The organism is Bradyrhizobium guangdongense (genome assembly GCF_006483445.1).
GTDB lineage: Bacteria > Pseudomonadota > Alphaproteobacteria > Rhizobiales > Xanthobacteraceae > Bradyrhizobium > Bradyrhizobium guangdongense_A.
In genome coordinates, this window is sequence record NZ_PPPT01000113.1 from 1 (window position 1) to 41,019 (window position 41,019).

A 41,019-nucleotide genomic window follows, 5' to 3' on the forward strand; every position below is an offset into this window, starting at 1 on the left:
GCCATCCACGATCTTTCTTTCGGGACGAAGAACCTGGATGGCCGGGACAAGCCCGGGCATGACGAGTTGAAGGCATGGCCGACCAAAACGGGTCTGCTACGCTTTCGCTCGAACTGACAGTCGTAGGTGAGGTGTAACCTTCAGACCGCTACTTCCCCGCCAGCCTCACACCCAGCCGTCCCGCCAACTCCTGCGTGAACTGCCAGGCGACGCGGCCTGATCTTGAGCCGCGCGTGGTCGACCATTCCAGGGCTTCGCGTTCGAGCTGCTCGTCATCCATCTTGATGCCGAAATGGCCGCAATAGCCGCGGACCATCGCGAGATATTCGTCCTGGCTGCAGCGGTGGAAGCCGAGCCAGAGGCCGAAGCGGTCCGACAGCGAGACCTTTTCCTCGACGGCTTCGCCCGGATTGATCGCGGTCGAGCGCTCGTTCTCGATCATGTCGCGCGCCAGCAGATGGCGGCGGTTGGAGGTGGCGTAGAGGATGACGTTCTCGGGCCGGCCCTCGATGCCGCCTTCCAGCACCGCCTTCAGCGACTTGTAGGAGGCGTCGTTGCCGTCGAAGGAGAGGTCGTCGCAGAACACGATGAAGCGGAACGAGGAATCGCGGAGCTGCTCCATCAGTGCGGGCAGGGTCTCGATGTCCTCGCGATGGATCTCGATCAGCTTCAACTTGTCGGCGGCTTTGCGGCTCGCATTGATGGACGCGTGCGCGGCCTTCACCAGCGACGACTTGCCCATGCCGCGCGCGCCCCAGAGCAGGGCATTGTTGGCGGGCAGACCATTGGCAAAACGCTCGGTGTTCTCGATCAGGATGTCGCGCATCCGGTCGATGCCTTTGAGCAGGAAGAGGTCTACCCGGCTGACCCGCGGGACCGCCGAGAGGCGCCCGTCCGGATGCCAGACGAAGGCATCAGTGCGGTCGAAGGAGGCGGCCGGCGGGCCCGATTGAGCCTGGGCGGAGAGGTGTGCCGCGATCGTTTCCAGCGCACGGACGATTCGCTCCTGCGAGGGGTCCGAACCTGAGGTCGTGGGGCGTTTTGCCGCGAGCCGGGCAGGCTTTTGGGCAGCTCTTTTGGCGGGCCTGGAAGCCGTGGTTTTGCTTGGTTTTCTGGGCATGTCCGAAGTTCCTGAGAACGCAGCCTTATCGGGCCTTGGGACGCGCCGCAAGGTGGCCAAATCGGGGGGCTGGCAGCGTTGCAATTGGGGCAATGGCCGCTATAGTCCGCGCGAAATTTGACCGAACCGGTCGCCTCTTGGGGGCGGGACCGGCCATCTCCCGTTCACGAGGATAGTTCGAATGCTGATTACCCCTGCGTATGCCCAGGCTGCGGCCGGTGGCGACACCAACAGCATGTTGATGTCGCTTCTGCCGTTCGCCCTGATCTTCGTGATCATGTACTTCCTGATTCTGCGCCCCCAGCAGAAGAAGGTGCGCGACCATGCCGATCTCGTGAAGAACATCCGTCGCGGCGACACCGTCGTGACCTCGGGCGGCCTCGTCGGCAAGGTCACCAAGGTGGTCGACGACGACCAGATCGAGTTCGAGATTTCCGATGGCGTGCGGGTGCGCCAGATGCGCCAGATGATCTCCGGCGTGCGCGCCAAGGGCGAGCCGGCGAAGGAAAAAGAAAGCGCCAAGGACGACAGCTCGGCAAGCTGAGCCGTTCTCGCAATCTCCTGATCTGACAGGTTCAATCGATGTTGTATTTCACGCGGTGGAAGGCGCTGGGGATCATCCTGACAGCGCTGATCGTGTGCCTCTTCGCGGTCCCGAACTTCTTTCCCGAGGCGCAGGTCAAGACCTGGCCCGCCTGGGCGCAGCGTCGGATCGTGCTCGGCCTCGACCTGCAGGGCGGCTCCTATCTGCTGCTCGAGGTCGATTCCAACTACGTGAAGAAGGAAAAGCTCGACCAGTTGCGCGACGACGTCCGCCGCGTGCTGCGTGAAGCCAAGATCGGCTACACCGGCCTGTCGACCAAGGGCGATTTCGTCGAGGTCAGGGTCAAGGACACCGATGCCCAGGCGGCACTGGCGAAGCTGCGCGACCTGGCGCAGCCGATCGGCGGCCTGATGGGATCGAGCGGCCAGCGCGACCTCGAGGTGACGGATGCTACCGGCGGGCTGATCCGCCTCTCCATTCCGCAGCCCGCGATGCTCGAGCGCATGCGCAAGACCATCGAGCAATCGATCCAGATCGTCGAGCGCCGTGTCAACGAGCTCGGCACCGTCGAGCCCATCATCCAGCGCCAGGGCAATGACCGCATCCTGGTGCAGGTGCCCGGCCTGCAGGACCCGACCCGTCTGAAGGACTTGCTCGGCAAGACCGCAAAGATGGAATTCCGCATGGTCGACACCTCGGTGCCGCCGGATCAGGCGCAGCAGGGCAAGCTGCCGCCGGACTCCGAGCTCCTGATGAGCGCGTCGCCGCCGCCGGTCCCCTACGTGGTCAAGAAGCAGGTGCTGGTCGCGGGCGGCGACCTGACCGACGCCCAGGCGAGCTTCGACCAGCGCACCAGCGAGCCAGTCGTCAGCTTCAAGTTCAACACCTCGGGCGCGCGCAAATTTGCGACCGCCACGCAGGAGAATGTCGGGCTGCCCTTCGCCATCGTGCTCGACAACAAGGTGATCTCCGCGCCCGTGATCCGCGAGCCGATCACCGGCGGCCAGGGCCAGATCTCCGGCAATTTCACCGTGCAATCGGCCAACGATCTCGCGATCCTGTTGCGCGCCGGCGCTCTGCCGGCACCGCTGACGGTGGTCGAAGAGCGCACCGTCGGTCCGGGCCTCGGCCAGGATTCGATCGAGAAGGGCGAGCTGGCGGCTTACGTCGGCTCGATCCTGGTCATCGTGTTCATGCTGGTGACCTACCGTCTGTTCGGCGTGTTCGCCAACATCGCCGTCGCCATCAACGTCGCCATGATCTTCGGCCTGTTGTCGCTGCTCAACGCCACGCTGACGCTGCCCGGCATCGCCGGCATCGTGCTCACCGTCGGTATCGCCGTCGATTCCAACGTGCTGATCTATGAGCGCATCCGCGAGGAGCTGCGCGGCGGCCGCAACGCGATCTCGGCGATCGACGCCGGCTTCAAGCGGGCGCTTGCGACCATCCTCGATTCCAATATCACGACCTTCATTGCCGCTGCGGTGCTGTTCTATATCGGCACCGGCCCGGTGCGCGGCTTCGCCGTGACGCTCGGCATCGGCATCATCACCACGGTGTTCACCGCCTTCACGCTGACCCGGCTGATCGTGGCCGGGTGGGTGCGGTGGAAGCGGCCGCAGAGCGTGCCGATCTAGGAGCCTGATTGTGACTCAGACCGTTCTCATCGGGCTCGGCATCCTGATTGCCATCCTCACCGTGGTCTCGGCGCTCGGCCTGCTGCCGTCGCTGCGCATCGTCCCTGACAACACGCATTTCGACTTCACGCGCTTCCGCCGCATCAGCTTCCCGATCTCGGCGGCGCTGTCGATCGTCGCCATCACGCTGTTCTTTACGCATGGCCTGAATCTGGGCATCGACTTCAAGGGCGGCTTGCTGTTGGAGGTCAAGGCAAAGTCGGGGACCGCCGACATCGCCGCGATGCGCGCCGCGGTGGAAGGATTGCGTCTCGGCGAGGTCCAGCTGCAGCAGTTCGGCGGCCCCGAGAACGTCCTGATCCGTGTTGCCGAGCAGCCCGGCGGAGACGCCGCCCAGCAGGTGGCCCTGCAGAAGGTTCGTGGCGTGCTCGGAGACGGCGTCAGCATTGAGCGCACCGAGGTGCTCGGCCCGCGCGTCGCCGGCGAGCTGCTCGCCTACGGCATGCTCGGCCTGATGCTCGCGATCGTCGCCATCCTGATCTATCTCTGGTTCCGCTTCGAATGGCAGTTCGCGTTAGGGGCCATGATCGCCAACGTGCACGACATCGTGCTCACGATCGGCTTCATGTCGATCAGCCAGGTCGATTTCGACCTGACCAGTATCGCGGCACTTCTGACCATTCTCGGCTATTCGCTCAACGATACCGTCGTCATCTACGACCGTATCCGCGAGATGCTGCGCCGCTACAAGAAGATGCCGATGCCGCAGCTTCTCAACGAGTCCATCAACTCGACGCTGTCACGCTCGATCATCACCCACGTCACGGTGACGCTGGCGCTGCTCGCGCTGCTCGTGTTCGGCGGCCACGCCATCCACAGCTTCACGGCCGTGATGATGTTCGGCGTCGTGCTGGTCGGCACCTACACCTCGATCTTCATCGCGGCGCCGATCCTGATCTATCTCGGCGTCCACAGCCAGCGCTTCGATGCGGCGGAAGAGCAGGCTACGCCGGCGAAGAAAAATCGGCCATGATCCGAACCGCGTGCCCTCGCATGCGTTCGCGAGGGCAGCGATCTCATTCGGACTGATATCATGGCAGGCGATCCCAACGCTCCGCATTTCCCGCGCTCGGCGCCGATCGACGCCTACGGCAAGGGCGGCTTTGCTTTCGCCGGCATGTCGCATCGGGGTTCGCTGCTCTGCCTGCCCGAGGCGATCTGGGCCTGGGATGTCACGGATCCCGCGAAGATCGACCGCTATTCGCTGGAGAAGGTGTTTGCCGCGGCCAACAGCATCGACACGCTGCTGGTCGGCACGGGAACCGGGATCTGGCTGCCGCCGCCGGAGTTGCGGCAAGCGTTGAAGGCGGTGAGGGTGGTGCTCGACACGATGCAGACCGGACCTGCCGTGCGCACCTACAACATCATGATGGGCGAGCGGCGGCGCGTTGCGGCCGCCCTGATCGCCGTGCCATGACCGCGGCCAGCGCGCCCACTGACGCGGCCGCGTTTTGCGCCGATCTCGTCCGCAGCCATGATTTTCCGCGCTACGCGTCCACGCTGTTCGTGCCGGCCACCGAGCGCCGTGCGCTGCTCGCGCTCTACGCCTTCAATGTCGAGATCGTCCGCGTCCGCGACCAGGTGACCCAGCCGCTGCCGGGCGAGATCCGGATGCAATGGTGGACCGACATGCTGGCCGGCCATGTCCATGGCAGCGCCGAGGGCAATCCCGTGGCTGCCGAGCTGTTGCTCGCGATCCGCGATTTCAGCCTGCCGGTCGAGCCGCTGTCGCTGCTCGCCGAGGAGCACCAGTTCGATCTCTACAACGACCCGATGCCGACGATGGCGGCGCTGGAGGGTTATCTCTCGGCGACGTCGTCGGCGCTGTTCGCGCTGGCTGCGCGCGTCCTGGCGCAGCCCTCGGCGGCCGCCGAGCATCTGGCCCGGCATGCCGGCCTTGCGCAGGGCATTGTGCAGGTGATGGCGAACCTGCCGCGCGATGCCGCGCATCGCCAATTGTTCGTGCCGCAGCAGCTCCTCGAAAGCCATGGCAGCCACATGGAGGAGGTGTTTTCGGCCAAGGAGACGCCGACCATCCGGGCAGCGCTGGAGGCGCTCGCCGGCGATGGGCGGCAGCATCTGGCGACCGCGCAATCGCTGCTGGGGGATTTGCCGCCCGCGGCGCGGCGTGCCTTCCTGCCGCTCGCGCTGGTGCGGCGCGATCTCGCGCAGCTCGCGCGGGCCGACCGCAATCCATTCCTTCCGCAGCCGGTTTCGCGGCTGGCGACCCTGTGGACGCTGTGGCGCGCGTCACGGTCGCGTGAATTTACCAAATAGGCGGGGCCAACTCGCTCGCGCCTGCCAAATGCTCTATGCTGTCCCATGGCCGAAGCATCCCAAATCACATCAGAGACGCCAGCCCCCGCAGTCGATCTGAGCGGCCTGCCGGTGACATCAGCCGACCTCCATGCCGCCGCCGAAACCATACGCGGCGCCGTCGTCGAGACGCCCTGTGGCTACAGCCGCACGCTCAGCAATATCTGCGGCTGCGACATCTGGCTGAAATTCGAGAACCTGCAATTCACCTCGTCCTTCAAGGAACGCGGCGCGCTCAACCGCCTGACGGCGCTGTCGGACGAGGAGCGCAAGCGCGGCGTGATCGCGATGTCCGCCGGCAACCACGCGCAGGGCGTCGCCTATCACGCCAAGCGCCTCGGCATTCCCGCGACCATCGTGATGCCGGTCGGCACGCCCATGGTGAAGATCGAGAACACGCGGCATCACGGCGCCGAGGTGATCGTGACGGGCGCGACGCTGGAGGAGGCCGCTGCGTCAGCGCGTGAGCATGGCGAAGCGCGCGGCATGATCTTTGTCCATCCCTATGACGATCCGCTCGTGATCGCGGGGCAGGGCACGGTTGCGCTGGAAATGCTGAAGGCGGTGCCGGAGCTGGATGAGCTGGTCGTGCCGATCGGCGGCGGCGGCCTGATCAGCGGCATGGCGATCGCGGCCCGCTCGCTCAAGCCGTTGATCCAGATCATGGGCGTCGAGGCCTGGCTTTATCCCTCGATGTACAACGCGATTCATGGCGGCAATTTGCCGGCGCGCGGCGATACGCTCGCCGAGGGCATCGCGGTCAAATCGCCGGGCAAGATCACGACCGAGATCGTGCGGCGTCTGGTGGACGACATCGCGCTGGTCAACGAGGCCGAGCTCGAGCGTGCGGTCGCGACCCTGATCTCGATCGAGAAGACGGTCGTGGAGGGCGCGGGCGCGGCCGGGCTCGCCGCCATCATGTCGGACCCGTCGCGCTTCGCGGGCCGGAAGATTGGCCTCGTGCTGAGCGGCGGCAATATCGACACGCGGCTGATCGCCTCCGTGCTCACCCGCGAGCTCGCGCGCGAGGGGCGGCTGACCCAGCTCTCGCTCGACATCCCCGACCGTCCGGGCCAGCTGGCCGCGGTCGCAGCGCTGCTCGCCGAGGCCGGCGCCAACATCATCGAGGTCTCGCATCAGCGGACGTTTTCGGACCTGCCGGCCAAGGCGACACTCTTGCAGCTCGTCATCGAGACCCGCGATGCCGCGCATCTCGACGAGGTCATGGCAAAACTCGGCGCATCCGGATTGAGCGTGCGCTGCGCGTGAGGGATTAGCGCGGCGTCAGCCTCGCGATGTGGTCGATCAGGCGATCGATCTCGGCTTCCGTGTTGTAGTAATGCGGCGACGCGCGCACCACCGGCGGCAGCGCGCGCAGCTCGGCATCGATCAGCGTGCTCGACGGATCGGATGCGCCGATGGTGATGCCGGCTTTTGCCGCGCCGGCGACGATGGCATAGGCGTCATGGCCCTCCAGCGTGAAGCTGACGATCGCACCAGGCGAACGACCGAGGTCGCGAAGGGTGATGCCGCCGATCGAAGCGATGCCATTGCGAAGACGACCGGCAAGCATGCGGCAGCGCTCTTCGATCGGGCCGAGCCCAATGGCCAGCGCATAGTCGACGGCAACGCCGAGCCCGAGCCGTGCGGTATAATTGTTCTCCCACGTCTCGAACCGGCGCGCGTCGTCACGAAGCCGGTATTCGTTGCGCGCGACCCAGGGCGCGGCAAAGTGGTCGATGATCGGCGGCTCCAGTTGTTGCAGCAGCGGCCGGCGGACGTAGAGAAAACCCGTGCCGCGCGGGCCGCGCAAAAATTTGCGGCCCGTCGCCGAAAGCATGTCGCAGCCGATCGTTTCGACGTCGACCGGCATCTGGCCGACCGCCTGGCAGGCGTCCAGCAGATAGGGGATGCCGTGCGTCCGCGCGATCCTGCCGATGCTCGCTGCGGGATTGACGAGGCCGCCATTGGTCGGGACCCAGGTGATGGCAATCAGCTTGACGCGTTTGTCGATCATGCGCTCGAGCGCCTCGACATCAAGTTCGCCGCTGGCATCGCTCGGCACGACGTCGATGACCGCGCCGGTTCGTTTGGCAACCTGAAGGAAGGCGACGTAGTTGGCGGCGTATTCGGCCTCTGCGGTGAGGATGCGGTCGCCCCGTTGAAACGGCAGCGCGTAGAACGCCATCTGCCAGGCTACGGTGGCGTTCTCGGTGAGCGCGATCTCGTCGGGCGCGGCATTGAGCAGGCGGGCCACGGAGCCATAGACCGCCTCGAGGCGTTCGGACTGGCGGTCGGCGGCCGCATAGCCGCCGATCTCGCTCTCGAGGTCGATATGCCCCTTCATGGCCGCGACCACGGGGGTGGGCATGAGCGCGGCGCCGGCGTTGTGCAGGTAGGTCTGCCGCGCGGCGGCTGGCGTATCGGCGCGAATTTTGTCGATGTCGATCATATCGACCTCAGATGCAGAGGCTGAGCAGCTTGATATGGCAGGTGCTCGCTTTGGGCTTGCTCGCGGGTGCGGCGTCGCGCTTCACGGCGACGACGGGCTCCTGGTCCTTCTTGCCCTTCTTCGGCTTCGGCTCGTAATCGCCGGCGATGACCATGGCCCAGTAGGTGCGCTTGCCGCTCGCGGTCCTGGCGCTCGCAATGCCGACGCGGGAGGCATTGCGCAGGAGCAGGTTCTTGCGGTGGCCGGAGGAATCGATCCACTGGCCGAGCGTCTTCTCAAAGCTCTCATAGCCATAGGCGATGTTCTCGGCGGCGCGTCCGGCGCCGGCCGGTGCGACGCGCCGGTTGAACGGGCCGAGCGCATCGTGGCTGAGATTGTCCTTGGCAGCCATCGCGCGGGCCTGGTCCATCGCGATGCGATCCAGCGTGGCGTCGCGCACGACCTTGGGCTCGCCGTGCTTCGCGCGGAAGCTGGAGATCTGCTCGGCCGCCGACTCCGCGGCGATGGCAGGTGCGGCGCCCAGCAGCAGAAGGCCTGCGATCAGCAGGCTCGCGCGACGCTTTAGTGTCCCCCAGCGGTTCATGGTTCCCCAAGCCAGTGTGATCTCTGGCTTCTCCACCGGCAATGTGGAGCCTTCATGGCGCGATTTTCGATCTAGCTCGTCGGCAGGTCGGCCTCGAAGTTGAAGCGGTCGCGCAGATTCTTGCGCTGCTCGAGGATGTCCTTGAGGAATTCGCGGTCCTCGTCGCTTTTCATCATCGGCTCGATCAGGTCGAGCTGGTTCATGGCGACCAGCTGCAAAATCTCCGTCCGCGGCTTGCCGGCGGCGTCGCGCGGCAGCGCGTGCACCACCTGGATGTGTTCCGGCGGCTTGGGTCCCCTGGCGGCATTGAGCTCATTGCGGAGCTGGCCCTCCAGCGCCGCCTGATCCGCCTCCACGAAGGCGTACAGCCCGACGCCGGAGCGGCGGTCGGCGAAGGCGACGATCGCGGTGTCGCGCACGGCCGGGTTCTTGCGGATGAGGTCGATCAGGACGGGCGCATCGTTGACGAGCCTGCGGCCGCCGCCCTCGCGGTCGGTGAAGTTGAAGAGACCGCGCGTGATGGCGCGATAGACCTTCTTGCCGGTGACGAGCCACAGGCTCGCCGCGAAGGACTTTTTGGCCAACACCTTGCGCTCGCGCGGCGTCAGCGCCTCCGCTGCATAGGAGCGCTTGTGCTTGAGGAGATGGCGGAGGTCTTCATAGGCGAGGATACGGTAGAGCTTGCCGCGGCGCTTGAAGCAGGCCGCGAGCTGGAAATCCGTGACATAGGCGTGGCCGTCGCGCCCCATCAGCCAGTTCTGCTCCTTGGCAAGGTCGTTGTGGCAGATGCCGGCGCGGCGCATGCGGCGCAGCACGTCCTTGGCGGAACGGAAATAGGCGAGGTTGCCGTGCGGCTTTGCCATTTGCAGCGCCACGCCGTCGACAAAGCCGCGCACCAGCGCGCGGCGCCCGGCCCAGAGCAGCTCCGGTCCGAGGTTGAGGCCCCTGGCGCGCCCGAGTGCGTGCTTCTCCCGCGCGAACAGATGGCGGGCGAGCAGGAACGACCACCACGGCACCTCGTCCAGGCGGCGCAGCACGGCATCGACCTCGCCGCTCTCGCTGCGGAAGCGTCCGCGCTCGACGGTCGAGAACACGTCGCGCTTGAGCAGCACGCCCTCGGTCCAGCGCGCCGCGAGCACCGCGGTGTCTTCGGTGGGAAGTCTCATGAAAGGCTCACGCCGCCGCAGCAATGCGAAGATTGTCGGCGATCCAGCGGTCGATGTCCGCAAGCGCCCGCGCGCTCATCGCCTGCTTCTTGGCGACCGTCTTCTCGTTGCCTCGCAGCCGCGTGCCGTCGGGCTTCTTGGTCGGGTTGCTCGCAAGCGGCGGGAACAGGCCAAAGTTGATGTTCATCGGCTGGAACGAGCGCGTGCCCGGCTCGATCGTCTCGATATGGCCGCCGGTGATGTGGCCGAGCAGCGAGCCCAGCGCCGTGGTCGGCGGAGGGGACGCGAGCGTCTCGCCGCGGGCCTCGGCCGCCGCATAAAGACCGGCCATCAGGCCGATGCTGGCTGATTCCACATAGCCCTCGCAGCCCGTCATCTGGCCGGCAAAGCGCAGCCGCGGCTGCGCACGCAGGCGGAGCTGGCCGTCGAGCAGCTTTGGCGAGTTGAGGAAGGTGTTGCGGTGCAGGCCGCCGAGACGGGCGAACTCTGCGTTCTCAAGGCCCGGAATGGTGCGGAAGATGCGCTGCTGCTCGCCATATTTCAGCTTCGTCTGGAAGCCGACGATGTTGTAGAGCGTGCCGAGCTTGTTGTCCTGGCGGAGCTGCACGATCGCGTAGGGTTTTGTGGTGGGATCGTGCGGGTTGGTGAGGCCGACCGGCTTCATCGGCCCGTGGCGCAGGGTCTCGGGACCACGCTCCGCCATCACCTCGATCGGCAGGCAGCCGTCGAAATAGGGCGTGTTGGTCTCCCACTCCTTGAACTCGGTCTTGTCGCCGGCGACCAGCGCGGCGACGAAGGTCTCGTACTGCTCCTTCGTCATGGGGCAGTTGAGGTAATCAGCGCCGTTGCCGCCGGGGCCGACCTTGTCATAGCGCGACTGGAACCAGGCCACCGACATGTCGATGGACTCGCGATGCACGATCGGGGCGATCGCGTCGAAGAAGGCCAGCGCATTCTCGTCGGTCAATTCGCGGATGGCGTCCGCGAGCGGCGCGGAGGTGAGGGGGCCGGTCGCGACGATGACGTTGCCCCAGTCGGCCGGCGGCAGGCCTGCGACCTCGCCGCGGGCGATCTCGATCAGGGGATGCTCTGTGAGCGCCTTGGTGACGGCGGCCGAGAAGCCGTCGCGATCGACCGCCAGCGCGCCGCCGGCGGGCACCTGGTTGGCGTCGGCCGCGCGCATGATCAGCGAGCCCAGGCGGCGCATCTCGGCGTGCAGCAGGCCGACGGCGTTGTTGGCGGCATCGTCGGAGCGGAACGAGTTGGAGCAAACGAGCTCGGCCAGGCCCTCGGTCCGATGGGCCTCGGTCATGCGGTTGGGCCGCATCTCGTGCAGCACCACGGGAATACCGGCGCTGGCGACCTGCCAGGCGGCCTCGGAGCCGGCAAGGCCGGCGCCGACGATATGGACGGTGGGGGACTGGGTACCTGTCATGGGCGCGACAGGTAGCGCTTTTCCGCGGCAAGTGGAATCGCGGAGATCGCGTTCCCCAGAGTCTGATTCACTTGCGCTGGATACGACAACGCCCGCACGAGGCGGGCGCTATCGGCTTGGTCCGGTCGGCCGAGCGAGCTCAGCCCTGGTATTGGCCGGCTGCAACACGCGGAATGTCCGAGCGATCGAGGCCGATATCGGCCAGTTCGCGATCGCTGAGCTGCGAGAGTTCAGCAACATTGCGCTGATAGTCCCGGAACGCGTGGATCATGCGGATGAGCGAGAGCAACATGGTAGTCTCCTGTAGTTCGATTCAGCCTTTGATGTCGGCCTCATCGTTGAAATGAATATAGATGGACGTGGTGCACTGCGGAAGTTCCTATGCTGCGATGCAGCTAAGCGATGTACGCATGGCGCGAGTAAGGAACGATTAACCTCTCGGCAGGCCCGCCCAAGGGATAGGCTTGCAGCGTCATATCACGCAATAAAACCCCGCGAAATCACGGATTTATGACAATGCGTGAGAGTTCCGACTGTTGCAGAAATAGGGCGCAAACTGCCGCAGGCAAGGCCAGGGAATAGCGTGTAGCCCCAAGTCTCTCATGCGCGATTCGCATGCACTAGGATCGCTTCGGAGATGAACCCTAGTTCATTTCATTGGCTTCGCTCGACGAGCCAAAGGGGGTACCCTTTCAGGTCCCCGCCAACGCTCGACCTCCTTGGGCATCCACTCCGCGTGCCGGCACACGCCGAACGTGCGCGCGGGTAATTACAGAGTTGTAATGAAAATCAGAAATTCCGCATGCGGCTCTGCAGGCCTTGCAACATCACGCAGTTCTCGCGGGGAATTCATTCTCACCTGTTACGGCGAGTAGCAGACAATCCCGGCCGCAGCGTCCGGCAATGGAGTCGGTGCTGCCCAAGAACAAGAGAAGGAAAGTAACATGATGAAGACGTTACTCGGGGTCATCGCAATCGCAGCCGTCGCGTTCGCTGTCGCGCCGGCGCAGGCCGCCAAGCACGCTATGGGCGGTTGCAGCGGCGCCAACCTGGAAAAGACCGAGACCGCGATCGAGAACATGCCCGACGGCGACGGCAAGGTGGTCGCGAACAAGGAGATCACAGCCGCGCAGGATGCCTTGCTCAACGGCAAGATGGGTGTCTGCGGTGCGCATCTGAACAAGGCGATGCACGCCACGATGGGAAAGTAAGCTAAGAGGAAACCGCAACAGGAGGGCCGGTCGCAGCTCCTGCGATCGGCCCGACGTTTGCTAGGGCGCGCGGGCGAGCTGGGTCGCGAAACTGGCGACGGTCTTGGCGTAGACCTCGCTCTTGTTCCACTGCTGGAGCACCGCAAAATTGGGGCCGCCGGGCTCCCAATCCTTGCCGCGCTGCCAGCCATAGTTTGCGAGATAGTTGGCGGTGGAGGCGAGCACGTCGGGCGCGCTGTGCAGGAGGTCGCGCCGGCCGTTGTTGTCGAAGTCGACGGCGTATTTCATCCAGGACGACGGCATGAACTGGGTCTGGCCGAGCTCACCGGCCCATGCGCCCTTCATCTCGCTCGGCGCGAGATCGCCGCGCTGGACGATGCGCAAGGCGTCCATCAACTCGCCGCGAAACTGCTCGGCACGCCGGCAGTCATAAGCGAGCGTCGCCAGCGAGCGTATGGTTTGAAACTTGCCCGTGTTGACACCGAAATCGGTTTCCAGTCCCCAGATCGCGACGATCACCTCGCCCGGCACGCCATAAGTCTGTTCGACACGTCCGAGCACCGAGCCGTATTGCTTCATCATGTTGGAGCCGCGCGTCATGCGCGGCGGGATCATGCGGCCGGAGAACTCTTCAAACGTCTGGCTGAAAACCTTTTGCGAGCGATCTCGCTGTAGCACCGACTGGTCGAGTGTCACGCCGGCAAGACCGGCGGTGATGGCTTGCTGCGAGATGCCCTTGGCTGCGGCCTCGGTCTTGAACTCGTTAAGCCAGGCATCGAAATTGCCCGAACCACACGCGGTCGCTGCGCGCGCTGGCCCGGCGAAGGCAATCGAGACGGAGAGGCTGAGGGCTGCGAGGGACAGACGATGAAACGTCGGGGTCATTCGAAAGAATCGATTTCCTGAAAGTGACACGACCGGCGGCGGCAATCTTGGGAGCAACCGCGGCTAAAACAAGGCCCAAGGTCCCGCGGACACTGCCCGAAACGCAGGCAGGGTTAAAGATTGATGTGGGGCGCGCCCGCCGGCTGACAAGCAGCCGGCGGACCAACAATGTTGTGATTCTATTCGCTACGATTCCGCCACGGGAACAGATTGGCGGGGAAGTCGGCTGCCGGCTTGCGCGGCCGATGCGGCGGAGGCGGCACCGGCCGGGCGTTCGGATCCGAGGCGATCACCTTGCGATAGAGATGCCAGGTGGCGTGGCCGAGCAGGGGAATGACCACAGCGAGACCCAGGAAGGCGGGTAGCGTTCCGAGCGCGAGCAGTACCGCGACGATGAGGCCCCAGGCCGCCATCGGTACCGGGTTCTTCGCGACCGCCCGAAGCGAGGTGGCGATGGCTTCGCCGGCGCTGGCATGACGGTCGAGCATCAGGGGGAACGACACGACGCTGATGCAGAGCGCGGCGAGCGCGAACAGGAAGCCTACGCCGCAGCCGACGATGGTCAGCCACCAGCCTTGCTGCGTCGTCAGCACGCGCTTGATGAAGTCCGAAATACCGGTCACGCCTTCGTAGCCGAACGCCGCGATATAGATCGTTTGCGCCGTTGCAACCCAAGTCACGAACAGGGCGAGCAGCAGCGTGCCGAGGCCGAGCATGGCGCCGAATGATGGCGAACGCAGCACCTCCAGGGCATCCCAGGCGCTCGCTCCCTCGTGGCGTTCGCGGCGGCTGCTGAGCTCGTAGAGGCCGAGGGCTGCGAACGGGCCGATCAGGGCAAAACCGGCAGCGAGCGGAAACAACAGCGGGATCACCGAGTAGCCCATCGCGACGCGCGCGATCACGAGGCCCAGCACCGGATAGATCACGCAAAGGATGATGGCGTGGCTCGGCACCGCCTTGAAATCTTCCCAGCCGCGCTTGAGCGCGTCGTGGAGATCGGAGAGTTCTATGGTTCGGATCGTCGGTCCAGCCGCATCAGCGGACTGGGCCATGCCGGGTGCATTGCCCTGGGAGAGTATGGCCATGGTCGCTCGCTCCTTGCCGCGCGGCTGCATCTTGCGCCGACAAACGGCGCAAGCGGCCGCTTTTCCTCAACAATTGCGATCCAGACCAGACGCGAATTCCAGACGGGATCGCGGACTGAGACTCAAGGGTACTCTCAATTCGGAGGACTGTCCTACACTGTTGGGTGAATATTGTTGCCGCAGTGCAACCGCGATTATGTCATTCCGTCGTCATTTCGCCGCAGATAAGCTCATGCTGTTCAACGCGTCGCATGTCTGCGCAAGAACCACCTCTATAAAGTGCCACTCAGGCCCTTCCTTCGGATCCTTTTTGGGGAGCAACTATGAGCATCTTTGGAAAAATCATGAGCGCGATCTTCGGCGGCGGATCGGCAGCGGCCGCACCGGCCGGCGGCGCGAGCGCGCCCGCAAGCTCTGGCGCATCTGCGTCTCCGGCATCCGCTCCCGCAGCAGCGCCAGCGCAGACCGTTGATGTCGCGCCGATCCTCGACAAGGCGGTCGCGGCCAAGAAGGAGAAGCTGGAGTGGCGCACCTCCATCGTCGATCTCATGAAGGCGCTCGACATCGATTCGAGCCTGTCGGCGCGCAAGGAACTCGCCAAGGAGCTCGGCTTCACCGGTGACACCAACGACTCGGCGTCGATGAACGTCTGGCTGCACAAGCAGGTCATGACCAAGCTCGCCGCCAATGGCGGCAAGCTGCCGCCGGAGATCAAGCACTAAGCGGTCATCCGCTTCGTCGAAAGGGCCCGCCATCGTGCGGGCCCTTTTGCGTCTGGGGCCTCACGCCACGAGGTCGGCGTCCTCCGGATGCTTGTCGAGGTAGTCGACGACAAAGCCGCAAGCTCCGATCACCTTCTTGCCGTCGGCCCGGATCAGTTCGAGTGCGCCCTTGACCAGTTCCGAGGCGATGCCGCGGCCGCGCAAGGCACGCGGCGTCTCGGTGTGGGTAATGATGACGGCCTGCGGCGTCAGCCGGTAGTTTGCGAAGGCGACCTCGGCGCCGACGTCGAGCTCGAAGCGGCTTTTGTCCTTGTTGTCGCGCACAGTGCCCGGCATGCAAAATCCTCAAAACTTGTCGTTTAAGGCCTGATGTAGGCGGATGAACCCGCTTTTGGAAAGACGCGACCAACGGATATCGCCGCAGAGGAGATATCCGGCAAATGCGTGTCTCGATTGGCTATCTGATGTCGCTGGCCGTCCTTGCGCTCGTCGCTGCCGTGCCGAAGCCGGCCTCTGCCGAAGGCGGCCCGGCCTGGGATGCCTGTGCTAGCCCGACCAGCACGCCCGACGAACGGGTCAGGGCCTGCTCGACGGTGATCGACACCAAGAGCGAGACCGGCGAGAGACTAGCTGGCGCCTATTGCAGCCGCGGACACGGGCTTACCGAGAAGCGCAAGCTCGATGCCGCGCTCGCCGATCTCGACGAGGCGATCAGGCTCGTACCCGACTACGCCTGCCCCTTCAACAATCGCGGCCGCGTCTATGCCTTCAAGGGCGAATATGATCGCGCCATCGCCGAGTACGACCAGGCGATCAAGCTCGATCCGTCGGTGGCGATGTTCTACAACAACCGCGGCGACTCCCGTTACAACAAGGGCGACCTCAACGGCGCGCTCGCCGATTTCGACGCCGCCATCAAGCTCAATCCAAAATATGCCGGCGCCTACAGCAATCGGGGCCTCGCCTATTACCGCAAGCGCGACATGACGCATGCACTCGCCGACTACACGACGCGCATCAAGCTCGCGCCCGATATGCTCGCCTATATCGATCGCGGCAACGTCTATCGCGACAGCGAGCAGCTCGATCGCGCTGCTGCCGATTACGGCGAGGCGATCAAGATGGACCCGACGGACGCACGCGGCTGGCGCAATCGCGGCCTGATCCGGCTCTACCAGAGCGACTATAAGCGCGGGATCGCCGATTACGACAAGGCGCTGCAATTCGATCCGTCCGACGCCTTCTCCTGGAACAATCGCGGCCAGGCCAAAATGCGCCTCGGCGACAAGCAGGGCGCGATCGCGGATTTCAAAAAGGCGCTGGAGCTGAAGCCGGACCTGTCGACGGCGCAGGAGTCGTTGCAGCGGATGGGGGCGATGTAGTTCTGGTGGGGTAACGCCCTCGACGGCAGCAAAGAATCATCATCACTCCCCTTGCAAAGGCGGCCGTGGTTCCCACGTGTTCCGTCAAGACATACGCCCGAATGCGGCCGGCAGGGTCGCCTGACATTCGGAGTGTCATGATCGCCAGCCGCAGACGTATGCCTCTTTGTGAGGAGGTTACGATGTCGGACTTTGGTTTCTTGAAAACTCACCGAACATGGGAAGACTGGTGCGGCATGCTGCTCGGCGCGCTGATCGTTGTGTCGCCGTGGTTTCCGATCCAGCTGGAGGCGCCGATTGCCGGGCATCAGATCGCTATCCTGAACACGGTTGCGATTGGCCTCGTGGTCTTTGGCCTCGCCCAGCTTGAATATGTCGCCTTGCAGCGCTGGGAAGAGGTGATGACCATCCTGGTCGGCCTGTGGCTGATCGTCTCTCCCTATGTCCTCGGCTATTCCGGCGAAGGGTTTCTTCGCCTCTATCACAGCAGCCTTGGCGCGGTCGTCGTGCTCCTCGGCGTGCTCCAGCTCTGGCAGGACTGGGAGCAGAGCGACCAGGACTTGCTCAAGCATGGGTGACGAAAGCATGACAGGTGCGTCGGCGAGAGCCGGCGCGCCTGCACGTCTCTAGATTTTCACCAGGTCCTGATAGTCCGGGTGCTTGTCGATCCACGCCTTCACGAACGGACATTGCGGGATCAGCTTCAATCCTGCGGCGCGCACCTGGTCGAGGGCGCCTTGCACCAGCTTTGAGCCGACGCCCTTGCCGCCGAGCTCGGTCGGCACCTCCGTGTGCTCGAAGGTGATCACGTTGCCGTCGAGCTTGTAGTGCTCCGTCGCGACGTGGCCCTCAACCTCCAGCTCAAAGCGATGGTGGGCCCTGTTGTCGATGACTGCGCTCATCTCGTCTCCCGCTGGATTTTCCGCGTTTTCTTGACGCGAACCGGTGTCCACTTCGGTGGAAAACGCTTTAGGTCTTCAGCGAGTCCGTCAGCATTTTGCGGATCGACCAGGCTTCGCCGTCGGAGGAGCCCTTGATGTCGTCGATCCGCCAGCTACCCGCCTCGTGCACGAACTCATAACGCACGACCCGGTCGGCGGGTTTGCGGTCGTTGCGGTGGCCGGTCATGGTGACCGCGAGGGCGGCCTTGTCGGTCTCGAGCTTCTCGGTGTCGACCTTGAACGATTTGACGTCCGGCTCCTGCGAATTGGTGACGGGGTCGAAATCGACCGGACCGACGTCGCCTTTCGGTGTTTGCGCATCGGCCTTGGCCCACAGCGTGTTGGGCGATTTCGAGAGGTATTTTGCCTTGGCCGCCTTGTTCTCGATGATGAAGGCGCCACCGCCATCACCCTTGCCCTTGGCTGCCCGCGTGTAGATCCCGGTGAGGATTGCCGCGGGATCGGCGGGCGGAGGTGTCTGGGCAATGGCCGGGCTGATGGAGGCGAGCAGAGCGCTGGCGACGAAATGGCGGCGGGTGAGCATGAACCTTGTCCTGGAATCCGTGATGACGCGCTTATAGACCGGAACGGCCGGTCCTGCGGCGCCTATCTCGGTGGGGCTGCGTGGCCGATCGGTTCAATCGGAGGCTTTGGCCAGGCGCGCGTCGTCGCTCGGCTGCGGACGGATGCAGCCCTTGCAGATGACCAGCGAACGACTGAGCTGCGCGTCTTGATCGGGCTCGGTACCGTCCTGCCCGAACGAGGCGCGCGTGGCGGCGTGCGCATTACGCGGCGTGGGTGAGGCGAGCTTTGGCCGGTTGGGATTCTCGCCGGCACCGTCCCAGGCATAGGCGTCCGGCTTGAAGGCGGGATCGGAGCCAAGATGTGCCTGCGGACCTGCGGCGCATCCGGCCAGTGCCAGCGACAAGAGCAGAAGAGCGGGCGCTTTGACCATGGATACGGAACTCGGTACGCGACGATGCCGCGAGGTTGCGCCGAACAGACTTAAATTTCCCTGAACGATTGCGCCTTGGGGCCTTGCGTGGAGCGGCCTTGCCGCGCCTCCGCGGATGGCGATAAACAGGGTTCGAAGAGCGGCCCGCGCGCGGCGTCCGCCATCGAAGAGGAAGCCCCATGCAGCCATTGCGGATGTCGCGCCGCGTCATGAACCTCGCTTACATGCTGACCCAGAATGCCCGGCGGCATGGCAAACGGGTCGGCTTCGTGTGGGGCGACAAATCCTGGACCTGGCGAGAGATCGACGCGCAGGTGTCCGCGCTCGCGGCAGCACTCAGCGCACGGGGGATCGCCAAGGGCGACCGCATCCTCGTCCATTCCAAGAATGGCGACGAGATGTTTTTCTCGATGTTCGCCGCGTTCCGGCTCGGCGCTGTGTGGGTGCCCACGAACTTCCGCCTGATGCCCGACGAGGTCGCCTATCTCGCGCAGGCCTCCGGTGCGAAGGGATTTTTGTGCCATGTCGACTTCCCGGAGCATGCCGCGGCCGTGAGCGGCGGCGCGCTGGCGTTCACCTGGACCGTCGACGGCAAGGCGTCGTTCGGCGAAACCAGCGTTGCGGAGGCGATCAAGGCCCATGCGGGCGCTGCCGTCGCTAACGTCGCCGTCGAGCATGACGATCCCTGCTGGTTCTTCTTCACCTCGGGCACCACCGGCCGCTCCAAGGCCGCGGTGCTGACCCACGGCCAGATGGGCTTTGTCGTCACCAACCATCTCGCCGACCTCACGCCAGGCACGACCGAGGACGACGCCTCGCTGGTGGTGGCGCCGCTGTCGCATGGCGCCGGCGTGCATCAGTTGATGCAGACCGCGCGCGGCGCCCGCACCGTGCTGCTGCCGACGGAAAAGTTCGACATCACCGAGGCGTTTCGCCTGATCGAGACGCATCGCGTCAGCAACCTCTTCACCGTGCCGACGATTCTGAAAATGATGGTCGAGCATCCCGCGGTCGACAAGTTCGACCATTCCTCGCTGCGCCAGGTGATCTATGCGGGTGCGCCGATGTATCGCGAGGACCAGAAGACCGCGCTGAACAAGCTCGGCAAGGTGATCGTGCAGTATTTCGGCCTCGGCGAGGTCACCGGCAACATCACGGTGCTGCCGGCGGCGCTGCATGATGCCGAGGATACGCCGGAGACCAAGCTCGGCACCTGCGGGTACGAGCGCACGGGCATGCAGGTCTCGATCCAGGACGACGAAGGCCGCGAGCTCGCGGCGAACCAGAGCGGCGAGATCTGCGTGATCGGCCCTGCCGTGTTCGCCGGCTACTATGACAACCCCGAGGCCAATGCGAAGGCGTTTCGCAATGGCTGGTTCCGGACCGGCGATCTCGGCCACATGGATGAGGAAGGTTTTGTCTACATCACCGGCCGGGCCTCCGACATGTACATCTCCGGCGGCTCCAACATCTATCCGCGCGAGATCGAGGAGAAGATTTTGACGCATCCTGCCGTGGGCGAGGTCGCAGTCCTCGGCGTGCCCGATCCGACCTGGGGCGAGGTCGGTGTTGCCGTCTGCGTCGCGCGCGAGGGGGCTAGGCCGGTGAGCGAGGCGGAGATGGCCGCGTTCCTGGGCCCAAAGGTGCCGCGTTACAAGATGCCAAAGCGCTTCTTCTTTTGGGAGGCGCTGCCGAAATCCGGCTACGGAAAAATCCCCAAGCGCATGGTGCGCGACGAGCTTGAGGCGCGCGGGCTGCTCGACCTCAACACCAAGGCGGGTTGAACGGGCGTGCGCAGCATCAAGCAGCCGGGGGCGCCTGTCGGCGAACGCATCCAATCGGTCGAGGCACGCGGCCGCGCCTTCTCCTTTACGCTTGAGGCCGGCGTGCCGTTGCTCGAAGCGGCGCGACGCGGCTTTGCTGCCGAAGGGTTTGCCGGGGGCGTGCTCAGTTTTCGCGACGGCGCGCTCGGGCCGTTTGCCTATGTCATGCCGGCGCTGTCGAAGACCGGGGCCAATGCGGCGTTCTACAGCGACACGTTTCGACCCGATGGCGTGACGCGGTTGAGGCTCGGCAGCATGACGCTGGGAGAGCGCGATGGCGCGCCGTTTTTCCATTGCCACGGGCTCTGGACCGAGCAGGGCAATCGCGCGAGCGGCGGCCACATCCTTCCCGAGGAAGCGATCGTTGCAGAGCCTTTCGAGGTAGGTGCGTTCGGCGTCGACGGCGCGCTATTCCTGGCCGAGCCGGATGCCGAGACGAACTTCAAGCTGTTCGGTCCGGTTGTATCAGCGGCGAGAGGTGCGCGCACGACCAGTCGCGCCTTTGCGCTGCGGCTGCGGCCGAACCAGGATTTTGCGGGTTGCCTCGAAGAGTTTTGCCGCACGCATGGCATCGCGCGGGCCAAAATTCACGGCGGCGTCGGCTCGACCATTGGCGCACGCTTCACCCATGGCGGCGTGACCGAGCCGTTTGCGACCGAGCTTGCGGTGACGTCAGGCACGATCGCGCCCAGCCGCTCCGGCGACCTTGAGGCCGAACTCGATGTCGCGCTGATCGACTACGCCGGCGGCATCGCCGAGGGCCGCTTGATCCGCGGCGACAATCCCGTGCTGATGACCATGGAGCTGGTGCTGGAGGCGCTGGCGTAGGGCGCGACCGGGGCTTGTGGCGGGCCGTTCGCACCACTTGCGCGCCAAGCGCGTTCCCGTTATGTTCCATTGATTGGCGGGAAGTGGCAGGGGCGTGACATGGGCCGGAGAGGCAATCGCACGATCAAACTCCCGTCGCCGTATCTGAGGCGGGTCTGGCTCGACCCGTCGCACATCCCCGATCGCGACACCTATCCGTTTTGCCTTCCCATCTTCTGGGACGGTTTCGAGCTTCGCTTCGAGTCCGCCATCACCATCATCGTCGGCGAGAACGGCACCGGGAAATCCACGGTCCTGGAGGGGATCGCGGCGCTTGCGGGCTATGACGAGGCGGGCGGCGGCAAGGGCTATATGCCGGTCGATCACTCGATGGCGATGGAGAAAATGGGCGGCCAACTGTCGAAAGCGCTCCGCGCGAGCTGGCTGCCGAAGATCACCAACGGTTGGTTCTTCCGAGCCGAGAGCTTTTTCACCGTGGCGAGATATCTCGATCAGATGGCGCTGGAAGATATGAGGATGGGGCTTCCGGGAGGTTCGCCGCCCGACTTTCTCTCCCATTCCCATGGCGAAGGTTTCCTCCGCTTCTTCGAGGAGCGGTGTCAGCGGCAGGGCATCTTCATTTTCGACGAGCCGGAGTCGGCGCTATCGCCCTCGCGCCAGATCGAATTCCTGAGGCTGCTGCGCCGCATGGAGGACTCCCGCATCTGCCAGGTCATCATGGCAACCCACGCGCCGGTGCTGATGGCCTATCCCAATGCGCAATTGCTCCATTTGACGAAGCACAAATTGGAGCCGGTCTCTCTGCGCGAGACCGATCATTTCAGAGTCATGCGCGAGTTCTACGACGATCCCTCGGGGTTCATCGCCGCGGCGCTTGCGGAATAGTGAACGAGGTAGAGCATGAGCCGGAAGCGACGACGTCAGACCACGCTGTCCGCACCGTACCTCCGGCGCGTTTGGCTCGATCGCTCCCTCGTCGATGACTGGGAGGCCTATCCGTTCTGCCTTCCCGTCTTCAGGGGCGAGTTCGACCAGAGTTTCGACACCGCTGTCACCATCATCGTCGGCGAGAACGGCGCTGGGAAGTCGACCATCCTTGAAGGCATCGCGGGCTTGGCCGGCTTCGCCAGTACCGGCGGTCGAAAGGGATTTCGGGAGATCGACGGCGGCGGCATCGAGACCACCGGCGGAGAGCTGTCGTCCGCGTTGCGGGCTTCCTGGGTGCCGAAGGTTACCGATGGCTGGTTCTTTCGCGCCGAGACGTTCTTTTCGGTCGCCCGCTATCTGGACCGCTCTGCGGTGGATGCTGTCGAAGCGATGGAGGGCGTGTTCGGCGCGAGCGTGCAGACGGCGCCGGACTATCTCTCCTTCTCGCATGGCGAGGGCTTTCTGGTGTTCTTCGAGGAGCGCTGCCAGAAGCAGGGCATCTACATCTTCGACGAGCCGGAATCCGCGCTGTCGCCGGCCCGGCAGATGGATTTCCTGAAGCTGCTGCACCGGATGGATCTCTCCGGCAATTGTCAGGTGGTCATGGCGACTCACGCGCCGATGTTGATGGCCTATCCGAACGCGAAACTGCTTCGGCTCGGGAAGTATGGACTTGAGCCGATCAGCGTGGAGCAGACCGACCATTACCGGGTGATGCGCGAGTTTTGCGCCGACCCGCGCGGCTTTGTCGAGGCGACGTTGTCGGAGTGACGCACCGTTCCGCGATCTCACACGCGTCCTGTTGACGGCGCCAAATTGCCACGTTCCCGGCTCTTTGCCGCCAAAGCGCACTGCGACGACAGGCGCGGGTGGCAGGGCAGCGCAAGGGGATGTGCATTGGCCTACAAGATGATCGCAGAACGCGAGAACGCGAAGTATAGTTTTGCACGGGAAAGCCGGCTGCTGATCGTGGCCAAGGCGAAGGTCTGGGCGAGCGAGGGATGGCAGGTCGTGATCACCGATCCCGACGGCAAGGCCTATCAGGCGGCGGAGTTCGACCAGCTCGCGGCAGCCTGACCGCGAGGACTTTGGGGCAGGGGACAGACTTGACGTCGTTGCATGAGGTGGGGCGCGGCTGGATCGCGCCCCTGATCGCTGTTGGCGCCGCGCTCGTGCTGACGGCCGCGGTTGCACGCGCGCAAAATCTCGACGCGGAGAAGGCGCCGGCAAAGCTGTTTGCCGATAGCTGCGCGAGCTGCCATCGCAGCGCGCGGGGCCTTGCCAAGGGCCGCTTCACGCTGACGCTCGCCTGGTTCCTGAGGGACCACTACACCAGCGGGCCGGACTCGGCGAAGACGCTTGCCTCCTATCTCGTCAGCGTGGACGACGCGGCCGCCGCCAAGGCGCGCCCTGCAAAATCGGCAAAACCATCGGGCACATCGCGAACACCGCGTCCGCCGGCATCTGTGACGCCGCGATAGCGGCTTACCCCACAGCCTGCGGCGCCGGCGGCACGACGTAGAGCGTCAGCGCGAAAATCGCATAGATGAAAATCAGCAGCGCGCCGATGAACCAGGCCGAGCGGCCGCCATTGGTGATGAAGCTCGCGGTCAGCGCCGCGATCATCACCATGGTCACGGCGCCCGGCCAGAACAAGAGATCCATCGGCTTCGGTCCGGTGACGTAGCTCAGCAGCACCAGCACGGGGGCGACGAACAGCGCGATCTGCGAGGCGCTTCCGAGTGCGATCGACACGCTCATGTCGAGGCGGTTTTTTCGCGCCGCCGAGAACGCCACGGCCATCTCGGCGGCCGCACCGACCAGCGACACGATGATGAAGCCGACGAAGGCCGGGCTCATGCCAAAGCTCTCGGCCGCCTTTTGCACGGATTCGACGAAGATTTCGCTGACCAGCGCCACCAGCACGGTGACGACGAACAGCGTGACGAGCGCGGTGCCGAGCGGCCACGGCGCTTCCGCCTCCTCGTGTTCGGCGCTGGCAAAGAGGTCCTTGTGGGTCACCAGCGAGAAATACAGGCCGAGCGCGTAGGCCGATATCAGCAGCACCGACAGGCCGACGCTGAGCTTCTGCATCAGCGCCGGATCGCGCGCGTGCTCGAGATCGGCCACCGCCGAGGGCGCGAGCAGGGCGACCGTCGCCATCAGCAGCAGGCCCGCATAGAGCCGCCCGCCGGCGCGATTGTACTCCTGGACGCGATGGCGCAAGCCTCCGATCAGGAACGAGGCGCCGAGCATGAACAGCGCATTGGTGACGATGGCGCCGGCGATCGAGGCCTTCACGAGCATGTACTGGCCGGCATGCAGCGCGGTGATCGCGATGATCATTTCGGTGAGGTTGCCGAGCGTGGCGTTGAGGAGCCCGCCGACCGCATCGCCCGTCTTGGCCGCCACGGCCTCCGTGGCGTGGCTGAGGAGCGCTGCCAAGGGCACGATGGCGAGCACGGCGAGCACGAACAGCAGCGTGTGCGCCTCCGGCCGCGTCTTGGCGGCCATCAGCACGACCGGCACGAGCGCCAACAGCCACAGCAGCGAATTGTGACGGATCTCCTTCAGCAGCACCTGCATGTCGGCCCTCCTTGCCCGCAGGCGAGGGTCGGGCCGGGGGGCAAAGCGGTGTTGATCTGGCTCAAGGGGCGATATTTCCGGTGAAAACAACCCCATGCACAGTAGGACGGGATTTTTCCTGCGGCGCGCGGTGGAGGGGACGAAGCTATTGACAGGCCCAGTGAATCTGCGGCGATGGCGCAACCGAACCCGCTCGCGCCCAGGGACCGCCCATGCTTGCAATTTGCATCCAAAGCCAGGTCGTTTACGGCCATGTCGGCAATAATGCTGCAATTTATCCCATGCAGGCGGAGGGGGTGAGCGTCGCGGCGGTGCCGACGACGCTGTTGTCGAACCATCCGCGCTATCCGACCCTGCGCGGCCGCGTGCTCGACGCCGAGCTCGTCGCCGACCTCCTGCGCGGCGTCGAGGAGCGCGCTCTGGTGGAGCGTGCCTCCGTGCTCGTCACCGGCTATCTCGGCTCGGAGACAAATGCGCAAATCATCGCCGATTTCGTCGCGCGGGCCCGCCAGCGCAATCCAGACCTGGTCTATCTCTGCGATCCCGTGATCGGCGATGACGGCAAGGTCTATGTCGCCGAGGGCATTTTGGACGTGGTGCGGACGCGGCTGGTGCCGCTGGCCTCGTTCGTGACGCCGAACCAGTTCGAGCTCGAGCAGCTCGCGGGAATGAAGGTGACCGATATCGCAAGCCTGCGCGCCGCGAGCGCGGCGCTGTCGGCGGGCGGCGTCGTTGCGACCGGCTGCGCGGTCGCCGACACCGGCGCAGGGCAGGTCGAGACGATCCTCTGCGCGAACGGAGCGGCACAACGTTTTGCAACGATGCGGCTGCCGATCCGGCCCTGCGGCACCGGCGATCTGCTCACGGGCCTCATCGCCGCGCACCTGGCGAAGGGCGCTGCAATCGCGGCGGCCGTGCGCGCGGCGGTGGACGGCGTGTTCGCGGTCCTCGTTCGCACGCAGGCGGAAGGCGCGGAGGAGATGCGCCTCGTGCCGTGGCCGGCGCGTTGAGTGCGACGCACCCTTCCTCAAATTGACTCGCCGGTGTTAACACAATCGTAGATTGTGTAACCTATCCCATTGCGTGCAGGCAATGCCTCGCACAACTGGGAAGGACAGCAATTGAAACGCATTTTAAAAGACTTCGTCGCCGATGAAACCGGCGCGACCGCAATCGAGTACGGCCTGATCGCAGCCGGCATCGCGCTTGCGATCATCGAGGTGATTTTCGCGCTGGGCACGAATCTGGTGGCGAAGCTGACGGCGCTTGCGACGGCGTTGAAGTAGGGGGTGTGGCCGAATGACGGAGGTCTTGGTCCCGTCATCCTGAGGAGCGCGCGCTCTTCGCGCGCCTCGAAGGATGGACGGCCCCGATGCAGCCGGGCCGTCGCCCTTCGAGGCCTCCGCTTCGCTCCGGCACCTCAGGGTGACGGTTTGAGATTCGAGCTCCTCACCCGAACAGCGCCACGTAGATCACGTACAGCCAGCCGAAGATGCCGTGGATGATCGCCCACAGGATCGAATGGTTGTTGGTGTAGGAGATTGCGATCGCGAGCGCGGAGCCGAAGCCGACGCCGTATTTCGCGCCCTCGACCCGAACGCCGTAATACCTGTTGCCGTTCATGGCGATCCCTTCACTGCCGGAGCGGGTTGAAGCCGGTTGCGCAGCAGAGTCTCCAGTTCGGCGATCTTGAATGGTTTTGTCACGATGTGGTCGAACCCTGCGCGCCTCATGTTGTCCATGTTGGCGGGCATGGCATCCGCGGTCAATGCGACGACCGGAATATGCGCGGTGGAGGGGTCCTCGCGCAGGCCCTGCAGCACATCGTAGCCCTTGCCGTCCGGCAGATGAATGTCGGTGATGACGAGATCGGGCTTCATCGAGCGCGCGATGGCCAATCCGTCCTTGACGGTCTGTGCATCGAGCAGCCGGATGCCGCCTGCCTGTTCGACCACGCCACGCATCAATTCGACATTGGGGATCTTGTCCTCGACATAGAGCACGGTAGTCCGTGCATCCGACGCCGTCGCAGGCCGTGGTGTTGCAATCCGGGGTGCTGCCGCGGCGGTTTCGTCCGCGGCGGGCAGGTCGACCCAGAACTTGCTGCCTTGTCCTACGGTGCTCTCGAAGCCGATGCGCCCGTTCATCGCCAGCACCAGCCGGCGGCTGAGGGCGAGGCCAATGCCGGTTCCCTCGATCTGCGTGAGCTCGGCGCCGAGGCGATTGAAGGGCTGGAAAATCTGGTCGCGGAGCTCGGGCGCGATGCCCGGTCCGGTATCGCGGACGATGAAGCGGACCATGCTGTCGACCGGGATCGCCGAAAGCTGAACCCAGCCGTCGCTGACATTGTACTTGATGGCGTTGCTGCCGAGATTGAGCAGGACCTGGATCAGGCGCGTGCGATCCGCGGTGACGAGGGGAAGGTTGGCCGAAGTGTCCACGGTGAACACGATGCCGCTCTTGCGGGCCTGGAGCTCCAGCGTCCGGCTCGCTTCGGTCATGATCTCGAGGCAATCCAGCGTCTCGAGATCGAGCTTGACGTGTCCGGACTCCAGGCGGGCCATGTCCAGCACATCATTGATGATATTCTCGAGATGCTCGCTCGCCTGCATGATGTTCTCCGTGTAGCGAATCCGGCGCTCGCGCGCGAGCGTGCCTCCGGACCTGTGCAGCAACTGGGCGAAGCCGGAAATGGCCGTCAGCGGCGTGCGCAGCTCGTGACTCATCGACGCCAGAAATTCCGATTTCGCACGATTGGCTTCTTCAGCCACCTGTTTCGCGACCAGTGCCTTGCGGGTGTCCGCCTCTCTCTGGGCGCGTTCGCGTTCGCGCTCGGCGATCAAGTGCGAGGCGCGGTCCAGCGCCTGGCCGACCTCGTCGACTTCGATGATTTCGGTGACGGGAATGGACGGTGATCCCGGTGATCCCAGCGCGAGCGCGGGGGCGGTGAGGCTGCGGATCGACCGGCTGATGCGGGCCCCGAACACGGCGGCCGCCAGACAGCCGAGCGCCAGCAGGGTGACGGCAATGGCGGCGTTGAAGACGATCGACTGCCGCGCGTTTGCCGCCAGATCGGCGATCGGAATGCCCATGCCGACCGTCCAGCCGGATCGAGGCGAGCGGCTGAAGCTGGAGAAGATCGGGATGCCTTCGACCGTGGTGGTTTCGACGCTGGCCTCGGCGACCTCGATGAAGCGGCGAATGAATTCCGGCGCGCCCTTCTTGCCGACGAATTGGTCCGGGGCATGCGTGCGCGCGACGATGGTGCCGGTGCCGTCGAAAATAGCGGCGACCCAGTTGGGCGGAATGTTCTGCCTGCGCAGGATGTCGTTCAGCCGCTCCGGCGTGACCCCCATGGCCAGCGTGTAGATGATCTTGCCGTCCACGCGCACCGGCACTTCGACGGCAATCACCCAATTGCTGACGACCGGACCGAGGAAGAGATCGGAGATGACCGGCTCGCCGGTGTCGAGGATCCGTCGCACCACGTCCGGCTGCCCGTGCCGGGGCAGGGCGGTTCCGAACGGTCTCAGCGTATTGAGGACCTGCTGGGCCGCGGGATCGCTGAGGACGACATTGCTGCCGGTCAGGACGCTGAGCGCCTCGCGCGACTGCCGGTAGAAGCCGGCGAGATCGCCGGCGGCGAGATGCGGCGACGTCGCCAGGGCCTGCAACGCGGATTGCACGCCATGCAGCTCGGCATCGACCGCCTGGATCAGCGCGCGGCTGGTCGCCATCGTGCTCTGGCCGACGAAGGCGGTATTTTGCCGGTAGGAATGGACGATCAGGAAGCTCGCCGCCAGCGTTACCGGCAGCACGCAGGCGATCACCAGGCTGATCAGCCAGAAGCGAATGGTCTTGTGATGCCACATGACGCTCTCTCGTGCCGCCTCATAGCGATGCGCTTGCCGTGCGCCGGTGGTCCCTTGCGGGACTTTCAACCATCGCTGGCAGTCGGGACAGACGTCCTGATCATCGGTATTGAAAGCGCGGCCCGCAGGTCTTGATCCAGCGCAAGGCGCCGGGATCGAGGTGAGGAAGTGCTGCCGGCCCTTGATGCAGGTCAACCCCGCTCGACCGCGCCGATCTAACGTGGCGGCCTCACAGGCAGCGGCGAGGTCAGGGCAATGTCGCCAAGGGTAAGATATGCAGTCATCCCGCTCGCGCTGGCGGTGCTATGGCTCGCCGGCATCGTTCCCACCGCTGATGCAGCACCGCGGTCCGCCGCGCGCATGGCTGCAGCGGGGCATCGCCTCGCGCAAGCCTGGTGCCAGACCTGTCATGCCATCGATCCGGACATGGCCGGCCTGTTCGACACGGCCCCAAGCTTCCAGGCCATCGCGGACCGCAAAGGCACCACCGCGCTGTCGCTCAAAGTGTTTTGGCGGACCAGCCACCAGAACATGCCCAACATCGTGATCGCGCCCGATCAGGCCGATGCGCTGGCGGCGTATATTTTGAGTTTGAGGAGCAGGTGAGACGACGTCGTTGCGTAGCCCGGAATCTTGCGTTGCCGCGAATTTCGTCTTCTCACCGTCACCCTGAGGTGGCCGCTTCTTCAGCGGCCCTCGAAGGGCGACAGCCGGCTGTTGCCGCGCGCTGCCGCTGCATCTCGGCCGTTCATCCTTCGAGGCTCACCGCACGGCGCGTTGCGCCGCGCGGCTCTCACCTCAGGATGACGGGACTACTTCCGTCTCCGGATTTCATGACGATTCCTTCCGCGGCTCACGCCTTGCGCACGAACTCCGATTTCAGATTCATCGCGCCGATGCCGTCGATCTTGCAGGCGATGTTGTGGCCGTCGGTGGCGTCCTGCAGGCGGATGTTGCGCACCTTGGTGCCGCCCTTGACGACCGATGACGCGCCCTTGACCTTCAAATCCTTGATCACGATGACGCTGTCGCCATCGGCCAGCACATTGCCATTGGCGTCGCGCACGGCGTTGTCGTCAGCCGCATCTGTCGCGGCTTCGCCCGTCGCGCTCCATTCATGGGCGCATTCCGGGCAGACCCAGAGGTCGCGATCCCTGTAGGCATGTTCGGAATTGCATTTCGGGCATTTCATCGCGTCAGTCATCGACAATTCGGCTCCTCTTTCGCGGCGCAACGTAGGGGTGGGTGCGCGGAATGCAAGCGAAAACCGGTTCGCGCTGGCGCGCCGCCGCTTGTAAGTGAGTACCGTTTGCGAGCACGCCGCGCGAGGCGGAGCTGTAGGGTGGGTTAGCTTAGCGAATGCGCGACTTGTCCGCCGAAGCTCGGAGAGCGAAGGCGGAAGCGCAGTTCGCTGAGCGTAACCCACCGCCTTGGTTTCCGCGTTGACAGAAGAGGTGGGTTACGCCCCGCGGCTTGCGCGTTGCGCAATCCGCGGAGCTAACCCACCCTACTCACCGCATCGCGCCGCAAAAAAGTCATACCGCAATTGTGAATTGGCCCACAGACGGCGGCCGTCCTGTCTGTTTATCTGCCGCCAATTGGTCCGCGCGCGCGTTTGGCATGGCGCATTGGGCTTTCTCGCATTCGCTGATTTCTGGGTGTCGCTATGACCGTCTTCGTTCGCAAGAGCATGCTTTGCAGCTCTTTCATCGTGTCCACCATGAGCGGGTGTACCGGGAGATTTCGCGCGCGCTGAAGGGCGCACAGGGATTGTTCTCGAGGCCCCGCCGGTGACGGACGGGGCCTTTCCATTTTCATGTCAGCCCCACGACCGCCCGGCGGAGCCTTCGCGAGAAGGAGGCAGGGTCATGTGGCAGTATTTTGGACCCGATTTCGCGTTCGACGTGGTGAAGGGCGTGGTCGCCGGAATAGCCTCATTGGCATTTCAGGTCGTCGCGCCGCGGACGTTTCGTGCAGCGAGGCAGTTTCGCGCGCGTTGGGTCGCGAGGAAGTACGCACGGCAAGCACGCCGCAAGGCGGCGAAGGAGGAGTCGTGAGGAGAGCGTTCGTAGGGTGGGTTAGCAGAGCGGATTGCGCGCAGCGCAATCGGCTCGGCGTAACCCACCACTTCTGCCGACGCGGATGCAGAAGAGGTGGGTTACGCCCTGCGAACTGCGCTTCGCGCAGTCGCAAGGCTAACCCACCCTACGCATCGCGGCGCCGGGCCGGCGGTTGACCGGGATCAATGACAGTGCGTCGCCCGACGGGCGAGCGTCCCGCTGAGCATCATCCGCGGGCACATCTCATGAGCTATCTCGATACCGAACGCATGGCCGCCATCGCCCGCGAGGCCTCGGCTTTCCTCGACCGCCATCCCTATCCCTGGGCCGGCATGCAGGGCGTCGTGCGCGAGGAGGGTTTTCGCCGCCTGTGCGCGGAGCTGCCCGCGCTCGATTTGTTCGAGCAGGAGTTCGGCCAGTCGCGCGGCTATGGCCAGCAAAGCCACGACCGCTACGCGCTGCAATACAACCCGAATCTCGACGACAGGCTGTCGGCGCCGTGGCGCGATTTCATCGCGGAGCTGAACGGGCCGGACTATGCGGCGTTCCTGCGCCGCGTGTACGGGCTCGGACCCAACGAGCGCTTCGTGCTGTCGATGCACTGGCACTTTGCAGCAGGCGGCGGCTCGGTGTCGCCGCACACCGACGCGCGGCGCAAGATCGGCTCGCACATCTTCTATCTCAATACGCCGGAGGATTGGGATCCCGCCTGGGGCGGCCAGACCGTGGTGCTGGACGACGGCGGCACGCGGCCCGCGCACAGCGCGCCCGGCTTCGACGACATGCCGCAGGTGGCAATGTCCACCATCCTCGGCAACCAGAGCTTTATGTTCAAGCGCACCGAGCATTCCTGGCACGCGGTGCGCCCCATCACCTGTCCGCCCGGCCATTTGCGAAAAGTGTTCATCGTGGTCATCAACAGGGTGAATTTTCAGGTGATCTGGCGGCGGCTGCGGGGGAAGGATCCGGACGGGTATCGGCTGCGGGCGTGAGTGATGGGGAACGCCCGTGGGGCGGTCGATCCGCGTGGTAAGAGCCCCGGATTGCGCGGAGCCTGTCATCGGGCGGCGCTTCGCGCCGACCCGGTGGCTCCATCCGGGCTACGCATCGCGTCGCCACGCGTGCCAGCCCTGCAGGCGCGCGGGTTGAGCCGGGGCCTGCGCCGACGTAACTCCATACCATGGACCAGCGGACGCGCGGCACCGACGCGCACACTCAAAAGCCCGATGCGACACCGGCGCTGCTCGGCATCGTCTGCGGGCTTTCAGCGGCGCTGTTCTGGGCGCTCGGCTTTGCGGCCACGCGGCACGGGCTGAAGGCCGGCTTCACGCCGGTCGATCTCCTGGTGCATCGCTACGTCTGGTCCGGCATCGCGTTCATTCCGCTGGTGCTGCGCGCGGGCATCGGCGATCTCTGCGGCATCGGATGGGGAAGGGGCCTCGTGCTGATGGTGCTCGGCGGCCCCGTGATGTCGCTGATCTCCTACACCGGCTTCCTGTTCGTGCCGCTCGGCCATGGCAGCGTCATCCAGCCGTCGTCGGCGACGCTCGGTGGCCTCCTGCTCGCCGCACTCGTGCTGAAGGAGAAGATCACGGCGTCGCGGCTTGCGGGCGCCATCGTCATCGTCGGCGGCCTCGGCGTGATCGGCGCGGAGTCGATCGGCCATATCGGCGCCGATGGCGTGCAGGGCGACCTAATCTTCGTCCTGACCGGCTTCATGTTCGCAAGCTTCGGCATGTGGCTGCGCCGCTGGCGCGTCTCGGCCTATTCCGCCGCCATCGTCATCAACGTGCTGTCGCTCGCGCTGCTGCCGCTCTACTTCTTCACCGGCGGCCTCGCGCGCGTCGCCGCGCTCGGCGTTACCGAGAACGCGCTCCAGGCGCTGGCGCAGGGCATTCTGGCCGGCCCCGCCGCGCTCTATCTGTTCGCCGTCTCCGTCCAGCGCCTCGGCGTCGCCCGCGCCGCGGTGTTTCCGGCCTGCGTGCCCGCCCTGACGCTGCTCGTCGCCTGGCTGCTGCTCGGCGAGCATCCGACGTCACTGCAGATGGCGGGACTGGCGACGGTGCTGTGCGGGTTCTGGCTGGCGCAAAGGCAGAGCTGATCTGAGCCAACGGGTCGCGCGAATGCGCGCCCGATGACAGGCTCCGCGATATCCGGGTTCGCGCAGCGTGTTCTGTAGTCCCGGATATCGCTTCGCTCATCCGGGCTACGCTGCCGAGGAACAGATGATGCCTTTGCGCGAACACTCAGGCGCGGTAGAAGCTCGCAGGCCCGTGTGGGGCCGGGATCGGGCCAACGAAGGAATCGCTGTGGACACGAGCAAATTGGCCTGCCGGGTTGTTCTTCAGTGACGAAGCGATTTCTGACGGGAGCGTTGCCGTTTTACGCGCTGGCTGGACTGGCCATGTGCGTGTACTTGCTGCTCTACAAGACTGACATCCTGGACATGAACGTGATCGTGCGCGATGCGGCCGCCTCGTCATGGTTTCCGGTGTTCATCTTCGTGTGTGTGCTCCTGGAGTCGGTCTTCCCGTATTTCGGCTATTTTCCGGGAACCGCCCTGATCCTGATGTCGGTTGCGCTCAATCCCAAGCCCGCGGACGCCATCGTCTTCGCCCTCGCATGGCTCGCCATCATCGTCGGCGCCGTCCTCAGCTATGGACAGGCCCGGTTCTTCAGGCCGTTCCTGAAGCTGGTGGCCTCGCGCGCCGCGATCAGCAAATGCGAATCCCTGCTCGACGCCTACGGTCCCTATGCGCGGATCGCCGTGTTCGTTCACCCCAACGCCGGCGCGATGTATTTTACGGCGCTCGGACTTCTCGACCGCAAGCTGGCCGGTGAATTCGTCCATCTTTGCCTCGGTGCCGCGGTCTCGGTCGGCATCCTGTTCGTGGTGGTGACGAGACTGTTGTCGTCCGTCGGCTCCACCGATGACGGCGAACTGCAACTGTTGCTCGCGGCCGCGCTCGTCGCGATCGGGACCCTCGTCGGTCTTTACGCGGCCTTGCGCCGCGGCAGGACGGCGTAGGCTTCAGGAGCCGGCAATCAATAGCGGCCGCCGCTGCCCTTTTGCTGCGTGATCCAGTCCGACAATGTTTTCGGTGCCGATGTCGCAGCCCGGCCCGGTGATGCCTTCGAATTGTCGCGGACGCCTTTCGTCGGACGGGTGCGCGGCGTTTCCGTTGCGTTGACGCCCCTCAAGGCCGCCGTCGATGCCTCTGCGGCTTCCTTCTCGAGGCGCAGCTGTTTCAATCGCGCCATCTTGATACGCTCTGCCTCGACTTCGGGGCGCTCGGCGAGCTGCGGCTTGGGCTGAGCAAACTCGGCCGGGACCAGGACACCGAGTATGGTTGTCTCGCCGAGTGCCTTGCAGGCCTCTAACCGATGCAGTCCCTCGACCAGAACGAGGCGGTCTCCGTCGAGCCGAACGGAAATGGGCTCCTGTTGTCCGATGTCCAGAATACTTTCCGCGATCTCCCCGACGATCTCGGGCTTGATGGCTTTCTTCTGCTTCGTGGGAACGAAGATCTTCTCGATCGGGAAGCTTTCCGGTTTGGGCATAACTTGACTCCGCTTCTACCGGGCCCGTCGGAACTCATGCCGGCGGTGGTCGGAGTTTAGGAGAGAAGGGCTCGACCACAAAGGCAATTCGGCGGCAGGGTATTGATGAGTATCGAAGCCGGGACCGATCTGGATTGCGGCGGCAGTAGCCCGTAGCCCGTAGGATGGGTTGAGCCCTTGTAAAACCCATCATGTTGCCGAGATGATCAGCGATGGGTTTCGCTTCGCTCTACCCATCCTACGCGCTGGCGGCCGCGCTCGTCGCGATCGGCACGCTCGTCGGTCTTTACGCGGCCTTGCGCCGCGGCAGGACGGCTTAGGTTTCGGCCGATATTACGACAACGATCTATGCGAATTGAGTGCAGCCTTAGTTGTCAGCATAGTCAACCAATAGGCTCTAACTCTTCTCCGTTCACGAAGGCCGACATACCCTCCATGGACCAACCTACGGCAAGCTTGTGCAATCTACCAACTTCGAGATGATTCAGGTCGCCTCTAAACGTTCGTCTACCGAAGGTCGGGTGAACTACATCTACGCGGAAGTGGTTGGCGAACGATTGCCATAGACGAAGCTGCTTAGCTCCATCAGGCGAGCTAAAGAATACAAGGCTCTTCCCTAATTGGCTGGTCATCGGCTCGTTGATTCCGAATTCGATGACGATCGTACCCTCTGCATTCGCGCCCAGCATGGCGAGTTGCGATATTTTCCTGATGGAGGTTGGCCATTCCTTCACATCTTCCTTCAACCACAGCCGCAGTTGTTTCCAAAACCACTTGATATCGCTCCACAGACTTGTCTTTTCCGGTGGCTTCATTCCACTAAAGTCTGTTCCAAGAATAGCAATCCCTTCAGGTAGAGGCGTGGCTGGAATGGAATTCGGGACGATGGCTTCGTAGTTTTGGATGGGGTTCTCACCCTCTTTTGCATTTTTAGATAGCGTCCGCGCGCAAAGAATGACAGCGTTGAGCCTACGTTTCTTCTTCAGAAGGCCGAAGGCTCGTTGGTAGGCGAGGTCGCTGACCTCCAAAAGTCGATCGCCCTTCTTGAAAGGAATCTCGATGTGTACGATGCCGCTTGACCCGTCCGGAATCTGCCCATGAGCGCTGTTAACGTCTGCTAGAATCCTCTTGCTCTCGTCATTGCTAAGATACGGCTCGCACTCGACAATCATCACTCTTTTGTAGCGTGGATTACCGATAAGGTCGGTTCCGGTTTCGCATTCGATATAACCCATACTCAGCGAGCGCGGGATGTCGTCTTGCGTTCCTGTGATCCATCCTTCGGGAAAGCTTGAAAACCGTGAAAACTTTATCGTGATGCCGCCATCGGAGCTCGCGATTGGTGTCAGGTCATCCGCGACAATCGACTTGGTGACGAGCTTCACAATGTCGACAATGTCCCGGCCTCGCAGAATTCGCGTGGCCCTTATTTCAATGCGCCATGAACGTGTGTTGGCGTCCATCGCTCGCATTGCACCCTCTTGCACTTCTTCATAGAAATGCTGCTCTTCACGCGACATGTCCTCGAGGCTCTTGCACTCCACATAGCAATTTCCGCCCTTGGCTTTGACAAGGAAGTCCGCGGTGCGCACACCCGGCACCTTCGACTCTGGTACAATCTCGATTAGAGCGCCGAGGTCTCTGTAACAGGACAGAATGTAGATCTCGAACATGGTCGAGAAATATTCCCTGCCGGTTTCCAACTTGGTCAGTATCCTGTCGATGTCGGCGAGTCCAAGTAACCCCTTGAGGCGAATCAACTGATCGAGAAGGTAGAAACTCCTTTCTGGGAGCGCCAACTTGCCCTGAGCCTCAGAGTTATCGACCGCCTGCATCAGTTCGTGCCATTCAACTGCCAACGGATGTGCTAGGTAGCGATGGCGACGATAGGCCGCCATCCCTTTGACAGTTTCCGGTTTGAAGGTTGCGGTTATTCGGTCGAACCTTTGTACGCCGATCGCCTTCCGAAGCATCTCACAGGTGCTTCGGATGTTCTCAACCGAGAGGGTAATTCCGGGATTTATTTCTTGCACAACCGCATATCCTTAAACGAAGCGCTTACGCTCCATCCTTGTACCGACCGGCTCGGTCGTCCGTCTAATGAAAGTAGTGATCAAGCTTCTGGGTCTCAGCGGCAAAGTAAGTTACGGTCGTTCGGATAATCCTCGTGGAGAGGCGAAGAAGGGCTGCGTGTCGGGCTCTGCTTTAACGCGGGTGGGCGCTTGCGCATGATCCGAATAGGGCCTTACGCAGCAAAATAAAGGGCGGCCTCTCGGCCGCCCTTCGTGGATGCCCGGTCAAGCCCGGGCATGACGTTCCTTGTTGTGATGCGCTACCGCCTCACGAACACCCCGTCGTGCTGCCGCACGTATCGCACTTCATGCAGGTGCCATTCCGCACCAGTGTGAAGTTGCCGCACTCCGAGCACATCTCGCCTTCGTAGCCTTTGGCCTTCGCTTCCGCGCGGCGCTCGGCCTTGCTGGGGACGACCGTCTGGGCGGCGGTGCCGGCCTTGCTCCACTGGAGGGCCTCGAGCTTCTCGGTGGGCGAGAGGTCGTGGCTGGCTTCCTGCTTCAGCGCGACGGCGCCTTCGAGCGCATCGCCGACGCGGGAGCTTGCGCCGTGGGAGGCGAGCGCGGTGACCTTGCTGCCGCCGTCGGTGGACGAGGGCATCGTGCCGCCGCGCATCACGACGAGGTTGTCGGTGCGGGAGCGGGTGAGACCGCGCGACACGAACTTGGTCGCGTGCTGGCCGCGGTCGTCCTCGGGCTCCTTGCCTTCGTCGACGCCCTTGCCGAGCGCGTCAAAGCCGGTCTCGCTGGGATCGACATGGGCGAGGTCGAAGCGGGACAGATACGACACCGCGAGTTCGCGGAAGACGTAGTCCAGGATCGAGGTCGCGTACTTGATGCTGTCGTTGCCCTGCACGGGGCCCGCCGGCTCGAAGCGGGTGAAGGTGAAGGCATCGACATATTCGTCGAGCGGCACGCCGTACTGGAGACCGAGCGACACCGCGATCGCGAAGTTGTTGATGAAGGAGCGGAGCGCCGCACCCTCCTTGTGCATGTCGATGAAGATCTCGCCGATGCGGCCGTCGTCATACTCGCCGGTGCGGAGATAGACTTTATGTCCGCCGACGACCGCCTTCTGGGTGTAGCCCTTGCGTCGGTCAGGCATCTTCTCGCGCTCGCGCATCACGATGATGCGCTCGACCAGCTTTTCGACGATCTTTTCCGAGACCTGGGCGGTGCGCGCCGCCATCGGCTTGTCGTAGAGATGATCGATCGCATCGTCCTCGTCCTCATCATCGCTGATGAGCTGCGAGTTGAGCGGCTGGCTGAGCTTCGAGCCGTCGCGGTAGAGCGCGTTGGCCTTCAGCGCCAGCTTCCACGACAGCATGTAGGCGGACTTGCAGTCCTCCACCGTGGCGTCGTTCGGCATGTTGATGGTTTTCGAGATCGCGCCCGAGATGAAGGGCTGGGCCGCCGCCATCATGCGGATGTGGCTTTCGACCGACAGATAGCGCTTGCCGATCTTGCCGCAGGGGTTGGCGCAGTCGAACACCGGATAGTGCTCGGCCTTGAGGTGCGGAGCACCTTCCACCGTCATCGCGCCGCAGATGTGGACGTTGGCCGCCTCGATCTCGCGCTTGGTGAAGCCGACGGCCTGGAGCAGGTCGAAGCCGGGGGCCGCGATCGCCTCGGCACCGATGCCGAGCTGGTCGCGGATGAAGTCCTCGCCAAAGGTCCATTTGTTGAAGGCGAACTTGATGTCGAAGGCGGTGGGGAGTGCCTTTTCGACCTTGGCGATGGCCTCGTCCGTAAAGCCCTTGGCCTTCAGCGTGGAGACGTTGATGCCGGGGGCGTTCGACAGCGAGCCATGACCGACGGCGTAGGCCTCGATCTCGGCGATGTCAGCCTCGCTGTAGCCGAGCGCGCGAAGTGCTGCCGGAACGGCGCGGTTGATGATCTTGAAGTAGCCGCCGCCGGCGAGCTTCTTGAATTTGACCAGCGCGAAGTCGGGCTCGATGCCGGTGGTGTCGCAATCCATGACCAGGCCGATCGTGCCGGTCGGCGCGATGACGGTGGTCTGGGCGTTGCGATAGCCGTGCTTCTCGCCGAGCTCGAGCGCCGCATCCCAGGCGGCCTGCGCGTGCGCGACCAGGTCGGTCTGCGTGCAGGACACGAGGTCCATCGGCACCGGGTTGACCGAGAGCGCCTCGTAGCCGTTGGACTGGCCGTGGGCGGCGCGGCGGTGGTTGCGGATCACGCGCAGCATGTGCGCGGCGTTCTTCTTGTAGCCGGGGAAGGGGCCGAGCTCGCCCGCCATCTCCGCCGAGGTCTTGTAGGAGATGCCGGTCATGATCGCGGTCAGCGCGCCGGCGATGGCACGGCCTTCCCTGGAATCGTAGGGCAGGCCCATGGTCATCAAGAGGCCGCCGATGTTGGCGTAGCCGAGGCCGAGCGTGCGGAACTCATAGGAGAGCTCGGCGATCGCGCGCGACGGGAACTGCGCCATCATCACGGAGATTTCGAGCACCAGCGTCCACAGGCGGCAGAGATGCTCGTAGCTGTCGACGTCGAAGCGCTTGGCCTTGATGTCGTAGAACGTCAGCAAATTGGCGGAGGCGAGGTTGCACGCCGTGTCGTCCAGGAACATGTATTCCGAGCACGGATTGGAGGCGCGGATGTCGCCGGACGCCTTGCAGGTGTGCCAGTCGTTCATGGTGGTGTTGAAGTGCAGGCCGGGATCGGCCGAGGCCCAGGCGGCGTGGCCGATCTTCTCCCAGAGGTCGCGCGCCTTCAGCGTCTTCGTCACCTTCTTCGAGGTGCGGGCATTCAGATTCCAGTCGCCGTCGGTCTCGACCGCGCGCAGGAAGTCGTCCCTGAGCGAGACCGAGTTGTTGGAGTTCTGGCCGGAGACCGTGAGATAGGCTTCCGAATCCCAGTCGGTGTCATAAACGTCGAACTGGATGTCCTTGTAGCCCTGCTTGGCGAACTGGATGACGCGCTTGATGTAATTGTCAGGCACGAGGCTGCGGCGCGCGAGCTTGATCTCGCGGCGCAGCGCCGGGTTCTTCTCGGGGTCGAAGCAATCGTCGCCCGAACCTTCGCAGTTCACGCAGGCCTTGAGCACGGCCTTGAGATGCTTTTGGTTGATCTTGGATCCCGTGACGAGAGCCGCGACCTTCTGCTCCTCCTTCACCTTCCAGTCGATATAGGTCTCGATGTCCGGGTGATCGACGTCGACGACGACCATCTTGGCCGCGCGGCGCGTGGTGCCGCCGCTCTTGATGGCGCCCGCCGCGCGGTCGCCGATCTTCAGGAAGCTCATCAGGCCCGAGGAGCGGCCGCCGCCCGAGAGTTTCTCACCCTCGCCGCGCAAACGCGAAAAATTGGAGCCGGTGCCGGAGCCGTATTTGAACAGACGCGCTTCGCGGACCCAGAGGTCCATGATGCCGCCTTCGTTGACGAGGTCGTCACCGACGCCCTGGATGAAGCAGGCATGCGGCTGCGGATGCTCGTAAGCCGACTTCGACTTGGTCAGCTTGCCGGTGAAGGGGTCGACGTAATAATGGCCCTGGCCGGGGCCGTCGATGCCATAGGCCCAGTGCAGGCCGGTGTTGAACCATTGCGGCGAGTTCGGCGCGACCATCTGCATGGCGAGCATGTAGCGGAGCTCGTCGTAGAAGGCCTGGGCGTCCTCATCGTTCGTGAAATAGCCACCCTTCCAGCCCCAATAGGTCCAGCAGCCGGCGAGGCGATCGAATACCTGCTTGGCCGAGAGCTCGCTGACATAGCGCTCCTTCTCAGGCAGCGCGGCGAGGGCGTCAGTGTCGGGCACGGAACGCCACAGGAAGGAGGGGACGGATTCCTCCTCAACCTTCTTCAGGCGCGCGGCGACGCCGGCCTTGCGAAAATACTTTTGGGCGAGCACGTCGGAGGCGACCTGCGACCACTCGGCCGGCACCTCGACGCCGTCGAGCTTGAACACGACCGAGCCGTCGGGATTCCGGATCTCCGACGTGGTCTGCCGGAATTCGATTCCAGCGTAGGGTGACTGTCCCGAAGTGGTGTGGCGCCGCTCGATCCGCATAGTTGCCCCGTCCTTTTCTTGCCCGGACCGCCGCCGCTGGGCGTGCCGGGTCGTTGTCTCACCAAGCGAATTCCTCCCGGCCTCATCGGCCTTCAGGCTTCGCAGTTGCTGCCGGTGGATCCGGCCCAGTTTCTCTCGCCGTCGAGACGGTGTTTGCACCGACCCGCCGTCGGCATATCGGCCCATCCACCCCAGGATGCGGCGACATGCGTTCAACGCCCCAACGCCACGTGTTCAACTCAGCTCTTTCGGGCCTGTTTCCGGCACGTTCGAGCGCCCCGAGGATCCACGTTTTCTGGGCAGACACGCCCTTCTTCCGCTGCCTTGGACCGGTCGGCGGAGTGGTTATTTGCGGACCCTTTTGGGGAGTGACCGGCGGGACGCAAACACACTCGCGCCGAACGGATCGAAAGCTAGGACTCTCCGTTGCGCCCGTCAAGAACTAGTACGAGTTCCTGAATCAAATACTAAATATGGTGGAATGACGGGGATAACAGGGGTCAGTGCCGCACCTGTTGTGGAGGCAAGTATCAGTGAGTCCTCAGAGATTCCCAACACAAAAAAATCGTCCCCCGCGTTGATACGGGAGCCTTCTCCCGCTGTTCACAGGCGAGGTATTTTTTTGGCCTCGAGCATTGCGTCAGCGAGACTCACGTAGTGGTACGGAAACCGGCGATCAGGCATGCCCGCCGAAGTGGTGGCGGGGCCGGCGAATTCGCGCCAAGGTAGGCAGGATACTGCCGGGTTTTTCACATGCATGATTCGACGCGAC

General features: G+C 64.1%; 41 protein-coding genes. 22 read left to right on the plus strand and 19 right to left on the minus strand.

Features of this window, described 5'->3' with window-relative positions; translation table 11 throughout:
* Window positions 1–148: 148 nt before the first annotated feature.
* Entirely contained in the window at window positions 149–1,120 is a 972-nt protein-coding gene (locus C2U70_RS16615; RefSeq protein ID WP_140979508.1) for an ATP-binding protein, read from the minus strand.
* Window positions 1,121–1,301: 181 nt separating this feature from the next.
* On the opposite strand from C2U70_RS16615, the gene yajC reads away from it, so the two are divergent.
* The 6 genes from yajC to C2U70_RS16645 are packed head-to-tail and all read left to right on the plus strand — an operon-like array spanning window position 1,302 to window position 6,946.
* The gene (gene yajC, locus C2U70_RS16620) at window positions 1,302–1,664 is read left to right on the plus strand and encodes a preprotein translocase subunit YajC (protein ID WP_140979509.1); all 363 of its coding nucleotides are present in this window, start codon (window positions 1,302–1,304) and stop codon (window positions 1,662–1,664) included.
* 38 nt (window positions 1,665–1,702) lie between these two features.
* Window positions 1,703–3,301 (plus strand): protein translocase subunit SecD, encoded by a 1,599-nt coding sequence (gene secD / locus C2U70_RS16625; protein WP_140979510.1) that lies wholly within the window; start codon window positions 1,703–1,705, stop codon window positions 3,299–3,301.
* Window positions 3,302–3,311: 10 nt separating this feature from the next.
* Window positions 3,312–4,334, plus strand: a complete 1,023-nt coding sequence (secF, locus tag C2U70_RS16630) for a protein translocase subunit SecF (protein ID WP_140979511.1) — start codon at window positions 3,312–3,314, stop codon at window positions 4,332–4,334.
* A 60-nt stretch (window positions 4,335–4,394) separates the two neighbouring features.
* On the plus strand, window positions 4,395–4,778 hold the full coding sequence (locus C2U70_RS16635) for an Mth938-like domain-containing protein (protein ID WP_140979512.1): 384 nt from the start codon (window positions 4,395–4,397) through the stop codon (window positions 4,776–4,778).
* The gene (locus tag C2U70_RS16640; RefSeq protein ID WP_140979513.1) at window positions 4,775–5,638 is read left to right on the plus strand and encodes a phytoene/squalene synthase family protein; all 864 of its coding nucleotides are present in this window, start codon (window positions 4,775–4,777) and stop codon (window positions 5,636–5,638) included. The genes C2U70_RS16635 and C2U70_RS16640 overlap by 4 nt, the downstream gene beginning before the upstream one ends.
* A 45-nt stretch (window positions 5,639–5,683) precedes the next feature.
* The gene (locus C2U70_RS16645) at window positions 5,684–6,946 is read left to right on the plus strand and encodes a threonine ammonia-lyase (protein ID WP_140979514.1); all 1,263 of its coding nucleotides are present in this window, start codon (window positions 5,684–5,686) and stop codon (window positions 6,944–6,946) included.
* A gap of 4 nt (window positions 6,947–6,950) precedes the next feature.
* On the opposite strand, the gene C2U70_RS16650 is transcribed toward C2U70_RS16645, so the two are convergent.
* The 5 genes from C2U70_RS16650 to C2U70_RS16670 all read right to left on the minus strand — a co-directional run bounded on the left by C2U70_RS16650 (window position 6,951) and on the right by C2U70_RS16670 (window position 11,605).
* Window positions 6,951–8,129, minus strand: a complete 1,179-nt coding sequence (locus tag C2U70_RS16650; RefSeq protein ID WP_140979515.1) for an aminotransferase class V-fold PLP-dependent enzyme — start codon at window positions 8,127–8,129, stop codon at window positions 6,951–6,953.
* A 7-nt stretch (window positions 8,130–8,136) separates the two neighbouring features.
* Window positions 8,137–8,712, minus strand: coding sequence for a CAP domain-containing protein (locus C2U70_RS16655; RefSeq protein WP_140979516.1), 576 nt, complete (start codon window positions 8,710–8,712; stop codon window positions 8,137–8,139).
* Between the two features lie 71 nt (window positions 8,713–8,783).
* A complete protein-coding gene (locus tag C2U70_RS16660; protein ID WP_140979517.1) occupies window positions 8,784–9,878 on the minus strand; it encodes a serine/threonine protein kinase in 1,095 nt (364 codons plus the stop codon).
* A gap of 7 nt (window positions 9,879–9,885) precedes the next feature.
* On the minus strand, window positions 9,886–11,313 hold the full coding sequence (trmFO, locus tag C2U70_RS16665) for a methylenetetrahydrofolate--tRNA-(uracil(54)-C(5))-methyltransferase (FADH(2)-oxidizing) TrmFO (RefSeq protein ID WP_140979518.1): 1,428 nt from the start codon (window positions 11,311–11,313) through the stop codon (window positions 9,886–9,888).
* Window positions 11,314–11,452: 139 nt separating this feature from the next.
* A complete protein-coding gene (locus C2U70_RS16670) occupies window positions 11,453–11,605 on the minus strand; it encodes a DUF1127 domain-containing protein (RefSeq protein ID WP_140979519.1) in 153 nt (50 codons plus the stop codon).
* A gap of 655 nt (window positions 11,606–12,260) precedes the next feature.
* Here C2U70_RS16670 and C2U70_RS16675 point away from each other — a divergent pair.
* Complete coding sequence (locus tag C2U70_RS16675; RefSeq protein ID WP_246666771.1) at window positions 12,261–12,524, plus strand: hypothetical protein; 264 nt, start codon at window positions 12,261–12,263, stop codon at window positions 12,522–12,524.
* A 60-nt stretch (window positions 12,525–12,584) separates the two neighbouring features.
* On the opposite strand, the gene C2U70_RS16680 is transcribed toward C2U70_RS16675, so the two are convergent.
* Together C2U70_RS16680 and C2U70_RS16685 are read right to left on the minus strand one after the other, a co-directional pair.
* Window positions 12,585–13,409 (minus strand): lytic murein transglycosylase, encoded by an 825-nt coding sequence (locus C2U70_RS16680; RefSeq protein ID WP_140979521.1) that lies wholly within the window; start codon window positions 13,407–13,409, stop codon window positions 12,585–12,587.
* Between the two features lie 179 nt (window positions 13,410–13,588).
* A complete protein-coding gene (locus C2U70_RS16685) occupies window positions 13,589–14,494 on the minus strand; it encodes a DUF2189 domain-containing protein (protein WP_140979522.1) in 906 nt (301 codons plus the stop codon).
* Between the two features lie 323 nt (window positions 14,495–14,817).
* Between C2U70_RS16685 and C2U70_RS16690 the strand changes: the two genes are divergently transcribed.
* Window positions 14,818–15,216: a DUF3597 domain-containing protein gene (locus C2U70_RS16690; RefSeq protein ID WP_140979523.1), complete on the plus strand. Its 399-nt coding sequence runs from the start codon at window positions 14,818–14,820 to the stop codon at window positions 15,214–15,216.
* A 60-nt stretch (window positions 15,217–15,276) separates the two neighbouring features.
* On the opposite strand, the gene C2U70_RS16695 is transcribed toward C2U70_RS16690, so the two are convergent.
* The gene (locus tag C2U70_RS16695; protein ID WP_140979524.1) at window positions 15,277–15,552 is read right to left on the minus strand and encodes a GNAT family N-acetyltransferase; all 276 of its coding nucleotides are present in this window, start codon (window positions 15,550–15,552) and stop codon (window positions 15,277–15,279) included.
* Window positions 15,553–15,656: 104 nt separating this feature from the next.
* Here C2U70_RS16695 and C2U70_RS16700 point away from each other — a divergent pair, with 104 nt between their 5' ends.
* Window positions 15,657–16,598 (plus strand): tetratricopeptide repeat protein, encoded by a 942-nt coding sequence (locus C2U70_RS16700; protein ID WP_246666769.1) that lies wholly within the window; start codon window positions 15,657–15,659, stop codon window positions 16,596–16,598.
* Between the two features lie 182 nt (window positions 16,599–16,780).
* Window positions 16,781–17,176, plus strand: coding sequence for an SPW repeat domain-containing protein (locus C2U70_RS16705; protein ID WP_140979525.1), 396 nt, complete (start codon window positions 16,781–16,783; stop codon window positions 17,174–17,176).
* A 48-nt stretch (window positions 17,177–17,224) separates the two neighbouring features.
* Here the strand turns inward: C2U70_RS16705 and C2U70_RS16710 are convergent, their stop codons facing one another.
* The 3 genes from C2U70_RS16710 to C2U70_RS16720 form a co-directional block, all read right to left on the minus strand.
* Entirely contained in the window at window positions 17,225–17,500 is a 276-nt protein-coding gene (locus C2U70_RS16710; RefSeq protein WP_140979526.1) for a GNAT family N-acetyltransferase, read from the minus strand.
* A gap of 67 nt (window positions 17,501–17,567) precedes the next feature.
* Window positions 17,568–18,083 carry a DUF3828 domain-containing protein gene (locus tag C2U70_RS16715; protein WP_140979527.1) on the minus strand — a complete coding sequence of 172 codons (516 nt, stop codon included), beginning with the start codon at window positions 18,081–18,083 and terminating at the stop codon, window positions 17,568–17,570.
* Window positions 18,084–18,176: 93 nt separating this feature from the next.
* Window positions 18,177–18,494, minus strand: a complete 318-nt coding sequence (locus C2U70_RS16720) for a hypothetical protein (RefSeq protein ID WP_140979528.1) — start codon at window positions 18,492–18,494, stop codon at window positions 18,177–18,179.
* Window positions 18,495–18,673: 179 nt separating this feature from the next.
* Here C2U70_RS16720 and C2U70_RS16725 point away from each other — a divergent pair, with 179 nt between their 5' ends.
* The 6 genes from C2U70_RS16725 (at window position 18,674) to C2U70_RS16750 (ending at window position 23,553) form a co-directional block, all read left to right on the plus strand.
* On the plus strand, window positions 18,674–20,278 hold the full coding sequence (locus C2U70_RS16725) for an acyl-CoA synthetase (RefSeq protein WP_140979529.1): 1,605 nt from the start codon (window positions 18,674–18,676) through the stop codon (window positions 20,276–20,278).
* A 6-nt stretch (window positions 20,279–20,284) separates the two neighbouring features.
* Window positions 20,285–21,145 carry a PCC domain-containing protein gene (locus C2U70_RS16730; protein ID WP_140979530.1) on the plus strand — a complete coding sequence of 287 codons (861 nt, stop codon included), beginning with the start codon at window positions 20,285–20,287 and terminating at the stop codon, window positions 21,143–21,145.
* Between the two features lie 99 nt (window positions 21,146–21,244).
* Window positions 21,245–22,030 (plus strand): AAA family ATPase, encoded by a 786-nt coding sequence (locus C2U70_RS16735; protein WP_140979531.1) that lies wholly within the window; start codon window positions 21,245–21,247, stop codon window positions 22,028–22,030.
* A 15-nt stretch (window positions 22,031–22,045) separates the two neighbouring features.
* On the plus strand, window positions 22,046–22,843 hold the full coding sequence (locus C2U70_RS16740; protein ID WP_140979532.1) for an AAA family ATPase: 798 nt from the start codon (window positions 22,046–22,048) through the stop codon (window positions 22,841–22,843).
* 126 nt (window positions 22,844–22,969) lie between these two features.
* The gene (locus C2U70_RS16745) at window positions 22,970–23,149 is read left to right on the plus strand and encodes a hypothetical protein (protein ID WP_140979533.1); all 180 of its coding nucleotides are present in this window, start codon (window positions 22,970–22,972) and stop codon (window positions 23,147–23,149) included.
* A 29-nt stretch (window positions 23,150–23,178) separates the two neighbouring features.
* Window positions 23,179–23,553 carry a hypothetical protein gene (locus C2U70_RS16750; RefSeq protein WP_246666770.1) on the plus strand — a complete coding sequence of 125 codons (375 nt, stop codon included), beginning with the start codon at window positions 23,179–23,181 and terminating at the stop codon, window positions 23,551–23,553.
* Window positions 23,554–23,557: 4 nt separating this feature from the next.
* Here the strand turns inward: C2U70_RS16750 and cax are convergent, their stop codons facing one another.
* Window positions 23,558–24,658: a calcium/proton exchanger gene (gene cax / locus C2U70_RS16755; protein ID WP_140979534.1), complete on the minus strand. Its 1,101-nt coding sequence runs from the start codon at window positions 24,656–24,658 to the stop codon at window positions 23,558–23,560.
* A 212-nt stretch (window positions 24,659–24,870) separates the two neighbouring features.
* On the opposite strand from cax, the gene pdxY reads away from it, so the two are divergent.
* Both pdxY and C2U70_RS16765 read left to right on the plus strand, forming a co-directional pair.
* Entirely contained in the window at window positions 24,871–25,668 is a 798-nt protein-coding gene (pdxY, locus tag C2U70_RS16760; RefSeq protein WP_140979535.1) for a pyridoxal kinase, read from the plus strand.
* Window positions 25,669–25,779: 111 nt separating this feature from the next.
* Window positions 25,780–25,944 (plus strand): Flp family type IVb pilin, encoded by a 165-nt coding sequence (locus C2U70_RS16765; protein WP_140979548.1) that lies wholly within the window; start codon window positions 25,780–25,782, stop codon window positions 25,942–25,944.
* A 163-nt stretch (window positions 25,945–26,107) separates the two neighbouring features.
* Here C2U70_RS16765 and C2U70_RS33045 read toward each other — a convergent pair whose 3' ends face one another.
* Window positions 26,108–26,281: a hypothetical protein gene (locus C2U70_RS33045; protein WP_186294307.1), complete on the minus strand. Its 174-nt coding sequence runs from the start codon at window positions 26,279–26,281 to the stop codon at window positions 26,108–26,110.
* The gene (locus tag C2U70_RS16770) at window positions 26,278–28,530 is read right to left on the minus strand and encodes a hybrid sensor histidine kinase/response regulator (RefSeq protein WP_140979536.1); all 2,253 of its coding nucleotides are present in this window, start codon (window positions 28,528–28,530) and stop codon (window positions 26,278–26,280) included. Before C2U70_RS16770 ends, C2U70_RS33045 begins: the two co-directional genes overlap by 4 nt.
* A gap of 255 nt (window positions 28,531–28,785) precedes the next feature.
* Between C2U70_RS16770 and C2U70_RS16775 the strand changes: the two genes are divergently transcribed.
* A complete protein-coding gene (locus C2U70_RS16775) occupies window positions 28,786–29,136 on the plus strand; it encodes a c-type cytochrome (protein ID WP_140979537.1) in 351 nt (116 codons plus the stop codon).
* Between the two features lie 247 nt (window positions 29,137–29,383).
* Here the strand turns inward: C2U70_RS16775 and C2U70_RS16780 are convergent, their stop codons facing one another.
* Window positions 29,384–29,734, minus strand: coding sequence for a zinc ribbon domain-containing protein YjdM (locus tag C2U70_RS16780; RefSeq protein ID WP_140979538.1), 351 nt, complete (start codon window positions 29,732–29,734; stop codon window positions 29,384–29,386).
* A gap of 1,101 nt (window positions 29,735–30,835) precedes the next feature.
* Here C2U70_RS16780 and C2U70_RS16790 point away from each other — a divergent pair.
* The 3 genes from C2U70_RS16790 (at window position 30,836) to C2U70_RS16800 (ending at window position 33,618) form a co-directional block, all read left to right on the plus strand.
* Entirely contained in the window at window positions 30,836–31,582 is a 747-nt protein-coding gene (locus C2U70_RS16790; protein WP_140979540.1) for a 2OG-Fe(II) oxygenase, read from the plus strand.
* 188 nt (window positions 31,583–31,770) lie between these two features.
* A complete protein-coding gene (locus C2U70_RS16795) occupies window positions 31,771–32,691 on the plus strand; it encodes a DMT family transporter (protein WP_140979541.1) in 921 nt (306 codons plus the stop codon).
* A 303-nt stretch (window positions 32,692–32,994) separates the two neighbouring features.
* Entirely contained in the window at window positions 32,995–33,618 is a 624-nt protein-coding gene (locus C2U70_RS16800) for a hypothetical protein (RefSeq protein WP_140979542.1), read from the plus strand.
* Window positions 33,619–33,635: 17 nt separating this feature from the next.
* Here the strand turns inward: C2U70_RS16800 and C2U70_RS16805 are convergent, their stop codons facing one another.
* From C2U70_RS16805 to C2U70_RS16815, 3 genes are all read right to left on the minus strand, one after another.
* Window positions 33,636–34,151, minus strand: a complete 516-nt coding sequence (locus C2U70_RS16805; RefSeq protein WP_140979543.1) for a ParB N-terminal domain-containing protein — start codon at window positions 34,149–34,151, stop codon at window positions 33,636–33,638.
* Window positions 34,152–34,534: 383 nt separating this feature from the next.
* Window positions 34,535–36,184, minus strand: coding sequence for a hypothetical protein (locus C2U70_RS16810; RefSeq protein WP_140979544.1), 1,650 nt, complete (start codon window positions 36,182–36,184; stop codon window positions 34,535–34,537).
* A gap of 307 nt (window positions 36,185–36,491) precedes the next feature.
* The gene (locus C2U70_RS16815) at window positions 36,492–40,247 is read right to left on the minus strand and encodes a vitamin B12-dependent ribonucleotide reductase (RefSeq protein ID WP_140979545.1); all 3,756 of its coding nucleotides are present in this window, start codon (window positions 40,245–40,247) and stop codon (window positions 36,492–36,494) included.
* Window positions 40,248–41,019 lie beyond the last annotated feature (772 nt).

Coding starts and splice junctions, on each gene's coding strand:
- C2U70_RS16615 (WP_140979508.1), bottom strand. CDS start 1,120: ATGCCCAGAAAACCAAGCAAAACCACGGCTTCCAGGCCCGCCAAAAGA.
- yajC (WP_140979509.1), top strand. CDS start 1,302: ATGCTGATTACCCCTGCGTATGCCCAGGCTGCGGCCGGTGGCGACACC.
- secD (WP_140979510.1), top strand. CDS start 1,703: ATGTTGTATTTCACGCGGTGGAAGGCGCTGGGGATCATCCTGACAGCG.
- C2U70_RS16635 (WP_140979512.1), top strand. CDS start 4,395: ATGGCAGGCGATCCCAACGCTCCGCATTTCCCGCGCTCGGCGCCGATC.
- C2U70_RS16640 (WP_140979513.1), top strand. CDS start 4,775: ATGACCGCGGCCAGCGCGCCCACTGACGCGGCCGCGTTTTGCGCCGAT.
- C2U70_RS16645 (WP_140979514.1), top strand. CDS start 5,684: ATGGCCGAAGCATCCCAAATCACATCAGAGACGCCAGCCCCCGCAGTC.
- C2U70_RS16650 (WP_140979515.1), bottom strand. CDS start 8,129: ATGATCGACATCGACAAAATTCGCGCCGATACGCCAGCCGCCGCGCGG.
- C2U70_RS16655 (WP_140979516.1), bottom strand. CDS start 8,712: ATGAACCGCTGGGGGACACTAAAGCGTCGCGCGAGCCTGCTGATCGCA.
- C2U70_RS16660 (WP_140979517.1), bottom strand. CDS start 9,878: ATGAGACTTCCCACCGAAGACACCGCGGTGCTCGCGGCGCGCTGGACC.
- trmFO (WP_140979518.1), bottom strand. CDS start 11,313: ATGACAGGTACCCAGTCCCCCACCGTCCATATCGTCGGCGCCGGCCTT.
- C2U70_RS16670 (WP_140979519.1), bottom strand. CDS start 11,605: ATGTTGCTCTCGCTCATCCGCATGATCCACGCGTTCCGGGACTATCAG.
- C2U70_RS16675 (WP_246666771.1), top strand. CDS start 12,261: ATGAAGACGTTACTCGGGGTCATCGCAATCGCAGCCGTCGCGTTCGCT.
- C2U70_RS16680 (WP_140979521.1), bottom strand. CDS start 13,409: ATGACCCCGACGTTTCATCGTCTGTCCCTCGCAGCCCTCAGCCTCTCC.
- C2U70_RS16685 (WP_140979522.1), bottom strand. CDS start 14,494: ATGGCCATACTCTCCCAGGGCAATGCACCCGGCATGGCCCAGTCCGCT.
- C2U70_RS16690 (WP_140979523.1), top strand. CDS start 14,818: ATGAGCATCTTTGGAAAAATCATGAGCGCGATCTTCGGCGGCGGATCG.
- C2U70_RS16695 (WP_140979524.1), bottom strand. CDS start 15,552: ATGCCGGGCACTGTGCGCGACAACAAGGACAAAAGCCGCTTCGAGCTC.
- C2U70_RS16700 (WP_246666769.1), top strand. CDS start 15,657: ATGCGTGTCTCGATTGGCTATCTGATGTCGCTGGCCGTCCTTGCGCTC.
- C2U70_RS16705 (WP_140979525.1), top strand. CDS start 16,781: ATGTCGGACTTTGGTTTCTTGAAAACTCACCGAACATGGGAAGACTGG.
- C2U70_RS16710 (WP_140979526.1), bottom strand. CDS start 17,500: ATGAGCGCAGTCATCGACAACAGGGCCCACCATCGCTTTGAGCTGGAG.
- C2U70_RS16715 (WP_140979527.1), bottom strand. CDS start 18,083: ATGCTCACCCGCCGCCATTTCGTCGCCAGCGCTCTGCTCGCCTCCATC.
- C2U70_RS16720 (WP_140979528.1), bottom strand. CDS start 18,494: ATGGTCAAAGCGCCCGCTCTTCTGCTCTTGTCGCTGGCACTGGCCGGA.
- C2U70_RS16725 (WP_140979529.1), top strand. CDS start 18,674: ATGCAGCCATTGCGGATGTCGCGCCGCGTCATGAACCTCGCTTACATG.
- C2U70_RS16735 (WP_140979531.1), top strand. CDS start 21,245: ATGGGCCGGAGAGGCAATCGCACGATCAAACTCCCGTCGCCGTATCTG.
- C2U70_RS16740 (WP_140979532.1), top strand. CDS start 22,046: ATGAGCCGGAAGCGACGACGTCAGACCACGCTGTCCGCACCGTACCTC.
- cax (WP_140979534.1), bottom strand. CDS start 24,658: ATGCAGGTGCTGCTGAAGGAGATCCGTCACAATTCGCTGCTGTGGCTG.
- pdxY (WP_140979535.1), top strand. CDS start 24,871: ATGCTTGCAATTTGCATCCAAAGCCAGGTCGTTTACGGCCATGTCGGC.
- C2U70_RS33045 (WP_186294307.1), bottom strand. CDS start 26,281: ATGAACGGCAACAGGTATTACGGCGTTCGGGTCGAGGGCGCGAAATAC.
- C2U70_RS16770 (WP_140979536.1), bottom strand. CDS start 28,530: ATGTGGCATCACAAGACCATTCGCTTCTGGCTGATCAGCCTGGTGATC.
- C2U70_RS16775 (WP_140979537.1), top strand. CDS start 28,786: ATGTCGCCAAGGGTAAGATATGCAGTCATCCCGCTCGCGCTGGCGGTG.
- C2U70_RS16780 (WP_140979538.1), bottom strand. CDS start 29,734: ATGACTGACGCGATGAAATGCCCGAAATGCAATTCCGAACATGCCTAC.
- C2U70_RS16790 (WP_140979540.1), top strand. CDS start 30,836: ATGAGCTATCTCGATACCGAACGCATGGCCGCCATCGCCCGCGAGGCC.
- C2U70_RS16795 (WP_140979541.1), top strand. CDS start 31,771: ATGGACCAGCGGACGCGCGGCACCGACGCGCACACTCAAAAGCCCGAT.
- C2U70_RS16800 (WP_140979542.1), top strand. CDS start 32,995: ATGTGCGTGTACTTGCTGCTCTACAAGACTGACATCCTGGACATGAAC.
- C2U70_RS16805 (WP_140979543.1), bottom strand. CDS start 34,151: ATGCCCAAACCGGAAAGCTTCCCGATCGAGAAGATCTTCGTTCCCACG.
- C2U70_RS16815 (WP_140979545.1), bottom strand. CDS start 40,247: ATGCGGATCGAGCGGCGCCACACCACTTCGGGACAGTCACCCTACGCT.